The 56378-nt window shown below is 72.6% G+C and carries 57 protein-coding genes and 1 riboswitch (1 of these 58 running past the window's edge); of the genes, 31 read left to right on the forward strand and 26 right to left on the reverse strand.

What is annotated here, in order from left to right; genetic code table 11:
* Positions 1-92: 92 nt before the first annotated feature.
* Positions 93-1016, reverse strand: coding sequence for a DUF3027 domain-containing protein (locus tag KM933_RS03095; RefSeq protein WP_221348204.1), 924 nt, complete (start codon positions 1014-1016; stop codon positions 93-95).
* 613 nt (positions 1017-1629) lie between these two features.
* Here KM933_RS03095 and KM933_RS03100 point away from each other — a divergent pair.
* The 4 genes from KM933_RS03100 (at position 1630) to KM933_RS03115 (ending at position 5360) form a co-directional block, all read left to right on the forward strand.
* Positions 1630-3051 carry an MFS transporter gene (locus KM933_RS03100; RefSeq protein WP_221348205.1) on the forward strand — a complete coding sequence of 474 codons (1422 nt, stop codon included), beginning with the start codon at positions 1630-1632 and terminating at the stop codon, positions 3049-3051.
* Between the two features lie 72 nt (positions 3052-3123).
* The gene (locus KM933_RS03105; protein ID WP_221348206.1) at positions 3124-3612 is read left to right on the forward strand and encodes a hypothetical protein; all 489 of its coding nucleotides are present in this window, start codon (positions 3124-3126) and stop codon (positions 3610-3612) included.
* Positions 3613-3640: 28 nt separating this feature from the next.
* Complete coding sequence (locus tag KM933_RS03110) at positions 3641-4471, forward strand: futalosine hydrolase (protein WP_221348207.1); 831 nt, start codon at positions 3641-3643, stop codon at positions 4469-4471.
* Positions 4455-5360, forward strand: coding sequence for a 1,4-dihydroxy-6-naphtoate synthase (locus tag KM933_RS03115; RefSeq protein ID WP_260332975.1), 906 nt, complete (start codon positions 4455-4457; stop codon positions 5358-5360). The genes KM933_RS03110 and KM933_RS03115 overlap by 17 nt, the downstream gene beginning before the upstream one ends.
* Before the next feature lie 159 nt (positions 5361-5519).
* Here the strand turns inward: KM933_RS03115 and KM933_RS40180 are convergent, their stop codons facing one another.
* Positions 5520-5903: a cold-shock protein gene (locus KM933_RS40180; protein ID WP_221348208.1), complete on the reverse strand. Its 384-nt coding sequence runs from the start codon at positions 5901-5903 to the stop codon at positions 5520-5522.
* Between the two features lie 186 nt (positions 5904-6089).
* On the opposite strand from KM933_RS40180, the gene KM933_RS03125 reads away from it, so the two are divergent.
* On the forward strand, positions 6090-6338 hold the full coding sequence (locus KM933_RS03125; protein WP_221348209.1) for a hypothetical protein: 249 nt from the start codon (positions 6090-6092) through the stop codon (positions 6336-6338).
* A gap of 74 nt (positions 6339-6412) precedes the next feature.
* Here the strand turns inward: KM933_RS03125 and KM933_RS03130 are convergent, their stop codons facing one another.
* Entirely contained in the window at positions 6413-7048 is a 636-nt protein-coding gene (locus KM933_RS03130) for an HAD family hydrolase (protein WP_221348210.1), read from the reverse strand.
* A gap of 27 nt (positions 7049-7075) precedes the next feature.
* Complete coding sequence (locus KM933_RS03135; RefSeq protein WP_221348211.1) at positions 7076-8239, reverse strand: hypothetical protein; 1164 nt, start codon at positions 8237-8239, stop codon at positions 7076-7078.
* Between the two features lie 141 nt (positions 8240-8380).
* Between KM933_RS03135 and KM933_RS03140 the strand changes: the two genes are divergently transcribed.
* Positions 8381-11092, forward strand: coding sequence for a helicase-associated domain-containing protein (locus tag KM933_RS03140; RefSeq protein ID WP_221348212.1), 2712 nt, complete (start codon positions 8381-8383; stop codon positions 11090-11092).
* A gap of 611 nt (positions 11093-11703) precedes the next feature.
* Positions 11704-11955: a hypothetical protein gene (locus KM933_RS03145; RefSeq protein ID WP_308013237.1), complete on the forward strand. Its 252-nt coding sequence runs from the start codon at positions 11704-11706 to the stop codon at positions 11953-11955.
* On the opposite strand, the gene istB is transcribed toward KM933_RS03145, so the two are convergent.
* Positions 11933-13294, reverse strand: a complete 1362-nt coding sequence (istB, locus tag KM933_RS03150) for an IS21-like element helper ATPase IstB (protein WP_260332977.1) — start codon at positions 13292-13294, stop codon at positions 11933-11935. The two genes, KM933_RS03145 and istB, sit on opposite strands and share 23 nt — an antisense overlap.
* Before the next feature lie 245 nt (positions 13295-13539).
* Here istB and KM933_RS03155 point away from each other — a divergent pair, with 245 nt between their 5' ends.
* Positions 13540-15246 carry a DNA repair helicase XPB gene (locus tag KM933_RS03155; RefSeq protein ID WP_221348213.1) on the forward strand — a complete coding sequence of 569 codons (1707 nt, stop codon included), beginning with the start codon at positions 13540-13542 and terminating at the stop codon, positions 15244-15246.
* Between the two features lie 16 nt (positions 15247-15262).
* Here the strand turns inward: KM933_RS03155 and KM933_RS03160 are convergent, their stop codons facing one another.
* Positions 15263-15451, reverse strand: a complete 189-nt coding sequence (locus KM933_RS03160; RefSeq protein WP_221348214.1) for a hypothetical protein — start codon at positions 15449-15451, stop codon at positions 15263-15265.
* A gap of 265 nt (positions 15452-15716) precedes the next feature.
* Here KM933_RS03160 and KM933_RS03165 point away from each other — a divergent pair, with 265 nt between their 5' ends.
* The 4 genes from KM933_RS03165 to KM933_RS03180 all read left to right on the forward strand — a co-directional run bounded on the left by KM933_RS03165 (position 15717) and on the right by KM933_RS03180 (position 20653).
* Positions 15717-16631, forward strand: coding sequence for an NADP-dependent oxidoreductase (locus KM933_RS03165; protein ID WP_221348371.1), 915 nt, complete (start codon positions 15717-15719; stop codon positions 16629-16631).
* A gap of 36 nt (positions 16632-16667) precedes the next feature.
* Positions 16668-17147: a MarR family winged helix-turn-helix transcriptional regulator gene (locus KM933_RS03170; RefSeq protein ID WP_221348215.1), complete on the forward strand. Its 480-nt coding sequence runs from the start codon at positions 16668-16670 to the stop codon at positions 17145-17147.
* 77 nt (positions 17148-17224) lie between these two features.
* Entirely contained in the window at positions 17225-18310 is a 1086-nt protein-coding gene (locus tag KM933_RS03175; RefSeq protein WP_221348216.1) for an alkene reductase, read from the forward strand.
* A 360-nt stretch (positions 18311-18670) separates the two neighbouring features.
* A complete protein-coding gene (locus KM933_RS03180) occupies positions 18671-20653 on the forward strand; it encodes a HelD family protein (RefSeq protein ID WP_221348372.1) in 1983 nt (660 codons plus the stop codon).
* 158 nt (positions 20654-20811) lie between these two features.
* On the opposite strand, the gene KM933_RS03185 is transcribed toward KM933_RS03180, so the two are convergent.
* Positions 20812-21504 (reverse strand): copper homeostasis protein CutC, encoded by a 693-nt coding sequence (locus KM933_RS03185; RefSeq protein WP_221348217.1) that lies wholly within the window; start codon positions 21502-21504, stop codon positions 20812-20814.
* Positions 21505-21684: 180 nt separating this feature from the next.
* On the opposite strand from KM933_RS03185, the gene KM933_RS03190 reads away from it, so the two are divergent.
* Genes KM933_RS03190 through KM933_RS03205 form a run of 4 tightly spaced genes read left to right on the forward strand, consistent with a single transcriptional unit; the run spans position 21685 to position 24546 of the window.
* Complete coding sequence (locus KM933_RS03190; RefSeq protein WP_221348218.1) at positions 21685-22548, forward strand: helix-turn-helix domain-containing protein; 864 nt, start codon at positions 21685-21687, stop codon at positions 22546-22548.
* The gene (locus KM933_RS03195) at positions 22508-22738 is read left to right on the forward strand and encodes a DUF397 domain-containing protein (RefSeq protein WP_221348219.1); all 231 of its coding nucleotides are present in this window, start codon (positions 22508-22510) and stop codon (positions 22736-22738) included. The genes KM933_RS03190 and KM933_RS03195 overlap by 41 nt, the downstream gene beginning before the upstream one ends.
* Before the next feature lie 5 nt (positions 22739-22743).
* Complete coding sequence (locus KM933_RS03200; protein ID WP_221348220.1) at positions 22744-23415, forward strand: HD domain-containing protein; 672 nt, start codon at positions 22744-22746, stop codon at positions 23413-23415.
* Between the two features lie 51 nt (positions 23416-23466).
* Positions 23467-24546, forward strand: a complete 1080-nt coding sequence (locus KM933_RS03205) for a GNAT family N-acetyltransferase (protein ID WP_221348221.1) — start codon at positions 23467-23469, stop codon at positions 24544-24546.
* Between the two features lie 72 nt (positions 24547-24618).
* On the opposite strand, the gene KM933_RS03210 is transcribed toward KM933_RS03205, so the two are convergent.
* Together KM933_RS03210 and KM933_RS03215 are read right to left on the reverse strand one after the other, a co-directional pair.
* Entirely contained in the window at positions 24619-24897 is a 279-nt protein-coding gene (locus tag KM933_RS03210; protein ID WP_221348222.1) for a DUF4031 domain-containing protein, read from the reverse strand.
* Positions 24894-25316 (reverse strand): hypothetical protein, encoded by a 423-nt coding sequence (locus KM933_RS03215; RefSeq protein ID WP_260332978.1) that lies wholly within the window; start codon positions 25314-25316, stop codon positions 24894-24896. Before KM933_RS03215 ends, KM933_RS03210 begins: the two co-directional genes overlap by 4 nt.
* 87 nt (positions 25317-25403) lie before the next feature.
* On the opposite strand from KM933_RS03215, the gene KM933_RS03220 reads away from it, so the two are divergent.
* A complete protein-coding gene (locus KM933_RS03220; protein WP_221348223.1) occupies positions 25404-26321 on the forward strand; it encodes a MurR/RpiR family transcriptional regulator in 918 nt (305 codons plus the stop codon).
* 89 nt (positions 26322-26410) lie between these two features.
* Positions 26411-27400, forward strand: coding sequence for an N-acetylmuramic acid 6-phosphate etherase (murQ, locus tag KM933_RS03225; RefSeq protein WP_221348224.1), 990 nt, complete (start codon positions 26411-26413; stop codon positions 27398-27400).
* A gap of 66 nt (positions 27401-27466) precedes the next feature.
* Here murQ and KM933_RS03230 read toward each other — a convergent pair whose 3' ends face one another.
* The 3 genes from KM933_RS03230 to KM933_RS03240 all read right to left on the reverse strand — a co-directional run bounded on the left by KM933_RS03230 (position 27467) and on the right by KM933_RS03240 (position 28868).
* Positions 27467-27799 (reverse strand): STAS domain-containing protein, encoded by a 333-nt coding sequence (locus KM933_RS03230; protein WP_221348225.1) that lies wholly within the window; start codon positions 27797-27799, stop codon positions 27467-27469.
* A gap of 197 nt (positions 27800-27996) precedes the next feature.
* Positions 27997-28308, reverse strand: a complete 312-nt coding sequence (locus KM933_RS03235) for an ANTAR domain-containing protein (RefSeq protein ID WP_221348226.1) — start codon at positions 28306-28308, stop codon at positions 27997-27999.
* Positions 28309-28403: 95 nt separating this feature from the next.
* On the reverse strand, positions 28404-28868 hold the full coding sequence (locus KM933_RS03240) for an ATP-binding protein (RefSeq protein WP_221348227.1): 465 nt from the start codon (positions 28866-28868) through the stop codon (positions 28404-28406).
* Positions 28869-29227: 359 nt separating this feature from the next.
* Here KM933_RS03240 and KM933_RS03245 point away from each other — a divergent pair, with 359 nt between their 5' ends.
* The 5 genes from KM933_RS03245 to KM933_RS03265 all read left to right on the forward strand — a co-directional run bounded on the left by KM933_RS03245 (position 29228) and on the right by KM933_RS03265 (position 33337).
* Entirely contained in the window at positions 29228-29593 is a 366-nt protein-coding gene (locus KM933_RS03245; protein ID WP_308013241.1) for an STAS domain-containing protein, read from the forward strand.
* Between the two features lie 196 nt (positions 29594-29789).
* Positions 29790-30479, forward strand: a complete 690-nt coding sequence (locus tag KM933_RS03250; RefSeq protein ID WP_221348228.1) for an ANTAR domain-containing protein — start codon at positions 29790-29792, stop codon at positions 30477-30479.
* A 51-nt stretch (positions 30480-30530) separates the two neighbouring features.
* Entirely contained in the window at positions 30531-31319 is a 789-nt protein-coding gene (locus tag KM933_RS03255; RefSeq protein WP_221348229.1) for a GAF and ANTAR domain-containing protein, read from the forward strand.
* 26 nt (positions 31320-31345) lie between these two features.
* Positions 31346-32608 (forward strand): PAS domain-containing protein, encoded by a 1263-nt coding sequence (locus tag KM933_RS03260; protein WP_221348230.1) that lies wholly within the window; start codon positions 31346-31348, stop codon positions 32606-32608.
* Between the two features lie 141 nt (positions 32609-32749).
* A complete protein-coding gene (locus KM933_RS03265; protein WP_221348231.1) occupies positions 32750-33337 on the forward strand; it encodes a hypothetical protein in 588 nt (195 codons plus the stop codon).
* A gap of 200 nt (positions 33338-33537) precedes the next feature.
* On the opposite strand, the gene KM933_RS03270 is transcribed toward KM933_RS03265, so the two are convergent.
* Positions 33538-33756, reverse strand: coding sequence for a hypothetical protein (locus KM933_RS03270; protein WP_221348382.1), 219 nt, complete (start codon positions 33754-33756; stop codon positions 33538-33540).
* The gene (locus KM933_RS03275; protein WP_221348232.1) at positions 33753-33974 is read right to left on the reverse strand and encodes a hypothetical protein; all 222 of its coding nucleotides are present in this window, start codon (positions 33972-33974) and stop codon (positions 33753-33755) included. Before KM933_RS03275 ends, KM933_RS03270 begins: the two co-directional genes overlap by 4 nt.
* 562 nt (positions 33975-34536) lie before the next feature.
* On the opposite strand from KM933_RS03275, the gene KM933_RS03280 reads away from it, so the two are divergent.
* Complete coding sequence (locus tag KM933_RS03280; RefSeq protein WP_221348233.1) at positions 34537-35526, forward strand: S66 peptidase family protein; 990 nt, start codon at positions 34537-34539, stop codon at positions 35524-35526.
* 202 nt (positions 35527-35728) lie between these two features.
* Here the strand turns inward: KM933_RS03280 and KM933_RS03285 are convergent, their stop codons facing one another.
* The 5 genes from KM933_RS03285 to thrC form a co-directional block, all read right to left on the reverse strand.
* Positions 35729-36877 (reverse strand): NADH:flavin oxidoreductase, encoded by a 1149-nt coding sequence (locus KM933_RS03285; protein WP_221348234.1) that lies wholly within the window; start codon positions 36875-36877, stop codon positions 35729-35731.
* A 269-nt stretch (positions 36878-37146) separates the two neighbouring features.
* A complete protein-coding gene (groL, locus tag KM933_RS03290) occupies positions 37147-38775 on the reverse strand; it encodes a chaperonin GroEL (RefSeq protein ID WP_221348235.1) in 1629 nt (542 codons plus the stop codon).
* Positions 38776-39252: 477 nt separating this feature from the next.
* Complete coding sequence (locus tag KM933_RS03295) at positions 39253-39459, reverse strand: cold-shock protein (protein WP_007493268.1); 207 nt, start codon at positions 39457-39459, stop codon at positions 39253-39255.
* A gap of 515 nt (positions 39460-39974) precedes the next feature.
* Positions 39975-40250 (reverse strand): ubiquitin-like small modifier protein 1, encoded by a 276-nt coding sequence (locus tag KM933_RS03300; RefSeq protein ID WP_173895112.1) that lies wholly within the window; start codon positions 40248-40250, stop codon positions 39975-39977.
* A 69-nt stretch (positions 40251-40319) separates the two neighbouring features.
* Positions 40320-41660 (reverse strand): threonine synthase, encoded by a 1341-nt coding sequence (gene thrC, locus KM933_RS03305; RefSeq protein WP_221348236.1) that lies wholly within the window; start codon positions 41658-41660, stop codon positions 40320-40322.
* A gap of 15 nt (positions 41661-41675) precedes the next feature.
* A riboswitch (SAM riboswitch) is annotated at positions 41676-41833 on the reverse strand.
* 210 nt (positions 41834-42043) lie between these two features.
* Between thrC and KM933_RS03310 the strand changes: the two genes are divergently transcribed.
* Entirely contained in the window at positions 42044-42991 is a 948-nt protein-coding gene (locus KM933_RS03310; RefSeq protein WP_221348375.1) for a glucosyl-3-phosphoglycerate synthase, read from the forward strand.
* A 207-nt stretch (positions 42992-43198) separates the two neighbouring features.
* Positions 43199-44617 (forward strand): alpha,alpha-trehalose-phosphate synthase (UDP-forming), encoded by a 1419-nt coding sequence (locus KM933_RS03315; protein ID WP_221348237.1) that lies wholly within the window; start codon positions 43199-43201, stop codon positions 44615-44617.
* A 114-nt stretch (positions 44618-44731) separates the two neighbouring features.
* On the opposite strand, the gene otsB is transcribed toward KM933_RS03315, so the two are convergent.
* The 3 genes from otsB to KM933_RS03330 form a co-directional block, all read right to left on the reverse strand.
* Positions 44732-45589: a trehalose-phosphatase gene (gene otsB / locus KM933_RS03320; protein WP_221348238.1), complete on the reverse strand. Its 858-nt coding sequence runs from the start codon at positions 45587-45589 to the stop codon at positions 44732-44734.
* Between the two features lie 29 nt (positions 45590-45618).
* Positions 45619-45858 (reverse strand): DUF3263 domain-containing protein, encoded by a 240-nt coding sequence (locus KM933_RS03325; RefSeq protein WP_221348239.1) that lies wholly within the window; start codon positions 45856-45858, stop codon positions 45619-45621.
* 132 nt (positions 45859-45990) lie between these two features.
* Positions 45991-47256 (reverse strand): ABC transporter substrate-binding protein, encoded by a 1266-nt coding sequence (locus KM933_RS03330; protein ID WP_221348240.1) that lies wholly within the window; start codon positions 47254-47256, stop codon positions 45991-45993.
* Between the two features lie 166 nt (positions 47257-47422).
* Here KM933_RS03330 and KM933_RS03335 point away from each other — a divergent pair, with 166 nt between their 5' ends.
* The 3 genes from KM933_RS03335 to KM933_RS03345 all read left to right on the forward strand — a co-directional run bounded on the left by KM933_RS03335 (position 47423) and on the right by KM933_RS03345 (position 50606).
* The gene (locus KM933_RS03335; protein ID WP_221348241.1) at positions 47423-48391 is read left to right on the forward strand and encodes an ROK family protein; all 969 of its coding nucleotides are present in this window, start codon (positions 47423-47425) and stop codon (positions 48389-48391) included.
* Positions 48388-49608, forward strand: a complete 1221-nt coding sequence (nagA, locus tag KM933_RS03340) for an N-acetylglucosamine-6-phosphate deacetylase (protein ID WP_221348242.1) — start codon at positions 48388-48390, stop codon at positions 49606-49608. The genes KM933_RS03335 and nagA overlap by 4 nt, the downstream gene beginning before the upstream one ends.
* A 68-nt stretch (positions 49609-49676) precedes the next feature.
* The gene (locus KM933_RS03345) at positions 49677-50606 is read left to right on the forward strand and encodes a 1-phosphofructokinase family hexose kinase (RefSeq protein ID WP_221348243.1); all 930 of its coding nucleotides are present in this window, start codon (positions 49677-49679) and stop codon (positions 50604-50606) included.
* 119 nt (positions 50607-50725) lie between these two features.
* Here the strand turns inward: KM933_RS03345 and KM933_RS03350 are convergent, their stop codons facing one another.
* Together KM933_RS03350 and cdgB are read right to left on the reverse strand one after the other, a co-directional pair.
* A complete protein-coding gene (locus KM933_RS03350) occupies positions 50726-51694 on the reverse strand; it encodes a carbohydrate-binding protein (protein WP_221348244.1) in 969 nt (322 codons plus the stop codon).
* Between the two features lie 118 nt (positions 51695-51812).
* Positions 51813-53522 carry a diguanylate cyclase CdgB gene (gene cdgB / locus KM933_RS03355; RefSeq protein ID WP_221348245.1) on the reverse strand — a complete coding sequence of 570 codons (1710 nt, stop codon included), beginning with the start codon at positions 53520-53522 and terminating at the stop codon, positions 51813-51815.
* 325 nt (positions 53523-53847) lie between these two features.
* On the opposite strand from cdgB, the gene KM933_RS03360 reads away from it, so the two are divergent.
* Positions 53848-54411 carry a flavin reductase family protein gene (locus KM933_RS03360; RefSeq protein WP_221348246.1) on the forward strand — a complete coding sequence of 188 codons (564 nt, stop codon included), beginning with the start codon at positions 53848-53850 and terminating at the stop codon, positions 54409-54411.
* Between the two features lie 350 nt (positions 54412-54761).
* Here the strand turns inward: KM933_RS03360 and arfB are convergent, their stop codons facing one another.
* The gene (gene arfB / locus KM933_RS03365) at positions 54762-55190 is read right to left on the reverse strand and encodes an alternative ribosome rescue aminoacyl-tRNA hydrolase ArfB (protein WP_221348247.1); all 429 of its coding nucleotides are present in this window, start codon (positions 55188-55190) and stop codon (positions 54762-54764) included.
* A gap of 224 nt (positions 55191-55414) precedes the next feature.
* On the opposite strand from arfB, the gene KM933_RS03370 reads away from it, so the two are divergent.
* Complete coding sequence (locus KM933_RS03370) at positions 55415-55990, forward strand: TerD family protein (RefSeq protein ID WP_221348248.1); 576 nt, start codon at positions 55415-55417, stop codon at positions 55988-55990.
* Positions 55991-56249: 259 nt separating this feature from the next.
* Here KM933_RS03370 and KM933_RS03375 read toward each other — a convergent pair whose 3' ends face one another.
* Positions 56250-56378 carry the 3' portion of a M1 family metallopeptidase gene (locus tag KM933_RS03375; protein WP_430727273.1) on the reverse strand. 1299 nt of this gene lie beyond the right edge of the window, so only the last 129 of its 1428 coding nucleotides appear in the window; its start codon lies off the right edge, out of view — the gene reads right to left on this strand; its stop codon occupies positions 56250-56252.

The raw sequence follows: 56378 nt of genomic DNA on the forward strand, positions 1-56378 counted from the left end.
CGCGACCAGCCACACACAACCCGCACATCACAGCCGGGGCCGGGCCCCGCCCGGCCCATCCGCCGAGCCGGCGGCAGCCCAACTGCGGCCGTCTAACTGTGGCCGTACTCCGCATCCGCCGAGGACTCGTCCACCGGCACCGACCCCGAGTCCGGCGACGGCCGGAGCGGGAAGGGATCCATCCGCGTCTCGTCGATCACCGGCGGCGCGGGCCGCGGCGGCGCCGGCATGACCGCCGCCTCCGAATGCCCCCCGCACCCGTAGGACAGTGAGACCACCCGCCCGTCCGCGGGCGAGAACTCGTTCGCGCACACCCCGAACGCCTGCCCGAGCGACCCTCCGATGGGGTTCAGGAACCCGCAGCTGACACACGTCGCGGGCGCCGCCTGCGCCATCGCGGTCTTCGCCCCGTAGGACTCCTCCCACCGGTCGGCCGCGACATGCAGTCCGTACCGGGACAGGACCCGTGCCCGCCGCATGCCGAGCTCCTCCGCGACGGAGGCGATCGATCCGCGCGTCGGCACGAGCGGCAGCGTGGCCGGGTTCCCCGCCACGACCTCGGCGTCCTCCGCCTCGGCCAGCTCGGCCATCTCCTCGGACAGCGGCGCGTTCGGAGCGAGCTCGTCCTCGCCGGAGTACCCGGGCTCCAGACGCAGGTCCTCCGCGTCCGTGGGCAGCAGGTCCCCGGGCCCCATGTCCCCGGGCCGCAGGCGCTCGCTCCACGGCACCCACTCGGGCGCGAGCAGCGCGTCGGGACCGGGCAGCAGCACGGTCTCGTTGAGGGTGACGACCTTCGCCCGCGAGGCGCGGGCCACGGTCACGGCCCACCGCCACCCGCGGTAGCCCATCTCCTTGCACTCGAAGAAGTGCGTGACGACGCGGTCCCCTTCGCTGACCATGCCCGCGTGCTCCCCGACGACGCCGGGAGCGGCGGCCTCCTCGGCGGCCGCCCTGGCGAGGTCCACGGCCTCGGCACACAGCCGGTCGGGGGTTCGGCTTCGCGTTGTCGCGCTCACAGGTATCGCTTCTCTCCTACGCCGTCTCACGAGTGCGCCATCCCTCGACGGGGGCGCGGACGGAGCGGACCGGAGGGCCGCGTCGACGTCCGTGCCCGATCGCACTCGGGCGCACCTACGTCATCCATTCTGCGGGATGACCGAGAGGCGCGCGGCCGAGAACAACCGCCGCGGGCGCGCTACGCACGCTACCGTCTCGTCGGCGCTGGGCCTACACCGGCGTTGCCTTCACCGCTTCGCGCCGTTTCCCGACCACTTGCCCCAGGCACCCTACGGACGATTCCCGGCCCCGTGTGCCAGGCGCCTTCCGGGCGTTTCCCGGCCGGACGCCCCAGGTGCCCTCCCGGCGATTCCCGGGGCGATTCCCGGCCGGGTACGCCGGACGCCCCGGGCGTTTCCCGACCCGGTGCCCCAGGAACCTCCCCGGCGGTTTCTGGCCGGATCCACGGGGGCGTCGCCCGGCGTCCCCGAGCCGTGCACCCCCTCCGGACGCGCCCGCCGCCGTACGCGTGAAGGCTGCTCGGAGGTCACTCGGAGGCCACTCGAAGATCACTCGGCCGCTATACGGGCGGTAAGCGCACTAGATCCGCCGTTCTCGGGGCACTATTGCGGAGTGGCAGCCGCAAGGTCGCCCCAAAGCGCCACCGGAATCGGTGAGCCCGGGGCAGAGCGCAAGAACGGAACGGGCCCGGTGCGCGGGGCCGTCCGTTCCGTCGGGCATGCCCTGCACCTGCCGTTCACCGGTACCGCCAGAGGCATCAGAAAAGCGACACACGCGCACGGCGCGGGCGAATCGGGCCTCGGCAAACTGATCGAACTGCACGGGGTGAACGGCGCCGGCGACATGATGATCACCGTGGCGCTCGCCTCCACGGTGTTCTTCTCGGTCCCGACGGACGAGGCCCGCGGCCGGGTGGCGCTCTACCTGGCGATCACCATGGCCCCGTTCACCCTCCTCGCCCCGATCATCGGCCCCCTCCTGGACCGCCTCCCGCACGGCCGGCGCGCCGCGATGGCGGGCGCGTTCATGGCGCGCGCGTTCATGGCCCTGCTGCTGTCGGGCGCGGTCGTCACGGGCGGCATCGAGCTCTACCCGGCCGCCCTCGGCGTCCTGGTGGCCTCGAAGGCGTACGGCGTGGTCAGAAGCGCCGTGGTGCCCCGGCTGCTGCCCCCCGCCTTCTCCCTGGTGAAGGCGAACTCACGGGTCACCCTGGGCGGACTGCTGGCCACCGGCGTGGCGGCCCCGATCGGAGCGGGGCTCCAGGCCCTCGGCCCCCGCTATCCGCTCTACGGCGCCTTCGTGCTCTTCGTGGCGGGTACGTTCCTGTCGTTCTCGCTGCCCCACAAGGTCGACTCCGCGAAGGGCGAGGACAAGGCCCTGCTCGCCGCGGACGCGCAGCACCTGCACGGGCCGTACCGCAAGCAGCCCAGGCGCCCCGGCCTGCGCACGGTCGGCACGGCGGTCACCCACGCGCTCGCCGCGAACGCCGCGCTGCGCTGCCTCTCCGGCTTCCTGATCTTCTTCCTCGCGTTCCTGCTGCGCGAGCACCCCCTCGCCGGCGCGAGCGCGGCGGTCTCGCTGGGCATCGTGGGCGTCTCGGCGGGCGTGGGCAACGCGCTGGGCACGGCGGTCGGAGCGGCGCTGAGATCCCGCGCGCCGGAGCTGATCATCGTCACGGTCGTGGCGGTGGTGCTGGGCGTGGCGATCACTGCGGCGGTGTTCTTCGGGGTGCTCCTGGTGGCGGTGCTCGCCGCGTTCGCCGGGTTCGCCCAGGCGCTGTCCAAGCTGTCCCTGGACGCGCTGATCCAGCGGGACGTGCCGGAGCTGGTGCGGACGTCGGCGTTCGCCCGCTCGGAGACGCTGCTGCAGATGGCCTGGGTGGTCGGCGGCGCGATCGGCATAGCCCTCCCGCTCTACGGCACGCTCGGCATGGCGGTCGCCTCGGCGATCATCGCGGCCGGCTGGCTCACCACCGTCCGCGGACTGCTGAACGCGGCCCGGCACGGCGGACGGCCCCACGCCCACCTGGCCTGACCGGGCTACGCGGCACGCCGCGTAGCCCACCCGCATGGCCGGGCGGCCCAGGTCGCCCGATAGCCTGCGTCCATGAGCTCCCAGCGTCCCCTCGCGCGCCGTCGCCGCGCCGTCGCCGCCGTCGGCGCCGTTTCCGCCGGACTTCTCGTCCTGTCCGCCTGTGACAAGCCGACGCCGATGGCCACCGTCACGGTCGGCAAGACCTCGGTCAGCACCGAGGCCGAGTGCTACGAGGACGGCAAGGACCTCGGCAAGGAGAAGGTGGCCGAGTGCGCCAAGAAGAAGACCTCCGACACGATCAGCGTCTCGCAGGGCGAGACACTGCGGATCGGCGTCGACCCCGAGGTCGCCGATGAGGGCTGGGCCCTGTGGCTGAACGGCCAGCAGGTCACCGACCCGTTCAAGAAGACGTACTACGCCTTCGAGGGCGTCGACCTCTTCGCCGCCCAGAACGGCCAGACCGCCCCCAAGACGATCAGCATCAGCGTCGTCAAGCAGAACAAGGCCGGTACGGAGTTCAAGGGCGTCTGGAACTTCAAGCTCGAGAACGCGGACGCCTGAGCCGCATGATGTGCCGGACCCGCCGCTCATGCGTGTCCTCGTAACCACCGCGGTCCCCGTCGAACGGGACGCGGTGGCGGCGGCTTTCGCGCCCGCCGTGACCGCGGTCACGGCGGGCGACGGGACACACGGCGAGTACTCGGTTCCGGGGGCGGCCCTGCGCAGGGTGACGCTCCCGGCGGACCGCTCCGCCCCTTCCGACGCGCTCGGTTCCGGTCCGCCGGTGTTCGATCTGCTCGCCGGCGGTGTGGGACCGGCGGCCGCCGCCGCGTCGACCGCCGCCGCGCTCACCGCGGCAGCGCTGACCGGGGAGCCGTACGGCGTGGTCGTCTCCGCCGGTATCGGCGGGGGGTTCCGGCCCGGGGCACCCGTCGGCTCGCTCGTCCTGGCCGACGAGATCACCGTCGCGGACCTCGGCGCCGAGACACCGGCCAGCGACGGGACGGCCGCCGCGGCCGGTACGGCCACCCCCGGCTTCGCGCCGGTCACCGAACTGGGCTTCGGAACCGTCACCCACCGGCCGCCGGCATCACTCGTACGGGAGCTCGCGGCCGTCACCGGAGCGCGCACCGGCACCGTCCTGACCGTCAGCACCGTGACCGGGACCGCGGGGCGCGCCGCGGAACTGCGGCGACGCCACCCGCGTGCGCTCGCCGAGGCGATGGAGGGGTTCGGGGTCGCCGAGGCCGCCGCCGCACAGGGCGTACCCGTCCTGGAGATCCGTGCCGTGTCCAACCCCGTGGGCCCCCGGGACCGCGCCGCCTGGCGGATCGGCGACGCCCTCACGGCACTCACCGGGGCGTTCGGGAAGCTCGCGCCCGTACTGGAGAGTTGGAACCCACATGACCGCACACACTGAATCCCCGCGGACCGAGCCGCAGACCGAGCCGCAGACCGAGCCGCGGAACGGACCGCTGAAGATCGCGTACTCCCCCTGCCCGAACGACACCTTCGTCTTCGACGCGTGGGCCCACGGCCGCGTCCCGGGAGCACCCGGGCTGGACGTGACCTTCGCGGACATCGACATCACCAACGGCATGGCGGAACGCGGCGAGTTCGACGTCCTGAAGGTGTCGTACGCCGTCCTGCCGTACGTCCTGGACGAGTGGGCCCTGCTGCCCTGCGGGGGCGCGCTCGGGCGGGGCTGCGGGCCGCTGGTCCTCACCCGGGAGCCGGGCGTGGACCTCGCCGGCCGCACGGTCGCCGTGCCGAGCGAGAGGTCGACGGCGTACCTGCTGTTCCGCCTCTGGGCCGCGGACACGGTCCCGGGCGGGGTCGGTGAGATCGTGGTGATGCCGTTCCACGAGATCATGCCCGCCGTACGGGACGGCAGGGTGGACGCCGGACTGGTCATCCACGAGGCCCGCTTCACCTACCGGAACTACGGGCTGCACAAGCTCGCGGACATGGGCGAGCACTGGGAGCTGACCACCGGGCTGCCGATCCCGCTCGGCGCGATCATCGCCAAACGGTCGCTGGGCGAGGCCACACTGCGGCTGCTCGCCGAGTCCGCGCGGGCGTCCGTACGGGCGGCGTGGGAGGACCCCGAGGCGTCACGCCCCTACGTGCTGGAGCACGCGCAGGAGATGGACGCCTCGGTCGCGGACCAGCACATCGGGCTGTACGTCAACGAGTTCACGGCCGACCTCGGGGAGGACGGGTACGCGGCGGCCCGGGGACTGTTCACCCGGGCGGCGGCCGAAGGTCTCGTACCGGCTCTCGCCCCGGAGGCGCTGGCGTTCCCCTGAGCGGCCCTGGCCAGCTCCGACCAGCCCTGGCCAGCCCTGACCGGGGGCCGGGCGGTACGGGCGGGTCCGGAACCGCACGCCGCGCGCGGTCGTCGCCCGGAGCCGGTACCCGCCCGGCGAGCACGGGCGCCGGCCGCGGGCCGCGGTCGGTCCGGAGTGTCAGACGTCCAGTTGGTCCGCCACCGCGCGCAGGAGGCCCGCGATTTTCTTGCCGGAGGTCTTGTCGGGATAGCGGCCCCTTTCGAGCATCGGCGTGATGTTTTCGAGGAGGGTCGTCAAATCCTGGACGATGGACGCGAGCTCGTCCGGTTTACGGCGCTGGGCGGCCGCGACGGAGGGCGTGGGGTCCAGGAGCGTCACCGAGAGTGCTTGGTCACCGCGCTGTCCGGCGACGACACCGAACTCCACACGCTGCCCCGGCTTGAGAACATCGACTCCGGCGGGCAGGACCGAGGAATGAACGAAGACGTCGCCGCCGTCGTCACGGGAGAGAAAGCCGAAGCCTTTCTCGCTGTTGAACCACTTGACCTTGCCGGTAGGCACGTCTGTCCTCGTCCTCGTAATCGTCGGAAACTGCGTCGGAAAACTGCGGCTGGAACTTTTCGGAAAACTGGCCCCTACAGCACTGCAGCGGGTCGTCGGACCCGCCGGTACCAAGGCTAGTGGTCCGGCGGCTGCTGACAAGACGTCGCCGGACTGTTCCTCCGCGCAGGGAACTACCCTGGTCGAGTGCGTGACAAAACCCAACCGAATTCCGCCGTGGCCGGAGACGGACTGATCCGTGCCGGTGCCCTCGTGTTCTTCGTGGGAGCCGCGGCCACGCTGGTCACCGTGGCCCCGCTGCTCCTGGACACGACGCCCTTTCCCACGTACATGTTCGGTCTGAGCATGTTGATGGGCGTCGGATTCCTCATCGCGGGAGCGGGGGTGTTCCGGTCGATCGCCAGTGGACGCCGGCAGGCACGCGGGGATTCCTGACCCCGGGCACCCCGGACCCGCGCCTGCCTCTGCGTCCGGGCGTGCAGGCATCCAGGAATCCAGGCGTGCAGGTCCTAGACGGTGCCCGCCTTCCGGTGACCGGCCAGCCAGGCCGGGAACTCCAGCAGGTCCTTGAGCACCACGTCGGCACCGGCGGCGCGGAGTTCCTCCTCGTCGCACGGGCCGGTGGCCACGGCGACGGACAGGGCCCCCGCGGTGCGGGCGCCGCGTACGTCGCCGGTGTGGTCGCCGACGTACACGCCCGCGTCGTACTCGCGCAGGGCCTGCGCCTTGCCCTCGGCCCACAGGTCGCCGACGACCGCGTCGGCGTCGATGCCGAGATGACCGAGATGCAGCTTGGCGTTCGGCTCGTACTTGGCGGTGACGACGATCGCCCGGCCCCCGGCCGCGCGCACGGCGTCCACGGCCTCCCGCGCGCCCGCCATGGCGGGCGTCGCGGCGATGGCGTAGGTGGGGTACATCTCCCGGTACAGGTCCGCCACGGCCTCGACCTCCTCGGCCGGGAACCAGTTCACCAGCTCGTCGGCGAGGGGCGGCCCGAGCCGGCCGACGGCCAGGTCGGCGTCGACGAAGACCCCCGTCCGGGCGGAGAGGGCCTGGTAGCAGGCCCGGATCCCGGGCCGGGAGTCGATGAGGGTCATGTCGAGGTCGAACCCGACGGTCAGCGGACGAGAACTCATACGGCCCATTGTGCCCACCCGCGCCCGCACGTCCGCCTACCGCCGCCGCTGCGACCGCCACACCAGGTAGAGCGCGGAGGCGATCGCGGCCCCCCGGAGCACGACCGGCCACGTCTCGGCGACGGCGTCCCCCATCGCCCCCTGCGCGATCGGCTCCCCCCACCGCCCCTCCGCACGCCCCCAGAGCCATGTGACGCCCCCCGCGGCGACCAGACCGGGCACCCAGAGAACGGCCCACTTGGACTCGTTGGGGCTGAGCCGCCGCGACAGGTAGGCGATGAGCCACCCGAGGCCCAGCAGGACGAGGTTGCCGACCACCGCACCGGCCACCAGCAGCCCCGCGGCGAGCAGCAGCAGGGGGTTGGACCACCCGCCCCCCACCGGCCGCAGCCGCGGCACGAAGCGGCGCCGCACCCGCCCGCCGGGTGCGGCCGAACCGGCCGCACCCGCCGAACCGGCCGCACCCGCCGGCTCGACGACCACCTCCACGGTTTTCGACGCCACCTCGCCGGGCCTGCCGGGATCGCCGGCAACGCCGGACTCATCCGCCTTGTCGAACTTGCCGGGCTGGTCGGATTTGTCGAGAGGCGGCGGTTTGAGCAGTTCCGGAATCTCCACGCCGCCGGTGAACCCCGGCACGCTGTCCGTCGCCCCGAACGGCCCGCTCTCCACCCGCCACCAGTCGGGCTGCACCCCGGAGCCCAGTTCCTCCGTGCTCGCGAGGTGCGGCGGGGAGGGCGTGGGCCCGACCGTCCCGGTGGTCTCCGGCTCCGCGGGCCGCTGTCTCGGCACCGCCCGGCGCAGGCGCCCGGACCGGCCGGGACCGGGCGACCGGCCGGGACCGGGCTCCGGAGCGCGCTGGGAGGGGACACTCCCCCGCTCGGGCGCCGCGCCCTTGCCGCCGCCGACGTCACCGGTACCGGTACCGGTACCGGTGTCGGCCCCTGTACCGGCACCGGCCCCGGCACCGGTGCCGTCGCCCGCCTCCGCGACCACCGACTCCGGTGTCCCGATGCGGTCGAGGATGCGGCGGACCGCCGCCGGGCTGTCGAGCGCCGCCTTGGCCCGCCGCCGGTCGATCTCGCTCCGCAGCTCCGACACGAGCCGCATGCGCGTCCCGGACGGCAGCTGTCTCTGCTGGGCCAGGTCGCCCACCCGGCTCAGATAGTCGAACACGAGCTGGTCGCTCTCGATCCCCACGAAGTCCCCTCCGGGGCTCCCTCGTTGCGTTTCCCCGCGTGAACGACGGTACCGCGCCCGCCGCCGGCGGCGGATCCCGGCACGGCGGTGGCGCACCGCTGCGGAACCGGCGGCGAAGGCCCACCCGCTACCGTTGAGCGGATGAGCGTCCAGGAGCAGTCAGCAGAGGAGCCCGGTGGGGCGTCCGCCGGGGCACAGCCCCGCTCGCTCGCGGAGGACCTGCGGGCCCGCGACGACTCCTCCCTGTCCGCGCTGCTGCGGGCCCGCCCGGACCTCGTCACCCCCGTACCGACCGACCTGACGCAGCTGGCCGCCCGGGCCGGCACCCGGGCCTCCGTGATCCGTGCCCTGGAGCGCCTGGACCGGTTCACGCTCCAGACGGCGGAGGCGCTGGCCGTGGCTCCGGACCCGGCGCCGTACGACACGCTCCTCGGCCTGACGGCGGGCGACGCGGGCGACCCGGTGGTCGCCGAGGTGCTGCCCGGCGCCGTGGCCGTCCTGCGCGAGCAGGCGCTGGTCTGGGGCCCGGACGACCGGCTCCGGCTGGTCCGTACGGCCCGTGAGCTGCTGTCGCCCTCGCCGCAGCGCCCGTCCCCGACCGGGCTCGGCCCGACGCTCGCGGAGGCCACGGCGGGCATGTCGCCGGGCCGCGTCCAGGAGATCCTGGCGGCGGCCGGGCTGGCGACGACGCACGACGCGGTGTCCGCGGTGGAGTCGCTGACGGCCCTCTTCACCGACCGCGCCCGGATGGCCGCCCTCCTCGAACCGGCCCCGCCGGAGTCCCTGGAGGTCCTGTCCCGGCTGGTCTGGGGGCCGCCGTACGGTCAGGTGACCGCCGAACCGGCGGCCCGGCTGCGCTGGCTCCTGGACCGCGGGCTGCTCCTGCCGACGGCGCCCGGCACGGTCGTACTGCCCCGCGAGGCCGCCCTCCACCTGCGGGCGGGACGGGCGCACCGGCGGACGGAGCCGCTGCCCCCACCGGTCGTGCCCACCGCCGCGCACCCTCCGCACGTGGTGGACGCCACGGCGGCCGGGCAGGCGTACACCGCGCTCACCACCGTCGAGGAGCTGCTGAAGGACTGGGACGAGGGCGGCCCGGCGGTGCTGCGCGCGGGCGGCCTGAGCGTACGGGACCTGAAGCGGACCGCCGTGGCCCTGGACGTCCCGGAACCGGTCGCCGCCTTCTGGGCCGAACTCGCCTACGCGGCGGGCCTGCTGGCCTCGGACGGCGAGGCCGACGAGCGGTACGCGGCGACGCCCGCCTACGACGAGTGGCTGGACCTCCCGGCGGCCGAGCGCTGGACCCGGCTGGCCACGGCGTGGCTGTCGGCGACCCGTACGGCGGGCGTGGTCGGCGGCCGGGACGCCAAGGAGCGCACGCTGTCGGCGCTGGGCCCCGGCCTGGACCGCTCGGCGGCGCCCGAGGTCCGGCACCGGGTCCTCTCGCTCCTCGCCGCGCTGCCCGAGGGCGGCTCCGCGTCCCCCGACGCGCTGGTCGCCCGGCTGCACTGGGAGCGCGCCCTGCGCGGCGCCACCTCCCCGGACGACCTGCGGGCCCGCCTCGTCCGGTGGACGCTGACCGAGGCCGAGTCGCTGGGCATCACCGGCAGGGGCGCGCTGTCGGCGCACGGACGGGCACTCCTAGGGGTGGCGGCACCGCACGCGCCCGCGTCCGCGTCCGCCCCGAAGCCGACCGCCGGCCCCAGCGGTCCCGGTGGTCCCAGCGGCCCTGGTGGTCCCGGTGGTCCCAGCGGCCCTGGTGGTTCCGGCGGTCCCGGCGGTCCCGGCGGTCCCGGCGGTCCCGGCGGTCCCGGCGGTCCCGGCGACAAGCTTCCCGTCCACCACCGGCACCACCACCACCTCCCCGTGCCCCCGCCGCAGCACCGCTCCCCCGCCGAACTGGCCTCCGCCGCCGCCCGCGCCGGCGGCCTCCTGGCTCCGCTGCTGCCCGAGCCCCTGGACCACGTCCTCCTCCAGGCCGACCTGACGGCGGTGGCGCCCGGTCCGCTGGAACGCCCCCTGGCCGACGTGCTGAACGTGCTGGCGGACGTGGAGTCGAAGGGCGGGGCGACGGTGTACCGGTTCACGCCGGGCTCGGTCCGCCGGGCCCTGGACGCGGGCCGCTCGGCCTCCGACCTCCAGGCGTTCCTCGCCGCCCACTCCCGTACGCCGGTGCCGCAGCCGCTCGCCTACCTGATCGACGACGTGGCGCGCCGACACGGGCACCTGCGGATCGGCGCGGCCTCCGCGTACGTGCGCTGCGACGACGACGCGCTCCTGAACGAGATCATCGCCGACAAGCGCTCGCAGGGGCTCCGGCTGCGCCGGCTCGCGCCCACGGTCCTGGCCGCCCAGGCCGACCCGGCCACGCTCCTCGAAGGACTGCGGGCGATGGGCTTCGCACCGGCCGCCGAGTCCGCCGAGGGGGACGTGCTGATCACGCGCGCGCACGCCCACCGCACGCCCCCGCGCACGGCGCCCGAGCCGGTCCCCGACGGCCCGCCGGTCCCCGACGCGACGCTGCTGGGCGCCGCGATCCGGGCCGTCCGTGCGGGCGACCTGGCCTCCACGGCACCGCGCAAGCCGGCCGCCGACGCCCCCGAGCTGAACGGCGCCCTCCCGCGGACCACCTCCGCCGAGACCCTCGCCACCATGCAGGCCGCGGTCCTGACCGGCGGAACCCTGTGGATCGGTTACGTCAACGCCGAGGGGGCCGCCAGCCAGCGCGTCATCGCCCCGGTCCGGGTGGAGGGCGGCTTCGTCACGGCGTACGACCACACCGCGGACGAGGTCAGGACGTACCCCCTGCACCGGGTGACGGGCGTGGCGGAACTGGCGGACGACCAGGACTGAGTCCGCCCTCCCCATGGGGCGACTCACTCGTTCGGGTGTAGGCGGCGATCCATGCACGCCACGCCGGACTCTTCCCACCGACGAGGGACTTCGCAGGGTCTCCCGCATCCCGGCGCGAACGGCTGGGCAGTCACACAGCGTTCAAATCGCTCGGCGTTCCGCTCACCCAGAGTTCCAGGGACCGCGGAATTCCGCTCACGCATCAGAACGCTCACGCGACGAAAAGGGAATCCCATGCGTACTGCCCGTCGTATCACCACCGTCCTGATCGGTACCGCAGCGCTGCTCGGCGCACTCGCCTCCCAGGCCGCGGCGATCGGTATCGATCTCGGCGGGGGTCTGACCTTCTGAGTCGCCCCCGCCCGCCCAGCACGCGCCGCACGTCCGGTGGGCCGGCCCCGGCACCGCCCGGCCCGGCCCGCCCCCTCCGCGGCGCTCCTGCCCCGGAGCCGGGCTCACCGCCGGCACCGACTCCGGCTCCGCTTCCGGCCCTGGCTCCGACTCCGGCCCCGGCTCCGACTCCGGCCCCGGCTCCGGCTCCGGCCCATCAGCTCCCGAAAGGCTCTCGACTTCCCATGCGTCCAGGTCAGTCCGTGCGTCCAGTCCAGTCCGTGCGTACCACCGTCACGGTCGCCCTCCTCGTCCCGGCGGCCCTCCTCGGCATACTCGCCCCGCACGCCATCGCCCAAGCCGCTCCGTCCGCCCCCTCCGCCCTGTCCGCCCCCTCCGCCCTGTCCGCCCCATCCGCCCGACACGCCCTGCCGCTGCCCCTGCCGGCGGCCGGTGGCGAACCGCTGGTGACCGAGGGGGTGAGCATCGAGGGGCCGCTGCTCAACAACCTCACTCTGCCCACGCTGCGGTAGCCCGGCGCATGCGGTAGCTGTCGCCCTCGAGGCGGACGATCTCCGCGTGGTGCGCGAGGCGGTCGACCATCGCGGGGGCGGCACCGCCGAAGATCTCGTCCCAGCGGCCGAGGGGGCGGTCGCTGGTCACGATCAGGGAGGCCCGCTCGTAGCGGTGCGCGACCAGCTGGAAGAAGAGGTGGGCGGTGTCCGGGTCGAAGGGGGTGTAGCCGACTTCGTCGACGATCAGCAGGGGGTGGGCGTCGAGGACCGCCAGCTCGTCGGCGAGCCGGCCGGCCGTCCGGGCCCCGGCCAGCCGCGCGGCCCACTGCGTGGCGGTCGCGAACAGCACCTGGTGACCGGCCTGGCAGGCCCGCACGCCCAGACCGACGGCGAGGTGCGTCTTGCCGGTGCCGGGCGGGCCGACCAGCACCACGTTGCGGCGGGCCGCGACGAAGTCCAGCTTGCCGAGCCGGGCCACGGTCTCCCGGTCGAAGACGCGGGGGTATTCCTCGTCGAACTCCTCCAGCAGCTTCCGCGCGGGGAAGCGGGCGTCACGGATCCGGGCGTCGGCGCCCGCCTCGTAGGAGCCGTACGGCTCGCGGGGACCGGAGGGGTCGGGTGAGTCGTACGGGGAGGAGGTCGCCTGGGCCGGGATCGGTCCGGCGGTCCGCGGTACGGGCGGGACGGCTCCCGGCAGCGAGAACTCGGCCGGCACGTAGGACCCGGTCCCGGCCGCCCCGCGATCCGCCTCCCCGCCTCCCCCGAGCCCGGCCCCGTGCCCCTGTCCTTGTCCCCTGTGCGACCGGTCACCGTGCTCGGCCATCGGGCCCGACATGTAGGCGAGGATCGCCGCCGAGGCGATGAACGCCATGTGGATGACCGTCCCCCACAGCAGCGAGTGGTGCGAGGTGTGGTGCACGTCCACGAACATCTGGAGCAGATGGACGGACGAGATGCCCACGATGGCGGTGGCGAGCTTCACCTTGAGCACGTTGGAGTTGACGTGCGAGAGCCATTCCGGCTGGTCGCGGTGGCCTTGCAGGCCGATGCGCGAGACGAACGTCTCATAGCCGCCGACGATCACCATGATGAGGAGATTGGCGATCATGACGACGTCGACGAGCTTGAGGACCGCGAGCATCACGTACGTCTCGTTCGCCTGCCCGGTCACGCACCGGAGGATTAAACGCCACAGCTCGTTGAAGAACTTGTAGACGTACACGCCCTGCGCGGCCACCAGCCCGAAGTACAGCGGGGCCTGGAGCCAGCGGGTGGCGAAGAGCGCGTATCCGAGGGTCGTGGTCGGTGTGGAGACGGCGGGCAGCGGCGGGGGCGGGGTGTGGCTGTGACCGGACAAGGGTGGCCCTCCCTGGGCGATGACCTGGGGCAGTGACCTGCAGGGTCGCCATTCTTCGGGGCCGCCGTGGTAAATCGGAATTCCCACCACTCATTGGGCTGAATAGACATCCAGTAGGACAGGACGGTGAAGGGCGGCCTCCCACGACACCGACCGACGGCGGCGGGCAGCGGCGATCAGGCACACTGGACGTTTGGCCGTGCACGTCGTACGGCCGTCACGGCTGTGCAGAAGGGGACGCGCGCGTGAATGGTCCACTCATCGTCCAGTCCGACAAGACCCTGCTCCTGGAAGTCGACCACGAGCTGGCGGACGAGTGCCGCCGGGTCATCGCCCCCTTCGCCGAGCTGGAGCGTGCGCCGGAGCACATCCACACCTACCGGGTGACCCCGCTCGGCCTGTGGAACGCGCGTGCAGCCGGGCACGACGCCGAGCAGGTCGTGGACGCGCTCGTGCAGTACAGCCGCTATCCGGTGCCGCACGCCCTGCTGGTCGACATCGCGGAGACGATGGGCCGCTACGGCCGGCTCACGCTGAGCAAGCACCCGGCGCACGGGCTCGTCCTGACCACCACCGACCGGCCCGTGCTGGAGGAGATCCTGCGCTCCAAGCGGATCACCCCGCTGGTGGGCAACCGGATCGACCCGGACACGGTCGCCGTGCACCCCTCCGAGCGCGGTCAGATCAAGCAGACGCTGCTGAAGCTGGGCTGGCCGGCCGAGGACCTCGCCGGGTACGTGGACGGGGAGGCGCACCCCATCGGCCTCGCCGAGGACGGCTGGGCCCTGCGGCCGTACCAGAAGCAGGCGGTGGAGAACTTCTGGCACGGCGGGTCCGGGGTGGTCGTCCTCCCCTGCGGCGCGGGCAAGACGCTGGTCGGCGCCGGGGCCATGGCCGAGGCGAAGGCCACCACGCTCATCCTCGTCACGAACACCGTCTCGGCCCGGCAGTGGAAGCACGAGCTGGTGAAGCGCACGACGCTGACCGAGGAGGAGATCGGCGAGTACAGCGGTACGCGCAAGGAGATCCGGCCGGTCACCATCGCGACGTACCAGGTGCTGACGACCCGGCGGAAGGGCGTCTATCCGCACCTGGAGCTGTTCGACTCGCGCGACTGGGGTCTGATCGTCTACGACGAGGTGCACCTGCTGCCCGCCCCGGTGTTCAAGTTCACCGCCGACCTCCAGGCACGCCGCCGGCTCGGTCTGACGGCCACGCTGGTGCGGGAGGACGGCCGCGAGTCGGACGTGTTCTCGCTCATCGGGCCGAAGCGTTTCGACGCGCCCTGGAAGGAGATCGAGGCGCAGGGATACATCGCGCCGGCCGACTGCGTCGAGGTGCGGGTGAACCTGACGGACGCGGAGCGGCTCGCGTACGCGACGGCCGAGGCGGAGGAGAAGTACCGCTTCTGTGCCACGACGGCGACGAAGCGCAAGGTCACGGAGGCACTGGTGCGCCGGTTCGCGGGGCAGCAGACGCTGGTCATCGGGCAGTACATCGATCAGCTCGACGAGCTGGGCGAGCATCTGGACGCGCCGGTCATCAAGGGCGAGACGCCGAACGCGCAGCGCGAGAAGCTGTTCGAGGCGTTCCGGCAGGGGGAGATCAACGTCCTGGTGGTCTCGAAGGTCGCCAACTTCTCCATCGACCTGCCGGAGGCGACGGTCGCCATCCAGGTCTCGGGCACCTTCGGTTCCCGCCAGGAGGAGGCCCAGCGGCTGGGCCGGGTGCTGCGTCCGAAGGCGGACGGCCACCAGGCGCACTTCTACTCGGTCGTGGCGCGCGACACCATCGACCAGGACTTCGCGGCCCACCGCCAGCGCTTCCTGGCCGAGCAGGGATACGCGTACCGGATCGTGGACGCGGACGAACTGCTGGCGGACAACACAGGCAGCGCGGACAGCACAGGCAGCACGGAAAGCACGGAAAGCACGGAAAGCACGGACGGCTAGTCCGTCGGTCCGTGCCTCAGCGGCGGCGTACGCCCGCCTCCTCGTCGCACTCGCCGAGCAGGACCACGCCGAGGGTGGCGCCGGTGAAGACCCTGACGGCGCGCAGGGCGTCGCCGAGGCGGTGCCGGCGACCGTCCCGCGGGGCGGTCACGCCGGACGGCGGCAGGGGGCGGACGATGGCCGGGGTGAACGTCGCGGTACTCATGTCTCCATGGTGGGACCCGGCGGCCCCGCCTCCATCGGTCTGCGGGCCGAACCCCACCCGCCCCGCCGTACGACTCCGGGCCTACCCCCGCCCGTAGGGAGGGGGACGTCGTCCCCTAGGGGACCGGGGACGGGCGTCACGTCCGGATCGCTCACGGGGACCGCCCCGAACAATTACTTGGCTAGCCACATAATCGGTGCTACTTTTATGTGGCTGGCCACGGAAATGGACGGCGCAACGAACCTCACCCAGGGAGAAAGCAATGATGAAAGCCATCGTCTTCGACACCTTCGGCACCACCGAGGTCCTGCACGAGGCGCGGATCGAGACCCCCGAGCCCGGCCCCGGCCAGGTCCGCGTCCGCATCCGCGCGGTCGGCGTCAACCCGGTGGACGGCAAGATCCGCTCCGGCACCATGGAGGCCGTCTTCCCCACCACCCTGCCCGCCGTCCCCGGCGGAGAGATCGCCGGTGTGGTGGACGCCCTCGGCGAAGGCGTCGACCACCTCAAGGTCGGCGACGAGGTACTGGGCTGGTCCGACACCGGCTCCTACGCCCAGTACGCCCTGGCCGACGCCACCGTCCTGGCCCCCAAGCCCGCCGCCCTGGACTGGATCCACGCCGCCGCCCTGCCGGTGGCGAGCGACGGCGCCGAACGCGTCCTGGACCTCCTCGACGTCGGGGCCGGCGAGACCCTCCTGATCCACGGCGCCTCCGGCGCGCTCGGCACCGTCGCCGTCCAGCTCGCCGTCGCCCGCGGCGCCCACGTCATCGGCACCGCCGGTCCCGCCAACCAGGACTACGTCACCTCCCTCGGCGCCACCGCCCTGACCTACGGGGACGACCTCGTCGAGCGGGTCCGCGCCCTCGCCCCCCACGGCATCGACGCCGTCCTCGACGCCGCCGGCAAGGGCGCGCTGGAGGACTCCATCACCCTGCGCGGCACCACCGACCGGATCGTCACCACCGCCGACTTCCGCGCCGCCGAGCTCGGCGTCGTCTTCGCCCAGGGCCCCCAGCGCCGCTCCGCCACCCGCCTCGCCGAACTCGCCCGGCAGGCCGCCGACGGCACGCTGACCCTCACGGTCGGCGCGACCTACCCCCTCGCCGAAGCCGCCACCGCCCAGCAGGTCAGCGACAGTGGCCACGGCCGCGGAAAGCTCGTCCTCACCGTCGACTAGACGATCACTCCCACCCAGGTGGCCGAGGGAGCAGCAATGCCCGGTTCCACTTCATTCCGGCCACCGAACGCGGCGGGCGAGGGGCCGTTGAGCTACGCCGTCTTCCAGCTCGCCCGCGCCCACCGCGGCCGTGCCGCCGCCATGCTGCGCGCCATGAACCTGCACCCGGGACAGGAGCTGCTGCTGATGCAGCTCTACGACCGCGACGGCCAGACCCAGGCCGAGCTGCTGGAGCGGGTCGACCTCGACCACTCCACCGTCTCCAAGTCGCTGCGCCGCATGCAGGACGCCGGGCTGCTCACCCGGGAGCCGGCCCGCCACGACCGGCGGGTCATGGTGGTCCGCCTCACCGCTGCCGGGCGTGCCCCGCAGCAGTCCATCACCGACATGTGGCGCACTCTGGAGCAGATCTCCGTACGCGACCTGACGCCCGAGCAGGTCGAGATGTTCACCGCGTGGGCCCGCCTGATCGAGACATCGGTCAGGGACCACGGCCGGCGGGCACCCGCCGGCTGATCCCGACGCCCCGTCCCCGCGGACGTACCGGCGCCACGCACACGTGGCGCACCTTTCACGGCAGTCAGGAGATTCCCATGACGAACGCATTCGCCCCGATCGAGGTGGGCGGCCGGTCGCTGTCCAACCGCATCGTGATGGCACCGATGACCCGCAGCCGGGCCTACGGGCCGGGCGCCACCGCGACCGATCTGATGGCGGCCTACTACAGCCAGCGGGCCGGCGCCGGCCTGATCGTCACGGAGGGGATACAGCCCTCCGCCGTCGGCCAGGGGTACCCCGACACCCCGGGCCTGCACTCGGCGGAGCAGGTGGCGGCCTGGCGCAAGGTCACCGACGCCGTCCACGCCGGAGGCGGGGTGATCTTCGCCCAGCTGATGCACACCGGGCGCATCGGCCACCCGAGCCTGCTCCCCGACGGTCTGCACCCCGTCGCCCCCTCGCCCGTCGCGGCGAAGGGCCGGGTGTTCACCCACCAGGGCCCGATGGACTTCGTCACCCCGCACGAGCTGGACGCCGACGGCATCACCCGCACCATCGCCGACTTCACCGACGCGGCACGCAACGCGATCACCGCCGGCTTCGACGGCGTGGAGATCCACGGCGCGAACGGCTACCTGATCCACCAGTTCCTCTCGCCCGGCACCAACCGGCGCACCGACGGCTGGGGCGGTGACGTGACCGGCCGGATCCGCTTCGGCCTGGAGACGGCCGCCGCCGTCGCGGAGGCGATCGGCGCTCACCGCACCGGCTTCCGCATCTCCCCCGCCAACCCCTACAACGACATCGCCGAGACGGACCCGGCGGACGTGGCGGACACCTACACCGCCCTGGTCGACCGGCTCGGCGAACTGGACCTCGCCTACCTGCACATGGTCGAGGGCGCCGACCGGTCCCTGACCACGCGCCTGCGCAAGAACTGGCCCACCGCGTTCGTCCTCAACCCGTTCACGTACCCCGAGCCCACCGGCCCCGACGCCCTCGCCCTCGTCCAGGAGGACACCGCCGACCTGGTCGCCTTCGGCGCGCTGTTCCTCGCCAACCCCGACCTCCCCGCCCGCCTGGCCGCCGACGGCCCCTACAACACCCCCGACCCCGCCACCTTCTACGGCGGCGACCACCACGGCTACACCGACTACCCGCGCCTGAAGGACACGCCGTGACCCGGCGGGCCCTGCCGGCCCTGCCGGCCCGCCCGCCCGTACGGGAAAACGATTGGCCCCGGCCGCCCGGGGTGGCCTAGGATCTCCGATCCCGCCCGCCTCCCGTCGTGGAGCGCCGCCGCCCGGACGGAAACCGGCCGGCCCACCGCCACAGTCAGCGGGGCCCCTCGGGCCCCGGCTCCCGCAGGCCCGGAGGCAACACCCGTGTCCACCCCGCCCGACTCCGCCACGCCGTCGACCACCGTGTCGCCGTCCACCGGCCCGTCGACCACCGTGTCGCCGTCCACCGCCGTGCCGTCCGACGGCCCGCTCGCCCGCGAGCGCGCCCATCTCGCGGCGTCCCGTGCCGCGCTGCGTTCGATGCGGGAGGACGTGCAGTCCCTCGACATCCGGGACGTCACCGCGAACTGGGTCAACGCGGAGGTCCTGGGCCGCCAGATCGACGAGCGCATCAAGGCACTGGCCGACCTGTCCCGCACCCCGCTGTTCTTCGGCCGCCTCGACTACCTGCACGCCCCGGGGGCCGAGCGGGCGGAGGGCGCGCGGGGCGAGTCCTTCTACATCGGCCGCCGGCACGTGCACGACGCGAGCGGCGACCCGATGGTGATCGACTGGCGCGCCCCGGTGTCCCAGCCGTTCTACCGGGCCTCCCGGAAGGCCCCGATGGACGTCGCACTGCGCCGCCGCTTCGGGTACACGGGCGGCGACCTCACCGCGTACGAGGACGAGCACCTCTCCGACCCCGCCGAGGCCGCCGCCACCAGCAAGCTGCTCCAGCAGGAGATCGAGCGCCCGCGCGTGGGCCCGATGCGCGACATCGTGGCGACGATCCAGCCGGAGCAGGACGAGATCGTACGGTCCGGTCTGGGCGGCACGGTCTGTGTGCAGGGGGGTCCGGGCACCGGCAAGACGGCCGTCGGCCTGCACCGGGTCGCGTACCTCCTGTACGCCCACCGCGACCGGCTCGCCCGCACCGGCACCCTGGTCATCGGGCCGAACGCGTCCTTCCTGCACTACATCGAGCAGGTGCTGCCCGCGCTGGGCGAGCTGGAGGTCAGGCAGGCCACGGTCGACGACCTGGTCGCGCACGTGGAGGTGCGGGGCACGGACGGGGCGGCGGCGGCCGTCGTGAAGGGCGACGCGCGGATGGCCGAGGTGCTGCGCCGGGCCGTCCGCGCGCACGTGACCCCGCCGGCCGAGCCCGTCGTGGTGGTCCGCGGCTCGCGGCGCTGGCGCGTACCGGCGTACGAACTGGCGGACATCGTGCGGGAGCTGCTGGACCGGGACATCCGGTACGGCGCGGCCCGCGAGGCCCTGCCGCAGCGCATCGCGCACGCCGTGCTGGTGCAGATGGAGCGGTCGGGCGAGGCGCCGGACGACCGGGTGCAGGACGCGGTGGCCCGCAACCCCGCGGTGAAGGCGGCCGTGAAGGCGATCTGGCCGCCGGTGGACCCGGCGAAGCTGGTCCTGCGGCTGCTCTCCGACGCGGAGTTCCTGGCCCGGCACGCGGAGGGCGTCCTCACGGAGGAGGAGCAGGAGACGATCCGCTGGGCGAAGCCCGCACGGTCGGTGAGGTCCGCCAGGTGGTCGGCGGCGGACGCGGTGCTGATCGACGAGGCGACCGACCTCGTACGGCGCACGCACTCCCTCGGGCACGTGGTGCTCGACGAGGCGCAGGACCTGTCACCCATGCAGTACCGGGCGGTGGGGCGGCGCTGCACGACCGGTTCGGCGACGGTGCTGGGCGATCTGGCGCAGGGCACGACGCCGTGGGCGACGCGGAGCTGGCAGGAGGCGCTCTCCCACCTCGGCAAGCCGGAGGCGGTCGTGGAGGAACTGACGGCGGGCTTCCGTGTACCGACGGACGTGATCGCGTACGCGTCCCGGCTGCTCCCGCACATCGCGCCGGGCCTCACGCCGGTGGCGTCGGTCCGGGAGAACCCGGGCTTCTTCGAGGTCCGGGATACCTCCTCCACGGGAGCCTCCTCCACGGGAGAGGTGGTGGCGGCGTGCGGGGAGCTGCTGGCGCACGAGGGTTCGGTGGGGCTGATCGCGGCGGACGCGCGCGTGCCGGCGCTCTCGGCGGCCCTGGCGGAGGCGGGCCTGGCGTACCTCGCCCCCGGCGAGGAGACGACGCTCGCCACCCGTCTGACGCTGGTGCCGGCGTCCCTCGCCAAGGGTCTGGAGTACGACTACGTGGTGCTGGACGAACCGGGGGCGGTCGTGTCCGGCGAACCGGACGGGCGGACGGGGCTGCGCCGGCTGTACGTCGCCCTGACCCGGGCGGTCTCGGGCCTGATCGTGACCCACGCGGACGCCTTGCCGGCGCAGCTGACGGAGTAGACCGCCGGTCGCCTGCGGGCCGAGGGACGAAGGGCCGGGGCGCGGCCCCGTCTTCCAGGGGCGCGGGGAACCGCGCCACCGGCCCCCACCGGCCCCCACCGGCCCGCAGGACGCATACGTGCGGGCAGCAGGACGTACACGCGCGGGCAGCAGTCGGCTCAGGCCGTGTCCAGGGCGGCGCGCCACGTGCGGACCGCGGGTGCGGAGACCGGGGCCGACCAGCCCCCCGGCCGCGCCGCCCCGCCGATGTGGAACGCGTCCACCCCCGCCGCCCGCAGCCGCGGCACGTGGTCGAGGCGGAGGCCGCCGCCGATCAGGAGCCGCGGCTCGTAGCCCGGCTCGCCGCGCCGCGCCGCCTCCGCGAGCAACGTCGGCAGCCCCTCGTCCACCCCCGCCGCCGCCCCCGCCGTGAGGTACGTGTCCAGGCCGGGCAGGCCGGACAGCCGCTTGCGCAGGGTGTCCCGGTCGGCGGCCCGGTCGATCGCCCGGTGGAACGTCCAGCGGCAGCCGTCCAGTTCCGCCAGCACCGAGTCCAGCGCGGGCAGGTCGGGCTCCCCCGCCCCGTCCAGGAACCCGAGCACGAACTCGTCCGCCCCGGCGCCCCGCAACTCCCGCGCCGCCCGTACGAGCGCCCGTACGTCCCCGGCGTCGAAACCGTCGGCCAGGCGCAGCATCACGCGCAACGGGAGGCCGACCGCGGCCCGGATCCCGGCGAAGGCGTCGGTCGGCGGGGTGAGCCCGTCGGCGGCCATGTCGGTGACCAGTTCCAGCCGGTCCGCGCCTCCGGCCTCGGCGGCGACCGCGTCCTCGACGTCGAGGGCGATCACCTCCAGGAGTGCACGTTCGCTCATAGGACCTCTTCCCTCGGGCGGCCATAGGTCTAGTCCAATGGCCAGCCTACGCGCCCCGCGACGGAGATCAACGGATATCACCATTCGCACACATGGCATCACTCTGCGCAATTACTATCGTTCCGGCGACGTACGACAACGCCGTCCGACGACGCCGTTCGCGCGAGAGGGAGTTGTGGCATGCCCAAACCGAAGCGACTCGATTCTTCCCAGTCCCCCCGCGAGCTGTACGGGGCGGAACTGCGCCACCAGCGCGAGGGCGCCGGGCTGTCCCAGGAGGAGCTGGGCGCCCGCCTGTTCGTCAGCGGTTCGTTCGTCGACCAGCTGGAGGCCGGCGTCCGCCGCATGCGGCCGGAGTACGCGCGACTGGCCGACGAGATCCTGAAGACGGACGGGTTCTTCGTACGGAACCTGGCCGGAGCGACGAGGTCCCCCTACGAGCACCACTTCGCGGACGTGGTCGAGTTCGAGGGGCTGGCCCGGTCGATCAAGGACTGGGCACCGGACCTGGTCCCCGGCCTGCTCCAGACCGCGGCGTACACACGGGCGGTGATCCGGGCGTACGACCCGGTCGTGCCGGACGACGTCGTGGAGGGGCGGATGGCGTCCCGGAAGGCCCGCGCGCGCGTCTTCGACGACCCGGACAGGCCCCGTTACTGGGCGATCCTGGACGAGGTCGTGGTGCGGCGCCCGGTGGGCGGCCCGCACACCATGGCGGAGCAGCTCCGCCACATCGCCGCGCTGGTCCGCCGCAACCGGATCATCGCCCAGGTGCTGCCCCTCTCGGAGGGGGCGCACGCGGGGCTGGACGGCCTCTTCAAGATGATGACCTTCGACGACGCCCCGCCCGTCACCTACGTCCAGGGTGTCCAGACGGGGCGGCTGCTGGACGATCCGGCCGTGGTCGCCCGCTGCACGCTCACCTACGATCTGCTCGGGGCCGCGGCCTTGTCGCCCGCCGCGTCCCTCGCCCTCATCGAGCAGGCGGCCGAGGAGTACGAGAATGCGCACCGCACCCGGTCCGGGGACCTCGACCTGGCGTAGGAGCAGTCACAGCGGCGGTACGGCCAACGAGTGCGTGGAGGTCCGCGACGGCCTCCCCGGGCTCGTCCCCGTCCGCGACAGCAAGGACCCCGCCCGCGGCGTGCTGGTGTTCGGCGCCGCCGCCTGGTCGTCCTTCGTCACCGCGACCGCCGCCGCCACCGCCACCGCCACCGCCACCGCCGGACAATGAGACACATGGCCGACCTCGACGCCCTGCGCGCCCGCTGGTCCCACGCGCTCGACAGGAGCCGCGGGACCCAGACCCCCGACCCCGCCCCCTTCCCCGGCCCCGCCCCGGCCCCGGACCCCTACGCCGAGAACCTCCTCGCCCGCTGGGCGGAGCCCCGGCGGCGGTACCACACGCTCGACCATCTCACCGCCGTGCTGGACCACGTCGACGTCCTGGAGGAGGCCGCGGACGACCCGGACCTGGTGCGGCTGGCCGCGTGGTTCCACGACGCGGTCTACCTCCCCGACCGCTCCGAGAACGAGGAGCGGTCCGCCCGTCTCGCCGAGCGCGCGCTCCCCGAGGCCGGCCTCTCCCCCGCCGCCACGGCCGAGGTCGCCCGCCTCGTGCGCCTGACGGTCACGCACGCCCCGGCCGCCGACGACCCGAACGGCCAGGTCCTGTGCGACGCCGACCTGGCGGTCCTCGCCTCGCCCGCCGACGCGTACGCCGCGTACACGACCGCGGTCCGCGAGGAGTACGCCTTCGTGCCGGCGGACGCCTTCCGCGAGGGCCGGGCCGCGGTTCTGCGCCAACTCCTGGACCTGCCCCGCCTGTTCCACACCCCGCACGGGACGAGGCAGTGGGAGACCCCGGCCCGCCACAACCTGACGACCGAGCTGGACCTGCTGACCGGCTGACCTGCTGACCGGCTGAACCCGTCGACGGGCCGGTCAACTACCCTCACCGGCATGCGTGCCATGGGCGGGGACCAGGTGGAAGAGGCGGTCACGACCGCGCTGGCGGTCCTGCGGGCCGCGGCCGACCGGGACTGGGGCGTCAGGGCGGGCCGCCTGGAGTGGAGCTGCCGCAGGACGGCGGAGCACATCGCGTCGGACCTCATCACGTACGCGGGCCAGCTGGCGGGCCGCGCCGCCGACCGCTACGTGCCCTTCGACATCGGTTTCGACGAGTGCGAGACCCCGCAGGACGTCCTCCAGGTCGTCGGGACGGCCGGCGCCCTGTTCGCCGCCACGGTGCGCACGACCCCGCGGGAGGTGCGGGCCTTCCACCCGTACCCCTTCCGCAGCGCCGACCGCGAGGGCTTCGCCGCGATGGCCGTCACCGAGGTGCTCGTGCACACGCACGACGTGGCGCAGGGCCTCGGGATCGCGTACGAGCCGTCCGCCGCGCTCTGCGCCGACGTCCTGACCCGGATCTTCCCGCACGTCCGGCCGGAGCCGGGACCCGACCACTGGCGGACCCTCCTGTGGGCCACGGGCCGCGGCGAACTGCCCGGCCGGGCGCCCCTCACCGACTGGCACTGGAGCAGCAACCTCGTCGTGCCCGCCGAGCGCCTCACCCTCCAGGGCGTCACCCCGGCCGCCGCCGCCGACCTGTGCGCGGGCGGCACGGGAGGCTTCGTGTGGATCGAGGACGGCCCCTTCCAGGGCACCCGGGACGCCGCGGGCATGGTCGTCAAGGGGTACGAGGCCGGGGTGCACCGGCCCGAGTGGGGCATGTTCGTCCTCGTCCGGCAGGAGGACGGCCGCGCGCTCGGCGCCATCGGCTTCCACGGCCCCCCGGACGAGGAGGGCCGCGCCGAGGTCGGCTACGACCTGACGGCGTCGGCCCGCGGCAACGGCTACGCCACCGAGGCCCTGCGCGCCCTGGCGGCCCTGGCCCTGGCCCGCGAGGACCTGACGTACCTGTTCGCGACGGTGGACCGCGCCAACTCCGCCTCCCAGGGCGTGGTCTCCCGCGCGGGCTTCACGCGGGTGGGCACGCTGGACGGCGACGGGGAGCAGTACGCGTACGAACTGCGCGGCTGACCACCGCTCCGGCGAGCGGAGGGGCCGGCCGACGCAAGGGCCCGCGAGCGCAAGGGCCCGCGAGCGCAAGGGCTACGGAGTCCCGCTCGCCGCCCGCCCCTTGGGCCTGCGCAGCCCGGACGCGTGCAGGAGGCGTACGACCTCGCGGCTGCGCACCCGCACGGCGCCGGCCCGCACGGCGTCCTCGTACCGGTGCGAGGGGATGTCGTAGTGGTCCCGCTCGAAGGCGCGGGCGGGAACGCCGAGGCCGCGGGCGAAGGCGTGCAGCTCCTCGTACGACACGTCGCTGACCAGGTGGGACCACATGCGGCCGTGACCCGGCCAGTCGGGCGGGTCGATGTAGACGGTCACGCGGCCCCCATGGCGGGTCCGAGCACGCCCACCGGGGCGACCGTCACGCCGGCCTTGTGGCACACCCAGTGCGGGTCGGGCCCCAGCTCGGGCTCGACCTCCAGGGCGTGGGGATCACCGTCGGCGCAGACGGGACACAGCGGCCAGCGCCCGTACTTCTCCAGCAGCGCGTCCTGCACGTCCTGGGCGACCAGCCCGGCGACGTACTCGGCGCCCTCGGGCCACTGCTCCACCCACCACCGCCGCTGCGCGACGGACTCCTCGACCATCGAGACGACATCGGCCTCGGCGACCTCCCCCGCCACGAGATCGGCGATGACCAGCGCCCGGGCGGCGTGCAGGGCCTGCTCCAGCGGACCGACGGAGGAAGGGGAGGGAGGAGGGGAAGGAGAGGAGGAGGGGGGACCGGAGGATTCCATACCTCCATTGTGCGCCGCCCCTCCGCACCGCGATCGGGGCCGGTCCTCGCTCTTGACCCTCCCCCGCCCCGAAAATATCTTTCATACGTGACCCACGAAGTGAAGGAAATTTTCGCGGGCGGCACCCCGCCGGCCCCCGCGGCCCTGGCCGCGAAGGTCCGCACCCTGGCCCCCTCGATGACCCGCTCCATGCAGCGCGTCGCCGAGGCCGTGGCGGGCGACCCCGCCGGCTGCGCGGCCCTCACGGTCACCGGCCTCGCGGAGCTGACCGGCACCAGCGAGGCGACCGTCGTCCGCACGGCCCGTCTCCTCGGCTACCCCGGCTACCGGGACCTGCGCCTCGCCCTCGCCGGTCTCGCCGCCCAGCAGCAGTCGGGCCGCGCGCCCGCCGTGACCGCCGACATAGCGGTCGACGACCCGATCGCGGACGTGGTCGCCAAACTCGCGTACGACGAACAGCAGACGCTCGCCGACACGGCCGCCGCCCTGGACACGGTCCAGCTGGGCGCGGCGGTGGGCGTGCTCGCGGCGGCCCGCCGTATCGACGTGTACGGCGTCGGCGCCTCCGGGCTGGTCGCCCAGGACCTGACCCAGAAACTGCTCCGCATCGGGCTCCTGGCCCACGCGCACAACGACCCCCACCTCGCCGTGACCAACGCCGTGCAGCTGCGGGCCGGGGACGCGGCGGTCGCGATCACGCACTCCGGGTCGACGGGGGACGTGATCGAGCCGCTGCGGGTGGCGTTCGAGCACGGGGCGACGACGATCGCGGTCACGGGACACCCGGACGGCCCCGTCACCCAGTACGCGGACCACGTCCTCACCACCTCCACGGCGCGGGAGAGCGAGCTGCGGCCGGCGGCGATGTCCTCGCGGACGAGCCAACTGCTCGTGGTGGACTGCCTGTTCATAGGGGTCGCCCAACAGACGTACGAGACGGCGGCACCGGCCCTGTCGGCGTCGTACGAGGCGCTGGCCCACCGCCACCGGACCGCTGCGCGCTAGCCGCGTGTCCGGCCGCGGGCGGGTGGGGCCGTTCGCGCGGTTCCCCGCGCCCCTGGAAACAGCAGGAAGAGCAGAAAGAGCAGTCGCACATGACCTCACACGCCGATGCCACCGACGCCGCTGGTGCCGCCGACACCACCGACGGCCTCCCGCCCTCCGGCCGCCATGACGTGCGGGCCGAGCTGGCGGGCCTGACCACCGAGGCGTTCCGTCCCGAGCACTCCGAGATCGACCGGCTGCCCACACTGGCCATCGCGGAGCTCATGAACGCCGAGGACGCCACCGTGCCGGCCGCGGTCGCCGCGCAACTGCCGGCGGTCGCGGCCGCGATCGACGCCGTCGCGGAGCGGATGGGGCGGGGCGGCCGGCTCGTCTACGCCGGGGCGGGCACGGCGGGGCGGCTCGGCGTGCTCGACGCGTCCGAGTGCCCGCCCACGTTCAACACGGATCCGGCCGAGGTCGTCGGGCTGATCGCGGGCGGCCCGGCCGCCGTGACGACCTCCGTCGAGGGGGCGGAGGACTCCGCGGAACTGGCCGTCGAGGACCTGTCCGCCCTGGACCTCACGGCACAGGACGTGGTCGTGGGCGTCTCCGCGTCGGGCCGTACGCCGTACGCGGTCGGGGCCGTCGAACACGCCCGCGCGCTCGGCGCCCTCACCGTGGGCCTCTCCTGCAACGCGGACAGCCCGCTGGCGGCCGCGGCGGACCACGGCATCGAGGTCGTGGTGGGCCCCGAGCTGCTCACGGGTTCCACCCGTCTCAAGGCGGGCACGGCGCAGAAGCTCGTCCTCAACATGTTCTCGACGATCACGATGATCCGCCTGGGCAAGACGTACGGGAACCTGATGGTCGACGTACGCGCCTCGAACGAGAAACTCCGGGCCCGCTCCCACCGCATCGTCGCGCTCGCCACGGGGGCGTCCGACGAGGAGATCGAGAAGGCGCTGTCCGCGACGGACGGAGAGGTGAAGAACGCCGTCCTCGTCCTCCTCGGAGGGGTGGACGCCCCCACCGCCGCCCACCTCCTGGAGAAGTCGAACGGCCATCTGCGCGAGGCCCTGTCAGCGGCGACCCGCTGACCGGCGCCGCCCCGCGGCGGTGCGGTGGGCGCCCCTGCGGCCTCCCGCGGCCGCAGGGGCACACGTTCACGCCTCGCTCAGCTGGAGACTGCGCGTCTCGTGCCAGCCGTGGGAGGCGAACCGTCCGGGGAGGTCGAGTTCCGGGCGTGCCCTGAGGGTGAGGCACCCGGGTGGTGGCAGGCTGCGGGCCGCGGCGACCAGGGTCTCCAGCGCACTCCGGGAGAGGTAGTGGACACCGGTGAGGTCGACGGTCACGTTCTCGTGCTGCCGGCGGCAGGACAGCAAGGCCAGGCTCAGCGGGATCTCGTGGGCCCCCGTGACCTCGCCGAAGAGCTTGATGCCCGGCTCGTGGCTCAGCGGCGTGATGAACATGAGGTCGTCGGCGAAATACTTGGACATGGCTGGATTCCTCAAAGCCTTGCACCGTACGGGAGGCGGAGACGGACGCCGTTCACGCTCCGGGCCACGGCGGTGTTCCTCGTGCGGTGCCGAAGAGGCGGGCGCCGGTTCACGGACCACCGGAAGCGTAGGACCGAATATGCCGCTGGCGATAGCCTGTTTCCGGGCGGCCCTCGCCCCCGCTTCTGTGCCTATGCCTATGCCTGCGCCTGCGCCTGTGTCTCTGCCTGTGCCTGCGAAGACCGGGCGCACTCGATCTGCTGTTCCAGCACCGTGCGGACGTCCTCGCTCAGCTCGCCGGTCCGGGCCCACTCCACGACGAGTTCCGCGATGTTCCGCAGCTTGGTGTTCGTCCGCTGGGACACCTCCCGGAGGACTTCCCAGCCCTGCACGGGCGTCAGCCGTCCCAGGACGATCACGACACCTATCGCCTGGTCCACCACGGCGTGCGCGTACATCGCTTCCCGAAGCTGTTCGTTCTCACCCTGCAGCTTCTCCACCCGGTCCACTACGCGTTCCTCCTGCGCATCCTCAGCATCAGGTGTCGTATCGACGATGTCTTATTGACGTTTACCGCCGTTTCAAGCGTAATGCGGTACAGCTGTTACGAGGGAGCCGTGGGCCGGGGCCGCGTACTGCCGGGACGGCTGTTCGAGACATCGGAGCCGGACGAGCCGGAGAGGTCGGACGGGTCGGACAGGGGTATGCGGGCGGTGACGCGTTTGCCGGACGGCTCAAGACCGACGTGGAACTCCTCGGCCAGGGCCCGGACGATCTCCAAGCCGTGCCCTCCGACCCGCTCGGGGTCGACGGCGCCGACGGCGGGCAGGACCCGGACGGTGTCCCGCACGGTCACCTCCACCGCGTCGCCCGTGAGGCGCAGTTCCAGTACGGCGGGGCCGGGGGCGTGTTTGAGGGCGTTGGTGACCAGCTCGCTGACCACCAGCCGGGTGAGGTCCACGGCACGGTCGGAGACGGCCACGTCCTGCGCGGTCCGGGCACGGACGAGGAAATCGGCCGCGAAACAGCGTGCGTCCGCGATGCCGGAGCCGTCACCGGAAAGTGTCATGGTGGCCGACGAGGCGGTTGACACACCACGGGGAGCCTCCGGCCCGGCCTCCTCCCCGCCCTCGTCCTCACCCTTGCCTTCGCCCTCACCGTCGACCGGCTGCACTGTCTTTACCCACCGTCCACCGTCTGTTGTCTGTTGTCCGCCGTCTGCTGTCCGCCGTCTGTTGTCGGCTGTCGGCTCTTGGCCTTTGCGGATGTTCGCGATCGCGTACCCCGTCCGAGGTACCCGGCACGGTCCGCCCCACACGACTCCTGCCGCAGCGACCGGCCGTTCGGGGAAGTCCCCGGGTACCGTGGAGACAAGTACGCGGCCCCGGCACGAGCGCGGGCCGCATCAGCGGACGTAGTTAGGACACGGTGAGCCAGCCACCTCCAGCACGACCCGGCAATCCTCTGTCGGCCAGCAGCAGCACCGTCGACGGCGTGCGCGTCGTCACCCTCCGCGGTGACCTGGACCATGACGCGCGCGAGCGCGTCGAGGAAGTGCTGACGCCGCCCTCCGACACGACACCGTCCAGGACCGTGGTCGACCTGTCCGACGTCGGCTTCATGGACTCCAGCGGCATCAACGTGCTGATCATCGCCTACAAGGCCGCCACGGCCGCCGAGGGCTGGGTACGGGTGGCCGGCGCGCAGGTGCCCGTCATGCGCGTGATGAAGATGGTCGGCCTCGACGCGATCATCCCGTGCCATCCCACCGTGGAGCAGGCCCTCCAGCACTGACCCTCCGGCACCGACCCGGCAGCGCGCCGCCCGTCGGTGCACCGCTGCGGGCGGAAGGCCCGCGAACGCCCCCCGGCCGGTTCCGGCGGGGCAGTCCTCCGCGACCTGTGACACGGCGCGGTCCTGCCGCTACGCTCGGAGAGTGCGGTCGGCGTCCGCCGGCCCGCACGGGCGGAACCGACGAAAGCGTGTACGGATGGGTTCCTCGGTCCCGGAGCTCCTGGACAGCCTGCACATGGCGGTGAACGACGAAGAGCGCCGGGTGTGGGCGTCCGCCTGTGCCCAGGCCCTCGACCTGGGCGGCATCGCCGTCTCCCTGGGCCGCGAGCTGGTGTGGTTCAGCGATACGACCAGTGAGCGCCTGGAGGACCTGCAGTTCGTTCTCGGGCAGGGACCCGGTCTGCTCCTCCAGGACCAGGACGAGACAGGGGTACGTCAGGTGCCCGACCTGGAGCGGCTGCTGACCGAGCAGTGGCCGCAGTTCGCCGCCGAGGCGCAGGAGCTGGGAATCGCCGCCCTGTTCGTGTGGCCCGTGCACGTCGGCGCCGTCCGGATAGGGACGATGACCGGCTACCGGCGCACGACCGGCCCGCTGGCCCCGCTGCAGTCCGCACAGGGCTGGCTGGTGGCCGACGCCCTGGCCGAACACGTACTGAACCACTGGCTGGTCCCCAACGGCTACGGTGCCGGCCCCGGTCACGCGGGAGCGGTGGATCTGCACCGGGCGGAAGTGCACCAGGCCACCGGAGTGCTGAGCGAGAGGCTCGGCGTTCCGCTCACCGAGGCCCTGGACCGGCTGCGCGCCCAGGCATACACCTCCGGCATGTCCCTGGCGGACACCGCCCACGCCATCATCCACCGGGAACTTCCGGATGACAGTCGATAGCCCGGCCGGTCGCGCCGGCCACGCTCTGCCCGGGAGCCAAGGAGCACACCCATGAGCAGGCAACAGCACATCGTCCGTACGTTCCTGGAGCTGGCCGACACCCTGGTGGAGGACTTCGACGTCATCGACTTCCTCCACCAGATGACGCTGCGCTGCCAGGAACTCCTCGACGTCACCGACGCCGCGGTCTTCCTGAACCACTCCGGTTCCCGCCTGCACAGCCCCGCGCCCTGCGACCCCTCACCCCAGCTGCAGCTCGTGCTGGACGCCGCCGGCAGCCAGGGCCCGGCCCTCGACGCCCACCACACCGCGAAGCCGGTCGCCGCGCACAGTCTCCGTGAGGCGGCCACGCGCTGGCCGCAGTTCACACCGCACCTGGAACAGGCCGGCTACACCCGCGCCAGCGCCCTGCCGATGCGTCTGCGCCAGGAGAAACTCGGCAGTCTCCTGCTGCTGCACTCCACGGACCAGCCGCTGGCGGCCGAGGACCTGGCCCTCGGCCAGGCCCTGGCCGACGCCGCCACCATCGGCCTGATCCACTCCCGCACGATCCGCCAGCAGCACACCGTCAACGAGCAGCTGCACAACGCTCTGCAGAGCCGCATCATCATCGAACAGGCGAAAGGTATCCTCGCCGCCCGCGCCGACATCACCCTCAACCAGGCATTCGACTCCCTGCGCCGCCACGCCAGGAACAACCGCATCCTGCTCAACGACGTCGCCCGGGAAGTCATCGACACCGGCCTGACCCCCGTCACCGCCCGGCCCCGGCCCGACGCGGCCGACGCGGCCGACGCGGCCGACAGGAACGGCAAAGGTGGCACGGGCGGCACGGAATAGCCCTGGAGGGCGGCAGGTGAGTGGCGGTGGATGAAGTACTGCGGGCCGCCTCGGGCAGCCAGTTGTTCGAAGTGACCTCTGCCCCGTACCTGGTGCTCGACGCGGGTTTCCGTATTCAGGGGATCAACGCGGCCTATCTGCGCGCCACCGGACGCTCGCGTGACGAACTGATGGGCGCGTTCATGTTCGACGCGTTCCCGGACGACCCCGGGGACGGCACCGCGACCGGCGTGCACAACCTCACCGCCTCCCTGGAACGGGTGCTGCGTCACGCAGTCCCCGACGACATGGGCATCCAGCGCTACGACATCCCCGACCCCGCCGTCCTCGGCGGCTTCCGCCGCAAGGCGTGGAGTCCGGTCAACTCCCCGCTGACCGACGCGGACGGCCACGTCGTCGGTGCCCTGCACCACGTCGAGGACGTGACGGCGGTCTACGAGGCCCTTCGCCGTCCGGGCAACGGCGGTGCGGAGCAGACGGCACCGCAGCCGAAGGCGTTGCTGCACCACACGATGCTGGCCGTCGCCCGCTACGAGCGCGCCGCACGGGCCGTGGCCGCGGGGCGGGCCGCCCCGGGCCGCCCGGCACCGTACGGCGCCGCGCCCCCCGCGGGCATGATCCGGCGCGACGGACTGTGGCACGCGATCCTCCATGCCGCCCGCGGAGGGCGGCCCGACGGCTGCACCGCCGCGATATGCGCGGCCGCGGTGCGGGAACTGCCGGAGACCGATGCCGCCGTGATCACGCTGCACGGCGGCGGACCGGAGCAGCTGCAACTCGCCGCCAGTTCCCTCTGGGCCCGGCGCGTCGAGGAGTTGCAGTACGTCACCGGTCACGGCCCCTCCCTGACCGCGTTCGACACCGGCGTCCGCGTGCTGGCCCCCGACCTGGGCCGGTCCGGTGCCAGGTGGCCGCTGTTCGCCGACGCCGCGGTCGCCGTCGGTGCCGGCGCCGCCTTCTCGTACCCCCTGCGCACCGCCACCGCCGTGCTCGGCACGCTCACCCTCTACCGCGCACTGCACGTCCCCGCCACCCCCACGGGGCCGCCCGCCGACGCGCAGGAGTTCGCGGACATCGCCACGGTGGTACTGCTCGCCGACATGGACGGCGACATCATCGAGAGGGTCAGGAGCATCACCGACCAGGACGACATCCACACCGCCGCCGGTGTCGTCGCCGCGACCCAGGGCATCGGCATCGGCGAGGCCCTCACCTGGCTCCACACCATGGCAAAGGCCCAGAACCTACCGGTGGCAGACCTGGCCCGCGCCATCCTGGCACCCCCGTAGGCCCCCTGCCGCCCAGGTGCGCGGGGGACGGCGCGACCAGCCCTCACCCACCCGCACCCGCCCGCCTACCCACCCGCCACCCGACGCCCCCCTCCGCGGACATGCGACGCTGGGACCGCCAAAGGGAAGGGACGCCACACCGTGAACCACGCGCAACTGACCGCTCTGGGCAGAGCCCTCCGCGTACTGGGGGAGCACGGCGACGCCCTCTCCACCGACATGCCGGACACCGGACTGCACGAGGTCAAGGCCGACCTGAAGCGCGCCCTCGACCTCCTGGAGGAGACCGTCACCACCGCGGCCCCCACCACCCGCTGCGCGGAACACCCCACCGGCCCGGTCGACACGGACGCCCCCGACCTGTGCCTGCTCTGCGAGACCCGCCGCCGCGTGGCCCGCCGCTCGAAGGTCAACGACTCGTTCCCGCAGGGCCGCCCGGCCGCCCCGGGCGACAGCACGGAACGCACCACGTCCCGTTACGGCATCCGGGGCGACCGTCCCCAGCCCCAGCAGCGCTGGCTCCCGGAGGTGTGGACCGGCCAGGCATGGCAGCTCTGCGGCACGCCCCGCCGCGACAAGCAGGAGGCCGAGCTGTACCTCGCCGCACAGCGCAGGGGCCCGCGCCCGGGCATGGCCTACCGCCTGGTCCACGAGTTCACCGACTACGAGGTGCTGCGCATCTGGGGCACCCCGGTGAAGACCGACACCGAGCCGATGGGCAACCTCTGACGGTGCCCCGACACCTCGGCGAGGAGGCTGCGCGGCTCGTGCTCCGGAAGCGAGTCCCGCCGCCGTCCCCGCCGTCCCCGCCGTCCCCGCAGTCGCCGCAGTCGCCGCAGTCGCCGCGGTGAGTCCCATGACCACTGCTCCGCGACCACTGCTCCGCGCTTCGCGCGCGGTGGCGCGTCGGCCACCCGCTGCAGCATCCGCTACGGCAACCTCCCCTCCTGGTTGATCCGCCGCACCCGCGCCAGCAGCACCTCCGCGACCGTCGCCTCGCCCACCGCCTCGGGCGGACAGTCCCACTCCAGCCCACCCTCCACGGGCCGCAGTTGCACGTAGCCCCCCTCGCGCCCCATCACCTGCCCGACCCGCCCGTCCCGTACGTCGATCACGTACTCCCGGCACCTCCCGGACTCCCCGTTCACGACGCCCCACCCGCCCCGCGCAGCGCGTCGGCCAGCCGGACCGCCGTGCGTACGTTGCAGCGACCCAGCTCCACCAGCGCGAAGGGCTCGCCGGTCGCCGCCGTCACCGGGTCGACGCCCAGCGACGGCAGGGCGACTCCCGCGTCCCGCAAAGCCGCCCGCAGGTACTCCACCGCCTCCCGCGTCGGTCGCGCCCGTTCACTCGACGTCATCTCCATCGCGCCACTTCCTCCACTCTGAGTGTCCGCCGTCTCTACACAGAGTGGCCACTACCCCTCTAACCTGGCCATAGGCGGCGTCCCGACAACGCCGTTTGTATGACAGGGAGTTGCCATGCCAGGACCAAAGGACCCGACCCGTCCCCCTCACCCCGCACCCCGCCGGGCGCGGAGCTCCGTCATGCCCGTGAGCAGGCCGGTTTCAGCCAGGACGAACCGGGGAACGCCCCGTTCGCCGGTGGCTCATCCATCGGCCAACTGGAGGCGGGTACGCGCCGTGTCCAGCCCGACATGGCTACAAAACTTGACGAAATACTCAAGACGACCGGTTTTTTTGAGCGCAACCGCAGAGCGGTGAATCGCTCCCGGTACCCGGACCACTGCACGGAGGCGGCGGAGGCGGCGGCGCCGTCCGCGCCGCGACGGCCCACCGCAAGGAGGCGGCCCACGGGTGACCCATGGGCAGCCCACGGGTGACCGATGGGCCACCCGCCCGATCGACCGCGGAATACCGGCGGTACCCGCGTGGTTGTCCGCCGTTGTCGATCAGCAAGGAGGCCCCATGCCCACGATCCGTCGTCCCCGTGCGCTGCGTCCCGGCGATCTCGTGGTCGTCGCCGCGCCCTCGGGCCGGCTCGAACCGGGTGAGGAGCCGCTGCTCGCCCGCGGTGTGGCGATACTGGAGCGGATGGGTTTCCGCGTGCGGGTCAGCCCGACGGTCGACGCGGCGAAGGGCCGCTGGTGGGCGGCGGGCACTCCGGCGGAGCAGGCCGCCGAGCTCAACGCGCTGCTCCGGGACCCGGAGGTGCGGGCCGTCGTCGCGCACACCGGCGGGCAGTCGACCATCGGCTACCTCGATCTGATCGATCTGGACGCGATCCGGGCCGACCCGAAGCCGATCATCGGTTACAGCGACATCTCGCTGCTGCACCTGGCACTGCACGCCAGGACCGGCCTCGTCGGCTTCCACGCCGACATCGCCACCCACGGCTTCGGCAGCGACTGGTACACGCTGGGCGACCGGGCCCGCCGGTCCGAACTCGTCGACCTCTACACCCGTGTGCTCACCAAGGCCGAGGCGCCGGGCGCGCTGCCCGCCGGGGGGACCTGGGAGACCTGGCGGCCGGGCCGGGCGCAGGGCCCCCTGGTCGGCGGCCTGCTGAACCGCCTGATCCTGTTGCAGTCGACGCCCTTCGCACTGCCCGCCGAGCGGTTCGACGGCGCCGTCCTGTTCTGGGAGGAACTCCAGCGGCCGGTCACACGGATCTGGTACGACCTCCAGGCGCTGCGGCTGTCCGGCGTGCTGAACCGGATCGCGGGCATGGTGATCGGCATCCCGACCGAGGTCACTCCCTACGAGGGCGGCGCGGACCGGGTCGGTCTGCGCGACGTCGTGCTCGACGTCCTGGGAGAGCGGGACATCCCCGTCCTCGCCCAGGTCGACTTCGGCCACACCTCGCCGAACCTGCCGCTGCCCATCGGCGTCCGTGCGGAGGTGGACGCGGACAACCGGACCCTGTCCCTGCTCGAACCGGCGGTCGCGGAACACTGAGTACTCAGTACTCAGTCACCGGATCCGTGTTCCGCGACCCCTGCACCGGGCAGGGCGGTGGATTTCCGCCGGCCCCCGCCCGGATCGCCCGGTCGCTGGACGCCTCGGTGCGGGCCACGAGGGTGGCGTCCCCGCGCGGGGACGCCACCCTCGGAGTACGGCGAAGTACAGCGCTGCCGGGCGTGAGGTGCCGCGGTCGCGGTCAGCTCAGTGAGCCCAGCGCCTCCGCGTTGAAGGGGGCCAGCTCGCCGAAGCGGCCCGCCAGGACCTTCTGGGCCCACTGCGGGTCCTGGAGCAGCGCGCGGCCGACCGCGATCATGTCGAACTCCTCGTTCTCCAGTCGGTCCAGCAGGTCGTCGATGCCCTTGACCGGGGCGCCCTCGCCCAGGAAACTCTTGCCGAAGTCGCCGTCGAGGCCGACCGAGCCGACCGTGATGACGGGCTTCCCGGTGACCTTCTTCGTCCAGCCCGCCAGGTTCAGGTCGGAGCCGTCGAACTCCGGCAGCCAGTAGCGGCGCGTCGACGCGTGGAAGACGTCCACACCGGCCGCGGCGAGCGGCTCCAGCAGGGCCTCCAGCTCCGCCGGGGTCTGCGCCAGGCGCGCCTTGTACGCCTCCATCTTCCACTGCGAGTAGCGGAAGATGACGGGGAAGTCCGGCGAGACGGCCGCCCGGACCGCGGCGACGACCTCCGCCGCGAACTTCGTACGGGCGACGAGGTCACCGCCGTACGCGTCCGTACGGCGGTTCGTGCCCGCCCACAGGAACTGGTCCAGCAGGTACCCGTGCGCGCCGTGCAGCTCGACCCCGTCGAAGCCGATGCGCTCGGCGTCGGCCGCGGCCCCGGCGAACGCGCGGATGACGTCGTCCAGGTCGGTCTGCGTCATCTCCTTGCCCTGGCCCGCGGTGCCGTCGACGCGCAGTCCGGACGGGCCGATCGCGGGCGCGTCGGCGAACGGCGGCTCGCCGGCCGACCGGACCATGCCGACGTGCCAGAGCTGCGGCACGATCGTCCCGCCCGCCGCGTGCACGGCCTCGGCGACCTTCGCCCACCCGGCGAGCTGCTCCTCCCCGTGGAACCGCGGGATCCGGTCGCTCTGCCCGGCCGACTCGTGGCCCACGTACGTGCCCTCGGTGACGATCAGGCCGACCCCGGCGGCGGCCCGGCGCGCGTAGTACGACACCACGTCCTCCCCCGGCACGCCGCCCGGCGAGAACGCCCGGGTCATCGGCGCCATCGCGATCCGGTTCGGAACGGTCAGGCCGTTGAGGGAGACGGGCCGGGAGAGGATCTCGGCCGCCCGGGACGCGGAGGCGGAAGAAGAAGCGGAGGCAGAGGTGTCGACGGTCACGTAAGGGCTCCTCGTGGGGTGGAGTGGGGTGGAGTGAGATGAGTGGAGCGGTCGGTCGGCGGGGCCCCGCACATCTGCGCATCCTCGTAGGTATGTGCATGCGCATGGACCCCACCTGGCACCAACCGCCCCGGTGGACGACTCATTCCGCCGGTCCGCCGAACACCCTTGTGACCCCGGACACGCCCGAGGGCGGCACCCCTGGAGTGGGGTACCGCCCTCGTTCACGTACTGCGTCCGCGTAGTGCGGAGGACTGCCGAGCCGGGGCTCAGAAGTCCATGTCACCGCCCGGCATACCGCCACCGGCGCCGGCGCCGGCCGCGGCCTTCTCCGGCTTGTCGGCGATGACGGCCTCGGTGGTGAGGAACAGCGCGGCGATGGAGGCGGCGTTCTGCAGGGCAGAGCGCGTGACCTTCGCCGGGTCGATGATGCCTTCGGCGATCATGTCGACGTACTCACCGGTCGCGGCGTTCAGGCCGTGGCCGACGGGAAGGTTGCGCACCTTCTCGACGATGACGCCACCCTCCAGGCCACCGTTGACGGCGATCTGCTTGAGGGGGGCCTCCAGGGCGAGCTTCACGGCGTTGGCGCCGGTCGCCTCGTCACCCGTGAGCTCCAGCTTCTCGAACACCGAGGAAGCCTGGAGCAGAGCCACGCCACCACCGGCGACGATGCCCTCCTCGACGGCCGCCTTCGCGTTGCGGACGGCGTCCTCGATGCGGTGCTTGCGCTCCTTGAGCTCGACCTCGGTGGCGGCACCGGCCTTGATGACGGCCACGCCGCCGGCCAGCTTCGCCAGACGCTCCTGGAGCTTCTCGCGGTCGTAGTCCGAGTCGGAGTTCTCGATCTCGGCACGGATCTGGTTGACCCGGCCCTGGACCTGGTCGGCCGAACCGGAGCCGTCCACGATCGTGGTCTCGTCCTTGGTGATGACGACCTTGCGGGCGCGGCCCAGCAGGTCCAGACCCGCGTTCTCCAGCTTCAGGCCGACCTCCTCGGAGATGACCTCGCCGCCCGTGAGGATGGCGATGTCGCCGAGCATGGCCTTGCGGCGGTCACCGAAGCCCGGGGCCTTGACGGCGACGGACTTGAAGGTGCCACGGATCTTGTTGACGACCAGCGTCGACAGCGCCTCGCCCTCGACGTCCTCGGCGATGATCAGCAGCGGCTTGCCGCTCTGCATGACCTTCTCCAGGAGCGGGAGCAGGTCCTTGACGTTGGCGATCTTCGAGTTGGCGATCAGGATGTACGGGTCGTCGAGGACGGCCTCCATACGCTCCATGTCGGTGGCGAAGTACGCCGAGATGTAGCCCTTGTCGAAGCGCATACCCTCGGTGAGTTCCAGCTCCAGACCGAAGGTCTGGGACTCCTCGACGGTGATGACGCCTTCCTTGCCGACCTTGTCCATCGCCTCGGCGATGAGCTCGCCGATCTGGGTGTCGGCGGCGGAGATGGAGGCCGTCGAAGCGATCTGCTCCTTGGTCTCGACATCCTTCGCCTGCTCAAGGAGGGCACCGGAGACGGCCTCGACGGCCTTCTCGATACCGCGCTTGAGGGCCATCGGGTTGGCGCCGGCGGCTACGTTGCGCAGGCCCTCGCGGACCAGCGCCTGGGCGAGGACGGTCGCCGTGGTCGTTCCGTCACCGGCGACGTCGTCCGTCTTCTTGGCGACTTCCTTGACCAGCTCTGCGCCGATCTTCTCGTACGGGTCCTCGAGCTCGATCTCCTTGGCGATGGAAACACCATCGTTGGTGATCGTGGGGGCGCCCCACTTCTTCTCGAGGACGACGTTGCGACCCTTGGGACCAAGGGTGACCTTGACGGCGTCGGCGAGCTGGTTCATCCCGCGCTCGAGACCGCGCCGTGCCTCCTCGTCGAACGCGATGATCTTGGCCATGTGAAGTGGTCCTCCCGGACTGGGGTGGAATCTCCAGGACCGCGCCCGCGCCCGCGACGGACGGCCTGCCGACCTCGTGGTTCCTTGCCCCACTTGGCCTGCGGGCCTCACCGACCCGGTCCTCGTTGTCACTCTCACCTTCAGAGTGCTAACGCAATGATTAGCACTCGACCCATGAGAGTGCAAGCGCCTCTCGATGATCCGCAGGTGGGAGCGGGTGACGGAAGAGCGCCCAGGTGATCAAGGACCGCCGCGGAAGGACTCGCACCCGCTCCGCCCGAGGCCCCTCACCTGCACCGCCACCGCCCGGCACGCACCGCTGCCGCCGCACGCGAGCGCCGCCGCTCACGTGCGCGGCCGACCCAGCCGGCCGTGTCCGGGCGTGCCCGGCCGTGTCCGGGCGTGCCGAAGGGCCCGCACCCGGTCGGGTGCGAGCCCTTCGGAGAAGAACGTCGCTGCAGTAAGTCGACGCGTGCTTCAGCCGGTCGCCAGACGGACCATGTCCGCCTGCGGCCCCTTCTGGCCCTGCGAGATCTCGAAATCGACCCGCTGACCCTCTTCCAGGGTGCGGTAGCCGTCCATCTGAATCGCGCTGTAGTGGACGAAAACATCCGCACCACCGTCGACCGCGATGAAGCCGTACCCCTTCTCCGCGTTGAACCACTTGACGGTGCCCTGAGCCATGCCTAACTCCCCTATTACTGGCCCTTGCACAGATCCGCACTTCGCGGATCCGGGTCAGACCTCACCCCCCAACGGTTGGGGGTGTGCGCCGGAACGCGTCGACCGCGGCTGAATGTATCTGCCCAACTGCCCTCTGCAACAGGTCAGTCCGACGAGAATTCCAGGCACGGTTGATCGGAAATTTGTGAAGGATTCACGTGGATCCAGGGCAAGTCGGGCCCCACAAATGCCATAAACGGCTTGAAAGCGCCGGGCACTTTGGCTGCTTCTTGTCGAACTCCGGGCGCCGTCCCCTATGCGCGGAGCGGGCGGAGTGAAGCAGGTTCCCCAACTGTACCTCGCTCAACCATAGGAATTGCCCCCTCCGCTTCTCTCCCGGAGGGGGCAATTCGATGAACTCTGCGTGTCGGGCATTACCAGAAGTAATTTCCGGCCACCCAACCGGTTTCGGCTCCGCCCGGGGCCGGCCCGGGGTCGCCGCCGCCGGGCGGGCGGGACGCCGCCGGGCGGGACGCTCAGCCTCCGGCGACAGCCGGGATGATCGAGACACCGGCGCCGTCGGGCGTGGCGGTTTCCAGCCCCTGCTCGAACCGGACGTCGTCGTCGTTCACGTACACGTTGACGAACCGCCGCAGCTTCCCCTGGTCGTCCAGGACACGGGCCGCGATCCCCGTGTGGTTCTTCTCCAGGTCGGCGATGACCTCACCGAGGGTCGCCCCCTCGGCGGCCACTTCGGCCCGACCGCCGGTGTAGGTGCGCAGGATGGTGGGGATGCGGACGTTGACGCTCATGGGACAGGACCTCCGTCGGGTGTGGGCGGCGTACGGCGCGGGAGGGGACGGTGCGGGAACGGACGACGGCTAGGAGCCGAGCCCGGCCTCGTGGAACGACTCCAGGTTCGGGCGGATGGTCGCGGTGAGCCCCGTGTCGGAGGCCACCGCGTCAAGGGTCTTCAGACCGTCGCCCGTGTTGAGGACGACCGTCGTCAGGCTCGGGTCGAGCACCCCGTTCTCGATCAGCTTCCTGGTGACGCCCACGGTCACCCCGCCGGCGGTCTCCGCGAAGATCCCCTCCGTGCGCGCCAGCAGCTTGATCGCGTCGACGATCTGCTCGTCGTTCACGTCCTCCACGGCTCCGCCCGTCCGCCGGGCGATGTCGAGCACGTACGGCCCGTCGGCCGGGTTGCCGATGGCGAGCGACTTGGCGATCGTGTCCGGCTTCTGCGGCCGTACCACGTCGTGCCCGGCCTTGTAGGCGACGGACACCGGCGAGCAGCCCTCGGCCTGGGCGCCGAAGATCTTGTACGGCCTGTCCTCGACGAGCCCGAGCCGGATCAGCTCCTTCAGGCCCTTGTCGATCTTCGTGAGCTGCGAGCCGGAGGCGATCGGCACGACCAGCTGGTCCGGCAGCCGCCAGCCGAGCTGCTCGCAGATCTCGTACGCCAGGGTCTTGGACCCCTCCGCGTAGTACGGCCGCAGGTTGACGTTGACGAAGCCCCAGCCCTCGCCCGCCGGGTCGCCGATCAGCTCGGAGCAGAAGCGGTTCACGTCGTCGTAGTTGCCCTCGATCCCGACGAGCTCGCCGCCGTAGACCGCGGCCATCACGACCTTGCCCTGCTCCAGGTCGTGCGGGATGAACACGCAGGAACGGAAGCCGGCCCGCGCGGCGGCGGCGCCCACCGCGCCCGCCAGGTTGCCGGTGGAGGAGCAGGAGAGCGTGGTGAAGCCGAACGCCCGCGCGGCCTCCAGCGCCTGGGCGACGACGCGGTCCTTGAAGGAGTGCGTCGGGTTGCCGGAGTCGTCCTTGACGAAGAGCTTGCCGGCGTCGACGCCCAGCTCGCGGGCCAGGTTGTCGGCCTTGACGAGCTTGGTCCAACCGGGGTTGATGTTGGGCTTGTCGGCCACGTCCGCGGGGACGGGCAGCAGCGGGGCGTAGCGCCAGATGTTCGCGGGGCCCGCCTCGATCCGCCTGCGCAGCTCCTCCGTGTCGTGGCCGGAGAAGTCGTAGGCGATCTCCAGCGGGCCGAAACACTCCTCGCAGGCGAAGACCGGACCGAGCGGGACGCGGTGGCCGCACTCGCGGCAGGACAGCGCGGCGGCCGGGCCGAGGTCGACGGGGTTCGCGGCGGCGGAACCCGTGGCGGGGTCCGCGGCGGAGGCGGAGGTGAAATTCGTGGTGCTTGCAACTGTCTGCGCAGCCATGGAGGCGAGGCCCTTTCCTCATCTTCCTCACGACGCACTTCGCCGTGAGACGGATTTGGCACCTTCCCGAGCCGGGAGCCTCGCCGCGCTGATCAACGATGATCAGGGCGAGACCGGCTGGAGGGTTGCCGGGGCTTCAACGGGCCGTGTCCCTCTGCCCCTCTGGATGAGCGGTATTCGGTTGTGGTGTCGCTGTCGATCCTGCTGTCGATCCTGGTGGTGCACGCGACGACCCCGGCATGCGATGGTCATCAGCGTTGTTCAAGACTGTAACCGAAGGCCCGGACGGGGGAGAGCACCGTCCGAACGGCGAGATGACCGTCACACCGGTCGGCGTCGCGACGGGCAACAAGCATCCCGATGAACGTGAGGGAGAGCCGCACGTGCTGGAAGACGTCGAGCGCTGGCTGAGCACGCGCTCCTGGTCCGCCGAGGACCGCCCGCTCGAAAAGCTCGTGGCCGCGAAGCGGTCCACCGGTTCCACGGTGAGCGTCGTCCTGCCCGCCCTCGACGAGGAGGAGACGGTCGGCGGGATAGTCGCCGTGATACGCCGTGAGCTGATGACGGCGAGGACTCCACTGGTCGACGAGGTCGTGGTGATCGACTCGGGGTCGACGGACCGGACCTCGGAGGTCGCCGCGGCGGCGGGGGCCCGTGTCGTGCACCGCGACGAGATCCTCCCCCGTGTCCCGGCCCTGCCCGGGAAGGGGGAGGTGCTCTGGCGCTCGCTGCTCGTCACCCGCGGGGACATCGTCGCCTTCGTCGACGCGGACCTGAGGGACTTCTCGGCGGACTTCGTCTCCGGGACCGTGGGGCCGCTGCTCACCGAGCCGGGCGTGCACCTCGTCAAGGCGATGTACGACCGGCCGCTGGGTGCCGCCGCGGGGCAGGGGGGCCGGGTCACGGAGCTGATGGCGCGTCCGCTGCTCAACATGCACTGGCCGCGGCTGGCGGGCTTCGTGCAACCGCTGGGCGGGGAGTACGCGGCACGGCGCTCCCTCCTCGAACGGCTGCCGTTCCCCGTGGGGTACGGGGTGGAACTGGGCATGCTGGTGGACGCGCTGCACCTGGTCGGGCTGGACGCCCTCGCGCAGGTCGACGTCGGGGTGCGCCGGCACCGGCACCAGGACGGGCAGGCGCTCGGGCGGATGGCCGCGGCGATCTACCGCACGGCTCAGCTGCGGCTCGCGCGGGGGCATCTGGTGCGGCCGTCGCTGACGCAGTTCGAGCGGGGGGAACGCGGCTTCGAGCCGCGTACGTACGCGGTGGATGTGGAGGAGCGGCCTCCGATGACCGGGATCGCGGAATACGAGGAGCGGCGCGCGGCGTGACGCGGCTCCACCGCGCGGGCGGTTCCGCTGCGCGGGCGGCTCTTCTGCGTGGGGCTCGGCGGTGTGCGCCGTTGCCGGTCGCGGCGCGGTGGGGGCCGGGCGCGCGGTTCCCCGCGCCCCTCACGGGGTCCGTCGGACGCCCCGTACGCTTCCGTCCGCGGGGAGCGGAACGTTTGAGCGGTCGGACCTGCGGCTAGATTTCGAGTCATGGCTTCCACCCGCAGCGACCGCGCCACCCACCCCGTCCTCGTCGCGTCCAACCGCGGCCCCGTCTCGTACACCCAGGACGAGTCCGGAGAGCTCACAGCCAAGCGCGGTGGCGGCGGACTCGTGTCGGGGCTCTCCGCCATCGGCCCGGACGCCGGCGCCCTGTGGGTCTGCTCGGCCCTCGGCGACGGCGACCGCGAGGCGGTACGGCGCGGGATCGGCGAAGAGGGCGTCCGGATGCTCGACATCGACGCCGAGACCCACTCCGCCGCCTACAACGGCATCGCGAACTCCGCCCTGTGGTTCGTCCACCACATGCTCTACCAGACCCCCCTGGAGCCGGTCTTCGACAAGGAGTTCCGGCGCCGGTGGGCGGCCTACGAGACGTACAACCGGGCCTTCGCCGAGGCGCTGGCCGAGGAGGCGGCGGACGGCGCCGCGGTCCTCGTCCAGGACTACCACCTGTCGCTGGTGCCGCGGATGCTCCGCGAGCTCCGCCCCGACCTGCGGATCGGTCACTTCTCGCACACCCCGTGGGCCCCGGTGGACTACTTCCGGCTGCTGCCGGACGACATCGCGGCGCAGGTGCTCGACGGGATCCTCGGCGCCGACCGCGCCGCGTTCCTCACCCAGCGCTGGGCGGACGCGTTCACCGCGTGCTGCGAGACCGTCCTGGGAGCCGGCGCAGCCTCCGGCACCCGCGTCGGCGTGCACGGCCTCGGCGCGGACGCGGACTTCCTGCGCGAGCGCGCGCACCGGCCCGACGTCGACGAGCGGATGGCGTCCCTGCGCGAGCAGATCGGCACCGCCCCCGACGGCACCCCCCGCAGGACGATCGTGCGGGTGGACCGGACCGAGCTGTCCAAGAACATCGTGCGCGGCCTGCTGGCCTACCGGCAGCTGCTGGAGGACCGGCCCGAGTGGCGCGAGCGCGTGGTGCACGTGGCGTTCGCCTACCCGTCGCGCCAGGACCTGACGGTCTACCGCGACTACACGGCCGAGGTGCAGCGGGTCGCCGAGGAGATCAACGCCCGGTACGGGACGGCGGGCTGGACGCCGGTGGTGCTGCACGTGGAGGACGACTTCGCGCGCTCGCTCGCGGCGTACCGGCTGGCCGACGTGGCCCTGGTGAACCCCATCCGCGACGGCATGAACCTGGTCGCGAAGGAGGTGCCGGTCGTGGCGGACGACGGCTGCGTGCTGGTGCTGTCGCGGGAGGCGGGGGCGTACGAGGAGCTGGGCGAGGACGCGGTCGTGGTGAACCCGTACGACGTCGTGGGCACGGCGGACGCGCTGCACCAGGCGCTGACGGTGCCGGCGGGCGAGCGGGCCGAGCGGACGAAGCGGCTGGTCTCGGCGGCCACCGCCCTGCCTCCGACGCAGTGGTTCCTGGACCAGCTCCACGCGCTGCGCGCGTGACGCTCCGCGGGTCGGTGGGGTGGCCTCTGCCGGATGGCGGCTGCCGGCCCGGTGGGGGCTGGGCGCGCGGTTCCCCGCGCCCCTGACGGGGCGCGCCCGCCCCCTTTCCGGGGGCTAGAGGGCTGCCAGGCGGTCGGCCAGGGTGGTGAGCAGCGTGGCCACTCCCTCCGGGCCGGCCACCACCAGGTCGGCCCGGTCTGCCAGTTCGGTGACCTCCGTGCTGCCGCTGCACACCAGGAGGCCCGGAAGCCCTTCGGCGCGGAGCTTCTCCACGGCGGCGAAGGCCGGGAGGTCGCCCAGGTCGTCGCCGCAGTACATGACCGACTCGGCGCCCACGTCACGTACGTACTCGCCGAGGGCCACGCCCTTGTCCATGCCGGGCGGGCGCAACTCCAGCACCATCCTTCCCGGTTCGACGATCAGGCCGTGCCGCTGGGCGAGCAGGGCGAGCGGCTCGCGCAGTGCCTCGAACGCGGCCTGGGGGTCCTGGGCGCGGCGGGTGTGGACCGCGACGGCCCGGCCCTTCTCCTCGATCCAGCTGCCCTGCCAGGCGCCGATGCCGTCGAGGAAGCCGGGCAGTTCGGCACGGGCGGCGGCGACGCCGGGGTGCGCGGCGGGGGCCCGGACGGTGCCGGTGACGGCGTCCCAGCGCTCCGCCCCGTAGTGACCGAGCACGACGAGGTGGTCCAGGCCCGGGACTCCGGCGAAGCCGCCGTACCGCACGGCGACACCGGCCGGCCGGCCGGTGACGACGGCCACGGAGGCCACCTTCGGGGCCAGTGCCGCGAGCGCGGGTACGGCGTCCGGGTGGGCGCGGGCCTGTTCGGGGTCCGGGACGATCGGCGCGAGCGTGCCGTCGAAGTCGAAGGCGAGGACGGCCTTGTGGGGCCGGGCGAGGATGGCATCGAGACCGTCCCGGCCCGCCGTGGTCACGGGGCTCGGGAGCGGCGATGGGTCGGGGTGACTGGCCATGCTTCGACCCTATCCGCCGAGGTGGGGGCTTACTCCTCCCGCTCGGCCCTGCGTACGTCACGCACCCGCCGCAGCCGGTTGACCGTCACCGGGTCGTGGGCCAGGGCGCGCTCCGTGTCCAGCAGGGCGTTCAGCAGCTGGTAGTACCGGACCGGGGTCAGCCCCAGTTCCTCCCGGACGGCCCGCTCCTTGGCCCCCGGCGCCTCCCACCCCCGCCCTTCCAACGCCAGCACGGCCCGCTCCAGCGAGGACATCCCTCCATCACCCATGCCCCCAACCTAACCCCGCGCCCCTGAGGGGCGCGGGGAACCGCGCGACCGGCCTCCACCCACCCGCGCCCGACGCCCCACCCCAGCCATCCCGAGCCCAACCCTGCCGACCGGCGGAGCCGACCCGCGGAGCTACTCCGCGCTCTGCGCCGCCGCAGCAGCCCGCTGCAGATGCCCCAGCGTCACCGCCGGATTCCCCCCGGCCTCCACCGCCGCACCGATCTGCCGCTTGATGTCCGCGCTGACGGCCGCCCACGACGTCTGCGCCACGGGGTACAGCTCGGCGTTCGGCAGTTCCTCCAGGAAGTCGACGAGATCCGCGTCGTCCGTGTCCGCCGCCATCGCCTCGGACGCGGACGTCGTCACCGGCAGCAGGTCGTACTCGTGCGAGAAGTCGAGCACGTTCTTCTCGCTGTACACGTGGTCGAGGAACTCCCCGATCTGCTCGCCGTGCCCGTTCTCCTTGAACGCCGTCATCCAGTCGGCGACGCCCATCGTGGCCCTGGACCGCCCGTTGACGCCGGGCATCGGCACCATGCCGAACTTCACGCCCTTCTCGGCGGCGGCCTTCATCAGCGTGGGGTGGCCGTTCAGCATGCCGACCTCGCCGCGCGTGAACGCCGCGAACGCCTGCGCGCGGTTGAGCTTCCCGGGTGCGACCGGTCCCGTGAGGCCCTTGTCGACCAGCTTCTCCTTGAGCCAGGTGAAGGTGTCCGTGTTCTGCTCGGAGTCCAGCGTGTAGGAGCCGACCGTGTCGGTGTACCCGCCGTTGCCGCTGAGCAGCCACATCATCGTCTCGGCCTGGGCCTCCTCCGGCCCCAGGGGCAGCGCGTACGGGTACTTCACGCCCCGGGCCTTGAGCGCCGCCGCGGCGGACGCCAGCTGGCGCCAGTTCTCGGGCGGGGTGAGGCCGGCGTCCTCGAAGAGGTCCTTGTTGTAGAAGAGCAGCCGCGTGGAGGAGGCGAACGGCATGCCGTACTGCGTCCGGTTGATCTCCCCGGCCGCGGACAGCTGCCGTACGAAGTCGGCCTGGGTGTCTATGGAGAGCACGTCGTCGGCCCGGTAGAGCTGTCCCGCGGCCGCGTAGTCGGCGTACGCGCCGATCTGGGCCATGTCGGGCGGGTCGCCGTCGGCGACCATGGTCTTGACCTTGGCGTCCACCTCGTTCCACGAGTAGACGCTCACCTCGACGTCGACGTCGGGGTGCTCCTTCTCGTACGCATGGGTCAGCTTGTCCCAGTACTTCTGTGAACTGTTCGCCTGGGAGTCGCCGTAGTCCGCCGCCACGAGTCTCAGGGTGACGCCCCCGGACCCGCCGGAACCGCCGCAGCCTCCGAGGGCCGCGGTCACCCCCAGCGCGGAGACCACCGCGATCAGGCCTGTCACTCGCCGCTGCACTGCTGCCGTCCTCAACCCTGTCGAGCCCGCCGTCACGCCCGCGCGTCCGTGTCCCCCCACGGATTCACTGATGCGACCACGTCTTTCGATTAGCAATTTCCGCCATAAGGTCTACACCACGTAAGTGGACTAGACCTCTCATGGGGTGAGGGGCGACACTGTGCGGGTGAGACACGTCATCGCCCTGGATGTGGGCGGCACCGGGATGAAGGCCGCCCTCGTGGGGGCGGACGGCGGGCTGCTGCACCGGGCCCGCCGCACGACCGGCCGCGAGCGCGGCCCGGACGCCGTCGTCGAGTCGATCCTCGCCTTCGCCGCCGACCTGCGCGCGCACGGCGAGCGCCACTTCGGCGAGCCCGCGGCGGCGGCCGGTGTCGCCGTCCCCGGCATCGTGGACGCCGACCGCGGCGTCGCCGTCTACGCGGCCAACCTCGGCTGGCGCGACGTGCCCCTGCGGGACCTGCTCGGCGAACGGCTGCACGGGGTGCCGGTCGCCCTCGGCCACGACGTGCGCACCGGCGGCCTCGCCGAGGGCCGGATCGGCGCGGGCCGCGGCACGGACCGCTTCCTGTTCGTCCCGCTGGGCACGGGCATCGCCGGCGCGATCGGCATCGACGGCCGGGTCGAGGCGGGCGCGCACGGCTTCGCGGGCGAGATCGGCCACATCGTCGTACGCCCCGGCGGCACCCCCTGCCCGTGCGGGCAGCGCGGCTGCCTGGAGCGGTTCGCGTCCGCGGCGGCGGTCAGCGGGGCGTGGGCCGCCGCGACCGGCGACCCGGACGCCGACGCCGCGGACTGCGCGAAGGCCGTCGAGTCCGGGGACACCCGGGCACGGGCGGTCTGGCAGGACGCCGTGGACGCGCTCGCCGACGGGCTGGTCACCGCGCTCACCCTGCTGGACCCGCGCACCCTGATCATCGGCGGCGGTCTCGCCGAGGCGGGGGAGACCCTGTTCACCCCGCTGCGCGCCGCGATCGAACGGCGCGTCACCTTCCAGAGACTGCCGTCCGTCGTTCCCGCGGCGCTCGGGGACACCGCCGGCTGCCTCGGCGCGGGTCTCCTCGCCTGGGACCTGCTGGCCACCACCACCCCTCCCGTCCCCGCTTCCCCCGCCCCGGAGGTAACCGCCCGATGACCACTGAGCGCACTCCCCCGGCCGGCCCGCGCGCCGTGGTGCTGTCCGGCGCCACGGTGGTGCTCCCCACGGGCACGGTGCCCGACGGCCGCGTGATCGTGGAGGGCACCCGCATCGCCGGGAGCGCTCCCGAGGGCGCCCCGCGCAGGGACCTGACGGGGTACTGGCTGGTCCCCGGCTTCGTGGACATGCACAACCACGGCGGTGGCGGGGCGTCCTTCACCTCGGGCACGGTCGAGGAGATCCTCCGGGGCGTCCGCACCCACCGCCTGCACGGCACGACGACCCTCGTCGCCTCCACCGTCACCGGCGACATGGACGGCCTGGCCCAGCGCGCCGGACTGCTCTCCGAGCTGGCCGAGCAGGGCGACCTCGCGGGCGTCCACTTCGAGGGCCCGTTCATCTCCCCGTGCCGCAAGGGGGCGCACTCCGCGGAGCTGCTGCGCGACCCCGACCCGGCGGAGGTGCGCAAGCTGATCGACGCGGCGCGCGGCCAGGCCCGCATGGTCACCCTCGCCACCGAGCTGCCGGGCGGCATCGACTCCGTACGCCTCCTCGTCGAGCACGGCGTCATCGCGGCGATCGGGCACACGGACGCGACGTACGAGCAGACGGTGGAGGCCATCGACGCGGGCGCGACCGTGGCGACGCACCTGTTCAACGCGATGCCCACGCTCGGTCACCGCAGCCCGGGGCCGATCGCGGCGCTGCTGGAGGACGAGCGGGTCACCGTCGAGCTGATCAACGACGGCGTCCACCTCCACCCGGCCTCCCTCCAGCTGGCCTTCCACCACGCGGGCGGCGGACGGGTGGCGTTCATCACGGACGCGATGGACGCGGCGGGCTTCGGCGACGGCCGGTACATGCTCGGTCCGCTGGAGGTCGAGGTGGCGGACGGGGTGGCGCGCCTGGTGGAGGGCGGCTCCATCGCGGGCTCCACGCTCACCCTGGACCGGGCCTTCAAGCGGGCGGTGACCCTGGACGGGCTGCCCGTCGAGGACGTCGTCACGGCCGTCTCCGCCAACCCGGCCCGGCAGCTGGGCCTGTACGACCGGGTGGGTTCGCTGGAGCCGGGCAAGGACGCCGACCTCGTCGTCCTGGACTCCGGCTTCGAGGTCAAGGGCGTGATGCGCCGGGGCGAATGGCTGGTCGAACCACCGGAGAACCCGGCCCGGCAGGACACGTTCGGGGACTGGGCCGAGCCCCGCCGTCTTTGACATGATCGGGGTTCCGGACAGGCGAGCGCGCCCGGCGGGCGCCTGCACACCGGGGGAGGTCGGCCCAGGTGATCCTCACCGTCACGCTGAACACCGCTCTCGACATCACGTACCGCGTACGGGAACTGCGCCCTCACACCTCCCACCGGGTCACCGAGGTGACGGAGCGGCCCGGCGGGAAAGGGCTGAACGTGGCCCGGGTGCTCGCGGCCCTCGGTCACGAGGTGTCGGTGACGGGCCTCGCGGGCGGTGCCACCGGACAGGCGGTGCGGGAAGGGCTCGCGCGGACCCCGGGGATCGTGGACGCGCTGGTCCCGGTGGGCGGCCCCAGCCGCCGCACGGTCGCGGTCGTCGACACCTCCACCGGCGACACGACCCAGCTCAACGAGGCGGGACCGGTGATCGCGCCCCACGAGTGGGCGGCGTTCCAGGAGGCGTACGAGGTACTGCTGCGGTCCTCCTCGGCGGTGGCGCTGTGCGGCAGCCTGCCACCGGGACTGCCGGTCGGGGCGTACGCCCAGCTGGTGCGCACGGCGAGGGCGCTGGCGGTTCCGGTGCTGCTGGACACGAGCGGGGAGCCGTTGCGGCGGGGCATCGCGGCACGGCCCGACATCGTCAAGCCGAACGCGGACGAGCTGGCCGAGCTCACCGGTGCGCACGATCCGGCGCAGGCGACCCGGGACGCGCGCCGGCGCGGAGCACACGCGGTGGTGGCGTCACTGGGAGCGCGGGGACTGCTCGCCCGTACGCCCGACGGGGACTGGCGGGCCGCTCCGCCCCGTCCGCTGCGGGGCAATCCCGCGGGGGCGGGCGACGCGGTGGTCGCGGGGCTGCTGTCGGGGCTGGTGGAGCGGCTGCCCTGGCCGGAGCGGCTGGGGCGGGCGGTCGCGCTGTCCGCGGCGAGCGTGCCGGCGCGGACAGCGGGGGAGTTCGACCGGGTGGTGTACGAGGAACTGCTGGGGCGGGTGGCGGTGACCGGCGCGACCACCGTCGCGTAGCGCCCCGCGGGGTGCCCGGTGGCCGGCCGGGCCGGCTGCGGGTTCTCGTCGGCTGCGGGCCGATGGGGGCTGGTCGCGCCGTTCCCCGCGCCCCCTGAAAGACCGCGCGGCGGCAACTGTCAGTCCTTGACCTGGCCCGCCTTCAGACGGAGCTGGTCCAGCAGGACGTTGCAGTCGTCGCCCTGCCGGCAGGAGATGGAGATCGTGTTGGTGCCCTTGGTGAGGGTGGGCCAGGAGTAGGTCTCCGTCCAGCCCTTCTCCCACTCGTTCTCCTTGGCGCCCGTGAAGTTGCCGAGGTTCAGCTTGCTGCCGAACTCCTTGCCGTTCACGGTGAGCGTCATCTTGGCGTCCTTGCCGGCGACGCTGTACCGCGTGAAGACGGTGTACGTACCGGATTCCGGGATGCCGTCGACGGTCCAGGTGACCTCGGAGCCGACCTGGTTCAGGCCGGTCACGTAGCGGCCGCCGCCCGCGCTCGCGCCCTGGACGTCCGAGGCGGTCGTCACACCGGGGCCCAGCTTCAGTGCCTGCGCGTCGATCTCGGGCAGCTCGACCGGCTCCGCGGCCTTCTCGGTGGACGACTCGCTCGGCTCGGCGCTCTGCCCCGCGGACACGGTCGGGTCCGCGGCCGCGTCGCCGCCCTTGTCCTCCTCCGAGTCGCCGCCGAGCATCGCGATCCCGATGCCGACCACCACGGCCGCGACGACCGCGACGGCACCGATCAGCAGCCCCTTGGTGTTGGGCCCGCGGCCCCGGCCACCGCTGCCCCGGCCGCCGCCGCGCCGGCTGTCGGGCGCCGACTGGTGCAGGGCCGTGGTGGTCCGGCCGGTGAAGGACTCGGGCCCGGCGTGGTGCGCGTTCGGCTGCCCGTACGTGCCCTGCGGCTGCGCGTACTGCGCGGTGGGCGCGTTCTGCGCGGCGGACTGGCCGTACTGGCGCTCGCCGACCGGACGCACCCGGTTCACCGAGCCGGGGTAGCCGTAGCCACCGCTCGGCGGCTGGGCTCCGGCGGCCTTCCCGTCCTCGTACAGATAGCCGAACGGGTCGTCGTCCTCGGGCGTGCTCGCGCCGTTGCTGCCGGGCGTCATCCCTTGGTCTCCTAGCGGGTGCGGTTCAGATGCGGTACGGGGGAACGAAAGGCGAGCCTACCCGGTTCCCGTGCACCGAACGGGTGACTCAGCTCGCACGACACCCCTGACCTGCGGGTCAGCCCGCACGCCTGTGCGCTTTGGGACGAGACCGTTTCTCTACGTACATCCGCTCGTCCGCGGACTGCAGGACCTCGTCCGCCGTCATGCCGCAGTGGGCCCACCCGATACCGAAGCTGGCGCCGACCCGCATGGTCCGGCCGTCGACCCTGATCGGCTGGATGATCTCGCTGCGCAGCCGGACCGCGAGGTCCTCGGCGTCGGCCCGCCCCAGCCCGTCCGCGAGCACCACGAACTCGTCGCCGCCGAGCCGGGCGACCGTGTCCCCGTCCCGGACGGCACCGCTCAGCCGGCGGGCCACCTCGATCAGCACGGCGTCCCCGGCGTTGTGCCCGAAGCGGTCGTTGATCGACTTGAAGCCGTCGAGGTCGCAGAAGAGGACCGCGAGCCCCTTCGTGCCGTCGTCGCGCTCCCCTTCGGGTGTGACGGTGTGCACATGGTGGCCGTACGGGTCGAACGCGTCCGGCACCGGCGGATAGTCGAACGCGTGCCCATGGGCGTCGTACACGTTCCCGTCGTACCCGTTCCCGTCGTACCCGTTCGCGTTGCGCGCGGCGACCACCTGCCCGTACGCCGCGTCGATCGTGTCGACCGCGCCGGGTTCCGTCGCCGTGGGACGCGCGCACAGCCGGGAGGCGAGCCGGGAGCGCAGCTCCGCGGAGTTCGGCAGTCCGGTGAGCGCGTCGTGCGAGGCACGGTGCGCGAGCTGCAGCTCGCGCCGCTTGCGTTCCTCGATGTCCTCGACGTGGGTGAGCAGGAAGCGCGGCCCGTCGGCGACGTCCGCGACCACGCTGTTGCGCAGCGACACCCACACGTACGTGCCGTCGCGGCGACAGAGCCGCAGCTCGGCGCGGCCCCCTTCGGCGGAGGTCCGGAGCAGGGTGCCGATGTCCTCGGGGTGGACGAGGTCCGAGAAGGAGTAGCGGCGCATCGAGGAGGCGGGACGGCCGAGGAGCCGGCACAGCGCGTCGTTGGTCCGCAGGATCCGGCCGTGCTGGTCGCCGCCCATCTCGGCGACGGCCATGCCGGAGGGGGCGTACTCGAATGCCTGCCGAAAGCTTTCCTCACTGGCGCGCAGCGCCTGCTGCTCGCGCTCCAGGCGGACGAGCGCGCGCTGCATGTTGGCGCGGAGCCGCGCGTTGCTGATGGCTATGGCGGCCTGGAACGCGTACATCTGCAGCGCCTCGCGGCCCCAGGAGCCGGGGCGCCGTCCGTTGCGCGGGCGGTCCACGGACAGGACACCGATCAGTTCGCCGCTGGAGACGCCCGGGACACCGGGCATGTACATGGGGGCGAAGAGCCGGTCGGCGGGGTGCCACTCGTCCTCGAAGCGCGGTTCGGGCCCGTCGGTGTGCCACTGCGGGACGTCGTCGTCGTCGAGGACCCAGCCCTCGGTGTGCGGTATGAAACGCAGGTCGCCCCATGCCTCCCCCATGGACAGCCGGCGCTCCCAGGACTCCCGGGAGCCCACCCGGCCGGTGATGAGCGCCTCGGCCGCGGCGTTCCCGGCGAAGGCGGCGACCACGAGGTTGTTGTCGGGCTGGACGAGGTTGACGCAGGCCAGTTCGTAACCGAGACCGTTGACGACGCCGTCGGCGACGGTCTGCAGTGTGTCGGCCAGGCTGCGGGCCTTGTTCATGTCCGCCATGACCTGATGCAGCTGCCGCAGGGTCGCAAGGCGGACGTACGGCTCCGACTCGGTCTCCATTCGCCCTCCCCTCGAGACCTCGACAGCAACTCCAGGGTTCTCTCCCGGCCTACCCCCTACCGACTTCCCCGCCACTGAATCACAGCGCGCTGCTCACTCGGTACACAGGGTCAACAAAATATGGCACCTGTGACTCAAGTCACAGGGGAAGATGAACAATTAGGTAGAGTTTCTGTGTTTTCGCGGTGCGTTTACTGAACGTAAATTTGTGGAAGATGTGCGCGCGCCTGATGAGAGATCCGCATCACACTCCCCCTTCAGTCCTAGGACCCGGTTCGGACCCTGGTCGGATGTGATGAACGTTGGCGGAGAATAGCGTCTTCCTGTGCCCAACACTCCCCCTTCCGCCCCTTCCGCCCCGTCCGTGCATGCTGAGGGGGTGAGCAACGACGAGTTCCGCGCCGCCATGTCCCGGCTGGCCGCCGGTGTGGTCCTGGTGACCGCGCACGAGCGGCAGTCCGACCCGGACGGCCCGAGCGGTGAGGACGTGGGCATGACGGCGACCTCCTTCATGTCCGTGTCCCTCGATCCGCCCCTTGTACTCATCGGTCTGCGCGAGGGCTCCCGGATGGACGACCTGCTGGACGAACAACCCCTGTGGGCAGTGTCTTTGCTCTCCGAGAAGCAGAGCTCCGTCGCGAGCCGGTTCGCCATGAAGAACCGCATCTCGGACCGCCTCCTCTTCGCGGACGTGCCGTACGTCCGCGGGGAGGCGTCCGGAGCGCCGCTGCTGGACGGCGCCCTGGCCACCCTGGAGTGCCGTACCGAGCAGCGGGTGACGGCGGGCGACCACACCCTGGTGATCGGCCGGGTACTGACGTCCGCCCTGCCGGGCGCGGACGCCGGCCCGCTCACGTATTTCCGCGGCCGCTACCGGCGACTGGGCTAGCGGCGGGTGTTCCCGGGGGAATGCGGCCGTACGCGACCATGGAACTGCGTACGACCGCGAAACCGTGTACGACCGTGAAGGCGTCGCCCTCCACCCGCACGGCCGCAAGCACCCGCCCGCATTCGGGAACGGGAAGATTCCCGCGGCCCCCCACCCCGGTCCGCTTTCCTCCGGCCTTTTCTTCCACCGCCAGAAAACCGTGCGGCGAACACAACTCCACATTCTCACCCGAGAACTGACAGGGCGACAGCAAAAAGCAAAGCCCGAGGCATCCACCCCGACCCGCTCTCAGCCCTCGGCCTCGCCCTTGCCCCCGGCCTTCGCCCCGACGCCCGGCCTTCGCCCCCGGCTCAGCCCCAGTCGCGCCCGGAACGCCCCCGCTTCGTGTCGCCCCGCTGCTTCTTCTCACGGAGCCGGCGCTCGTTGATCCCCCGCGGGACACGGGTGGCCCGGCGGGGCCTGGGCGGCGGCGCGCTCGCCTCGGCGAGCAGCGCGGCGAGCCGGACGGCCGCCGCCTCCCGGTTGCGCCACTGCGACCGGTGCTCGGAGGCGCGCACGGCGACGACCCCGTCGACCAGCCGGTCGGCGAGTCTCGCGAGCGCCCGCTCCTTCCACACCGGCGGCAGCGCCTCCGTCTTCGCGAGGTCGAAGCGGAGCTCCACCTGCGAGTCGGTCGTGTTGACGTGCTGGCCACCGGGCCCGGAGGAACGCGAGAAACGCCACATGAGCTCGGCCTCGGGCAGGGAGACGGAGCCGCGGATGGCGTAGGGACCGGACATGGCCCCATGGTCCCCCGCCCGGCCACCCACGTCACCCGCTTTTCACCGGCGCCCCCGCCCTCGCCCGCCTCCCCCCGCGCCACGGGTAAAGAAAGTAAAGAGGAGCGGAACCCTGGAGACCCCCTTCGGCGTTCACAGGGTGGCGGTAGCTTCGTCCCGTACGAAGCTGTCGCGCAGCACCGCACGACCCGTACGTACAAAAAACAAGGGAAGGACTCCCCACAATGGCTGTAAGCCTGTCCAAGGGTGGCAACGTCTCGCTCACCAAGGAGGCTCCGGGCCTGACCGCCGTCACCGTGGGCCTCGGCTGGGACGTCCGCTCCACCACGGGAACCGACTTCGACCTGGACGCCTCGGCCATCGCGGTCAACGCCGAGGGCAAGGTCTACTCGGACGCCCACTTCATCTTCTTCAACAACAAGCAGACCCCGGACCAGACGATCGTCCACACGGGCGACAACCGGACGGGTGAAGGCGCCGGCGACGACGAGGCGATCAACGTCAACCTCGCGGGCCTCCCCGCCGACATCGACAAGATCGTCTTCCCGGTCTCGATCTACGACGCGGAGACCCGCTCGCAGAACTTCGGCCAGGTCCGCAACGCGTACATCCGCATCGTGAACCAGGCCGGCGGCGCCGAGATCGCCCGCTACGACCTCTCGGAGGACGCGGCCACGGAGACGGCCATGGTCTTCGGCGAGCTGTACCGCAACGGCGCCGAGTGGAAGTTCCGCGCGGTGGGCCAGGGCTACGCGGCCGGCCTCGCGGGCATCGCCAAGGACTTCGGCGTCAACGTCTGATCCGGGCGCACCCCGCACCCGCACGACACACGGAGGGCCCCCGGCCCGGCTGCGGCCGGCCGGGGGCCCTCCGCGCTCCCTCCCCCGTGTGATCCCCGAACCACGCGTTCCACGCCCTCAGCGGTGACTTCCCCGACCGGGCCGACCTGGACCCCTGGATCGGCCTGCTGCCGGTCGACGCCCCCCCCCAGCACGGCAAGCGCAAAACCCTGCACGCCCCCTTGCCCTCCCGGACCTCGCCGTCCCAGACCTCGCCGCCCTAGACCTCGCCGGGCCGCCCTTCCCCATGGAGCCAGCTCCTCCAGATCCCCGCGAAATCCTCGCCCGGCGCCTTCGCCTCCACATAGGCGGTGAAGTCACCGGTGTCCGCGTTGCCGTGCCGGCGCTC

This window comes from Streptomyces beigongshangae (assembly GCF_019710745.1).
GTDB classification, from domain to species: domain Bacteria; phylum Actinomycetota; class Actinomycetes; order Streptomycetales; family Streptomycetaceae; genus Streptomyces; species Streptomyces beigongshangae.

Bases quoted from the DNA above. Each gene is read 5' to 3' on its own strand.
- KM933_RS03105 (WP_221348206.1), top strand. From the start codon at position 3,124: ATGAGCTCCCAGCGTCCCCTCGCGCGCCGTCGCCGCGCCGTCGCCGCC.
- KM933_RS03110 (WP_221348207.1), top strand. From the start codon at position 3,641: ATGCGTGTCCTCGTAACCACCGCGGTCCCCGTCGAACGGGACGCGGTG.
- KM933_RS03115 (WP_260332975.1), top strand. From the start codon at position 4,455: ATGACCGCACACACTGAATCCCCGCGGACCGAGCCGCAGACCGAGCCG.
- KM933_RS03130 (WP_221348210.1), bottom strand. From the start codon at position 7,048: ATGGGCCGTATGAGTTCTCGTCCGCTGACCGTCGGGTTCGACCTCGAC.
- KM933_RS03140 (WP_221348212.1), top strand. From the start codon at position 8,381: ATGAGCGTCCAGGAGCAGTCAGCAGAGGAGCCCGGTGGGGCGTCCGCC.
- KM933_RS03160 (WP_221348214.1), bottom strand. From the start codon at position 15,451: ATGAGTACCGCGACGTTCACCCCGGCCATCGTCCGCCCCCTGCCGCCG.
- KM933_RS03165 (WP_221348371.1), top strand. From the start codon at position 15,717: ATGAAAGCCATCGTCTTCGACACCTTCGGCACCACCGAGGTCCTGCAC.
- KM933_RS03170 (WP_221348215.1), top strand. From the start codon at position 16,668: ATGCCCGGTTCCACTTCATTCCGGCCACCGAACGCGGCGGGCGAGGGG.
- KM933_RS03175 (WP_221348216.1), top strand. From the start codon at position 17,225: ATGACGAACGCATTCGCCCCGATCGAGGTGGGCGGCCGGTCGCTGTCC.
- KM933_RS03180 (WP_221348372.1), top strand. From the start codon at position 18,671: ATGCGGGAGGACGTGCAGTCCCTCGACATCCGGGACGTCACCGCGAAC.
- KM933_RS03185 (WP_221348217.1), bottom strand. From the start codon at position 21,504: ATGAGCGAACGTGCACTCCTGGAGGTGATCGCCCTCGACGTCGAGGAC.
- KM933_RS03190 (WP_221348218.1), top strand. From the start codon at position 21,685: ATGCCCAAACCGAAGCGACTCGATTCTTCCCAGTCCCCCCGCGAGCTG.
- KM933_RS03195 (WP_221348219.1), top strand. From the start codon at position 22,508: ATGCGCACCGCACCCGGTCCGGGGACCTCGACCTGGCGTAGGAGCAGT.
- KM933_RS03200 (WP_221348220.1), top strand. From the start codon at position 22,744: ATGGCCGACCTCGACGCCCTGCGCGCCCGCTGGTCCCACGCGCTCGAC.
- KM933_RS03205 (WP_221348221.1), top strand. From the start codon at position 23,467: ATGCGTGCCATGGGCGGGGACCAGGTGGAAGAGGCGGTCACGACCGCG.
- KM933_RS03215 (WP_260332978.1), bottom strand. From the start codon at position 25,316: ATGGAATCCTCCGGTCCCCCCTCCTCCTCTCCTTCCCCTCCTCCCTCC.
- murQ (WP_221348224.1), top strand. From the start codon at position 26,411: ATGACCTCACACGCCGATGCCACCGACGCCGCTGGTGCCGCCGACACC.
- KM933_RS03230 (WP_221348225.1), bottom strand. From the start codon at position 27,799: ATGTCCAAGTATTTCGCCGACGACCTCATGTTCATCACGCCGCTGAGC.
- KM933_RS03240 (WP_221348227.1), bottom strand. From the start codon at position 28,868: ATGACACTTTCCGGTGACGGCTCCGGCATCGCGGACGCACGCTGTTTC.
- KM933_RS03250 (WP_221348228.1), top strand. From the start codon at position 29,790: ATGGGTTCCTCGGTCCCGGAGCTCCTGGACAGCCTGCACATGGCGGTG.
- KM933_RS03255 (WP_221348229.1), top strand. From the start codon at position 30,531: ATGAGCAGGCAACAGCACATCGTCCGTACGTTCCTGGAGCTGGCCGAC.
- KM933_RS03275 (WP_221348232.1), bottom strand. From the start codon at position 33,974: ATGGAGATGACGTCGAGTGAACGGGCGCGACCGACGCGGGAGGCGGTG.
- KM933_RS03280 (WP_221348233.1), top strand. From the start codon at position 34,537: ATGCCCACGATCCGTCGTCCCCGTGCGCTGCGTCCCGGCGATCTCGTG.
- groL (WP_221348235.1), bottom strand. From the start codon at position 38,775: ATGGCCAAGATCATCGCGTTCGACGAGGAGGCACGGCGCGGTCTCGAG.
- KM933_RS03295 (WP_007493268.1), bottom strand. From the start codon at position 39,459: ATGGCTCAGGGCACCGTCAAGTGGTTCAACGCGGAGAAGGGGTACGGC.
- KM933_RS03300 (WP_173895112.1), bottom strand. From the start codon at position 40,250: ATGAGCGTCAACGTCCGCATCCCCACCATCCTGCGCACCTACACCGGC.
- thrC (WP_221348236.1), bottom strand. From the start codon at position 41,660: ATGGCTGCGCAGACAGTTGCAAGCACCACGAATTTCACCTCCGCCTCC.
- KM933_RS03315 (WP_221348237.1), top strand. From the start codon at position 43,199: ATGGCTTCCACCCGCAGCGACCGCGCCACCCACCCCGTCCTCGTCGCG.
- otsB (WP_221348238.1), bottom strand. From the start codon at position 45,589: ATGGCCAGTCACCCCGACCCATCGCCGCTCCCGAGCCCCGTGACCACG.
- KM933_RS03325 (WP_221348239.1), bottom strand. From the start codon at position 45,858: ATGGGTGATGGAGGGATGTCCTCGCTGGAGCGGGCCGTGCTGGCGTTG.
- nagA (WP_221348242.1), top strand. From the start codon at position 48,388: ATGACCACTGAGCGCACTCCCCCGGCCGGCCCGCGCGCCGTGGTGCTG.
- KM933_RS03350 (WP_221348244.1), bottom strand. From the start codon at position 51,694: ATGACGCCCGGCAGCAACGGCGCGAGCACGCCCGAGGACGACGACCCG.
- cdgB (WP_221348245.1), bottom strand. From the start codon at position 53,522: ATGGAGACCGAGTCGGAGCCGTACGTCCGCCTTGCGACCCTGCGGCAG.
- arfB (WP_221348247.1), bottom strand. From the start codon at position 55,190: ATGTCCGGTCCCTACGCCATCCGCGGCTCCGTCTCCCTGCCCGAGGCC.
- KM933_RS03370 (WP_221348248.1), top strand. From the start codon at position 55,415: ATGGCTGTAAGCCTGTCCAAGGGTGGCAACGTCTCGCTCACCAAGGAG.